Source organism: Sphingomonas sp. CFBP 13733 (assembly GCF_014841795.1).
Classification (GTDB): domain Bacteria; phylum Pseudomonadota; class Alphaproteobacteria; order Sphingomonadales; family Sphingomonadaceae; genus Sphingomonas; species Sphingomonas aerolata.
Genome location: NZ_JACYUP010000004.1, coordinates 173,015 through 228,190 on the forward strand (window position 1 = coordinate 173,015; position 55,176 = coordinate 228,190).

A 55,176-nucleotide genomic window follows, 5' to 3' on the forward strand; every position below is an offset into this window, starting at 1 on the left:
CGGCCTTAGCCCAGCGGGGGCGGTAGGCCAATGGTTTAGCGCCGCCCGCGTCGGCCGGGTGTCCGCGTACGGGATCCGGAGGAGGCCCCGCGACGCGGCCCGGCGTTCGGCCTGGCCGCACATTAGTCGGCCGCGATCGGTAAAACCCGGTTTCGCCAAGGGCATGACCGGAGTAGGGAAGGCGGGGTGTGGACCCTGCCCAACCTTCTGACGCTGTCGCGCATTGTCGCGGTACCCCTTCTCGTCGGCTTTCTGTGGTGGCCCGGCTGGGCGGCCGGCTACGGCATCGCCTTCGCGCTCTACTGCCTGATGGGCATCACCGATTATTTCGACGGCTATCTCGCGCGGTCGAACGGTGCGGTGTCGCGCCTCGGGATCTTCCTCGATCCGATCGCGGACAAGATCATGGTCGCGGCGGTCATCCTGATCCTGGTCGGCACGCGCGATATTGCGGGCGTCCATGTGATCGCCGCGCTCGTCATCCTGCTCCGCGAGATCGCGGTGTCGGGCCTGCGCGAATTCCTGGCGCAGGTGCAGGTGTCCGTGCCCGTCTCGCAGCTCGCGAAATGGAAGACGACGCTGCAGCTGGTCGCGCTGGGCGGACTGATCCTCGCCGGCGCGCTGCCCGATATGCCGTGGGTGCACGGCGTCGGGCTCGCCGCGCTCTGGGGGGCTGCGGTCCTGACGCTGGTGACGGGCTGGGATTACCTGCGCGTCGGCCTGAAGCATATGGATTGAGCGCATGACGGTGACGATGGTGTATTTTGCGTGGGTCCGCGAACGGATCGGGACGGGCGAGGAACGCGTCGATCCGCCCGCATCGGTGACCACGATCGCCGAACTGGTCGACTGGCTCGCGCTGTCCAGCCCGGGCCATGCCGCCGCCTTTGCCGATCCCGCCCGACTGCGTGCGGCCCTCGATCAGGCGTTCGTGCCGATCGACACCCCGATCGCCGGCGCGCACGAGATCGCGCTCTTCCCCCCGGTGACGGGCGGATGATTCGGATCATCGTCCAGACGGCGCCGATCGACCTGTTGGCAGAGATCACGCAGGCCGAAACCGCCGGCGAACGCGGCGCGGGCGCGGTGGCGACTTTCACCGGCCTCGTGCGGGCGGATGACGGTGTCGAGACGCTCGAACTGGAACATTATCCCGGTGCGACCGAGGCTGCGCTCACCAAGGTGGCGACAGGTGCCGTCGAGCGCTGGGGGCTGAGTGCGGTGACCATCGTCCACCGGGTCGGGCCGATGCATCCGGGTGAACGGATCGTCTTCGTGGCGGCGGCGTCTGCGCACCGTGCGGCGTCGCTCGAGGCCTGTGCCTATCTGATCGATCGGTTGAAGACCGATGCGCCGTTTTGGAAACGCGAGACCCGCGGCGCACAGGCCAGCTGGGTCGAAGCGCGCGACGCCGACAAGGACGCCGCCGCGCGCTGGACCTCCTAGACGGCGTTAGCCGATCTTGGGAACGCTCATGCCGTTGGTGAGATGGACGACACCGTTGGTCGCCTTGACATCTGCCGTGTCGACATAGGCCTTGCTGCCAGCAACGTCCGTCAGTTCGATATTGCCGTTCGGACCCACCGATGCCGTCAGCGGCTGGCCGGCCAGCGTCGTGAGGACGGCCTTGCCGCCACCCGACGTGATCTGCGCCTTCAGCTGATCCGACGTCACGGCGCCTGCGACGACGTGATACTTCAGGATCGTCGCCAGCGTGGGCTTCGCCTCCGGCTTCATCAGCGTGTCGAGTGCGCCGGCGGGAAGCCGCGTGAACGCCTCATCGCTCGGTGCGAAAACGGTAAAGGGACCGGGGCCCGCAAGCGTCGTGCCGAGGCCGGCCGCAGTCACCAGCTTGGTGAGCGTCGCGCGATTTGGGAGCGTCGGCAGCGCTGCCGCGATCGTCGCGGTCGCTGCAGGCTGTGCTGCGGCGGGTGCTGCTGGAGCGCCGGTCATCGGCGCGGCGGTACCAGCCTGTGCAGGGGTCTGCATCGGGGTCTGTGCGGGCGCCGTGCCCGTTGGCGCGGTCTGTGCAGGCGTCGCGCCGCTCGGCGCGGTCTGCGCGATTGCCGGTGCGGCCGCGAAAAGCGTTGCGGCAAGGACGAGAGGGGTCTTGGTGATCATGGATTTCTCCTGGCTGAAACAATCGTGAAATAAATTCTGCGATAGAACGTATGGAGTCACGCGGCGGTTTGCCAAGTTACGGACGCGCCAACAGGACCAAGTGCGCCGTTGACGCGACGAAGTGTTGGCAAGCTATACACCTTACTCAAGACAAGCGGGGTACGATTACCCCGTTGACGACATGAACAATGCCGTTCGACTGACGCACATCGGCGGTCTCAATATAACTTTTGTTACCGTTGACGTCGGTGAGTGCGATGATATCTCCGACAAGGGTCACCGTGATTGCATCACCTTCGACCGTCGTCAGTGCGGCGGTGCCGCCACCCGCCGCGACACGTGCCTTTAGGTCGGCAGCAGTGATGTCGCCCGGCACGACGTGATAGGTCAGCACTTTCGCCAGCGACGCCTTGTTCTCGGGCTTGAGCAACGTCTGGACCATGCCGGGCGCGAGCCGGCCGAATGCGGCGTCGGTCGGCGCGAAAACGGTGAACGGCCCGGTCCCAGACAGCGTCACGGTCAGGTCCGCGGCCTTCAGCGCGGTGACCAGCGTTGCGAGATTGGGTGCGGCGGAGGCATTGTCGACGATCGTCCGCGTCGCGATCATCGGCACGCCGCCGACGGTCGGGTTGGCGACGGCGATCGGCCCGTTGGGCGTCGACAGTGCGGGGTTGGCGGGGGGCGGCGCCGTCGGCGTGCCTAGGTCGCTGTTGCCGCTGCTGCACGCGGCGAGCGCGAGCGCGACGAGACCCGTGGTGCCCAGGCCAATATACAGTGGGCGCATGTTCGACATCGAAATCTATCTCCTCAAACGGGCGCTTGCGAACCGCAACTACGGTTGAGCCCGGAAATTGTTGCAGTGCGAGCCAGCGCGGCCGGTCAGCGGGCCTCGGCAAGCGCCTTGGCGAGCAACTGGAAATCCTTCTCGCGCGGCGAGGCCTTGCGCCATACCAGCGCGATCCGGCGAAACGCGTTCTCGGCATCGAGCGGCAGCGCGGTGATCCCGGTATTTTCGAGGATCCCGGCGTTCAGCGCCATCTCAGGCAGCATCGTGATGCCCAAGCCATTGTCGACCATCTGCACGATCGTGTGGAGCGACGTGCCCATCATCGTCGCCTCGGCGCGGATTTCGGGGCGGTTGCATGCGGCGAGCGCATGATCCTTCAGGCAATGCCCGTCCTCGAGCAGCAACAGCCGCGTCTCGTCGATCGCCGAGGCGGGAATGGCGGAGGCGGGGATCGACGTCCGGTCCGCGGGCACGTCCTCGGTTGGGAAGGCGACGAACAGCCGGTCGTCGAACAGGGGCTCGAACGCGACTTCGCCGCAGGCATAGGGCAGGGCGAGCAGCACACAGTCGGTGCGGCCGTTGTGCAGCCCCTCGCACGCCGCGCCGCTCGGCTCCTCGCGCAGGAACAGCTTGAGGTCGGGATAGTCGCGTCGCAGCCGCGGCAGGATGCGCGGGAGCATGAACGGCGCGATCGTCGGGATCACGCTCATCCGCATGTCGCCCGACAGCGGCCGGCCCGCGGCGCGCGCCATGTCGCCAAGTTCCTCCGCCTCGCGCAGCACGCGGCGCGCCTTGTCCGCGATCCGATCCCCCAGCGGGGTGAAGCGGACGACGCGGCGGGTGCGCTCGACCAGCACCACCCCGATCAGCGTCTCGAGCTCGCGCAGGCCTGCCGACAGCGTCGACTGGGTCACGAAACAGGCCTCGGCAGCACGACCGAAATGGCCATGATCCTTCAGCGCGACGAGATATTGCAGTTGCTTGAGCGTGGGGAGATAGGTTGCAGCCATTGATCGCCCATATCGATCGTGCACCCCCGTTTGTCCATGCCGGGTCGATAATGAGACCGTCAGCGCGGGGCGTCCGCCGCGGCGTTGCCCCCGCCCGCTGGAAATCGCCCCTGTGAACGCCTAAATGAGCGGACCGCCAAGGGGAATGCGCATGTTCAGCCGGTTAGGGGCTTATCTCGACTCGATCCGGGCGCGTGACCCGGCGCCGCATTCTCGCGCGGAGATCATGCTCTACCCCGGCGTCTGGGCGCTGGGGATGCACCGCATCGCACACCGGCTGTATAGCGGGCAGAATTTCTTCCTGGCGCGGTGCGTCAATCATTTGTCGCGCTTCCTGACCGCGATCGACATCCATCCCGGCGCGACGATCGGCCGCAACTTCTTCATCGACCACGGCTTCGTCGTGATCGGCGAAACGTCGCTGATCGGCGACGATGTGACGATCTATCAATGCGTGACGCTGGGCGGGACGAGTCCTGACAATGGCGTTGCGGGCAAGCGTCACCCGACCATTTCGGACGGTGCGATCATCGGATCGGGCGCGCAGGTGCTCGGGCCGATCACGCTCGGCCGCCGCTCGCGAGTCGGCGCGAATGCGGTCGTGACGCGCGACGTTCCCGAGGGCACGACCGTCGTCGGCATCCCGGCGCGCGCGACGACGGTAGAGGGCGGCGCCGCACCCGAGGCCCCGCGCTTCGTGCCCTATGGCACGCCGTGCACCGAGGCTTTCGACCCGGCGACGCAGAAGATGGAGATCATGCGCTGTGAGTTGGAGATGATGCGCAAGCGTCTGGACTCGCTGCTCGCCGATCAGGACCTGTCGACCGATCGCGACGGGCTCCGTCGCGGCCCGGTCGAACAGGATCTGCGCGATCGGGCCTGATCCGTCCTGATGAACAACGTCACGCCCTTTCCGACCCGCAATACCGCCCCCACCCAGATCGGCTTCGATCGGCTCGAACTGATGCGGATCCTCGACCTTTACGGGCGCATGGTCGCGGCGGGGCATTGGCGGGACTATGCGATCGATCTCGGCCGCGAGGCGGCGGTGTTCGCCTGTTTCCGCCGCGCGGCCGAGCGGCCCGAATTCCGGATCGAAAAACGCCCCGCGCTTCGCAACCGCCAGGGCATGTGGGCCCTGGTCGGCGAAGGCGGGGCGGTGATCAAGCGCGGCCATGAGCTCGGCCCGATCCTCGCCCCGGTCGAGCGACGGCTGATGAAGCTCGTCGAAAGCTGAGCCCGCCGGCGCGGTGGTCAGCCGCGCTGGAGCTTCGTTAATATGGTCATCGCCTGGCCGGCACCCGATTGCGGGACGATCTCGCCGTTGCGGTCGGTAATCGCCGCCCAGTTGGCGGCCACCCCTTCGACCGACAGATCGTCGCCCGACAGCAACGCGCCCGGCGTCAGCGTGACATAGGCGGCTTGGAACACGCCAGCGCCGGCGCCGAGGATCATGTTGGTCGGGGCATCCTCCGACACCAGGAACACCGCGCCGGGCGCGACCTTGTCGGGGGAGAAGGCCTTGAACGCCTCTTCGGGAAAGATGTCCTGCGTCATCCGCGTGCCTGCGGTCGGCGCGATCGTGTTGACGCGGATGTTGTTCTTCGCCCCTTCGATCGCGAGCGTCTTGGTCAGGCCGGCAAGGCCGAGCTTGGCGGCGCCGTAGTTGGCCTGGCCGAAATTGCCGTACAGTCCGGTCGATGACGCGGTCATCAGGATGCGGCCGTAATTCTGCGCGCGCATCCCGTCCCAGACTGCCTTGGTCGCGTTGGCCGAGCCGTTCAGATGGACGTCGACGACGAAGTTGAAATCGGCGGGGTCCATCTTGGCGAAGCTCTTGTCGCGCAGCACGCCGGCATTGTTGATGAGGATATGGACGCCGCCCCATTTTTCGGACGCACGCGCGACCATCTCGACCATCTGGTCATAGTCGGTGACGCTGCCGCCATTGGCGATCGCCTCGCCGCCCACGGCCTCGATCTCCTCGACGACCTTCAGCGCGGCATCGGACTGCCCCGTACCGTCGCGCGAGGCGCCGAGATCGTTGACGACAACCTTCGCACCGCGCCGGGCAAGCTCGAGCGCATATTCGCGGCCGAGCCCGCCGCCTGCGCCGGTGACGATCGCGACGCGGCCAGCAAAACCGAAGGATCCAAAGCTGTCGGACATGGAAAAAGGCGCCCCTCTCTTATCGTGGAGCGCCTTTCCTAGAACGTAAAGCAGTCGGCGCAAGCCGCGGCGTTAGCCACGGCCCGCACCGATGGTAATCGCTTACTTACCGCCGCGGTTCTTGCAGCCGTCCTTGACGGTGCGCGAGCAGGTTGGATACTCGGCAGGCGCCGGGGTCGGCGGCGTCACCGTCGGTTGACCGAAGACGATGTTCGCACCACCGGGTGCGGCCATCGGAGCCTGGGGCGCTGCGGGCGGCGGCGGTGCCATTGCCGGATCGGCAGGGGCTGCAGGATCGGCTGCCATCGCCGGATCGGCGGGAGCGGCGGGATCTGCGGCTGGCGGTGCCATTGCCGGATCAGCGGGCGCAGTCTGGGCGGCCGGGTCTGCTGGCGGCATCGTCTGCGGCGCGGTCTGCGCGAGCACGGGCGAGGCGAGCAACGCTGCAGCGGCGAGAAGAATGGACTTCATGCGAATCTCCTGAATACTTGGAGCGCAAATTCGTTAGCGCCACGGTTGAACGCACTAAAACCCGCTTGGGTCCTTCGTTTCGCGTCCGATTCTAACCGGCTTGTCTTGGTTCTGCACTAATGACGCGGTCGGTGACCGCTTGCAGTACCCCGACTTTCACCCGCCAGTATCAAGCGAATAGCCCGCCGAGCGCACCGTGCGGATGATATCGGGACGTTCGCCGGTGTTGATCGCTTTCCGCAGCCGCCGGATATGCACGTCGACGGTGCGCGATTCGATGTCCGAATCATGCCCCCACACCGCATCGAGCAGCCGTTCGCGCGAGAAGACCCAGCCGGGATGTTCGAGGAAATGCTTGAGCAGCCGGAACTCGGTCGGCCCGAGTGCGACGACCTCGCCCGAGCGGCGGACCTTGTGGCCGACCGTGTCCATCTCGATGTCGGCATAGCTCAGCGCTTCGCCGGCAAGCGCGGGGCGAACGCGGCGCAGCACCGCGCCGACGCGCGCGACCAGCTCGCGCGGCGAGAAGGGCTTGGTGACGTAATCATCGGCACCGGTCTCGAGCCCGCGGACACGGTCCTCCTCTTCCCCACGCGCGGTCAGCATGATGATCGGCACGTTCTGGGTCTCGGGCGCGCGACGCAGGCGGCGGCACACCTCGATTCCCGACAGGCCTTCGACCATCCAGTCGAGCAGGACGATATCGGGCACCTTCTCACGCGCGAGCAGCAGCGCCTCCTCGCCATCGGGGGTGTGCGCGATCTCGAAATCCTCGCGCTTGAAATGCCAGACCAGCAGTTCGGCGAGCGCCGCGTCGTCCTCGACCAGCAGCATCCTTGCACGGGCCATGTCGATTACTCCTGTATGCCGCCGCGGTCGCGGTCGGCCATCTGGGTGCCGGTCGCGGCAAAATAGACCATCTCGGCGACGTTGGTCGCGTGGTCGCCGATCCGTTCGAGATTCTTCGCGACGAACAGCAGGTGCGCGACCTGGCTGATCGTCTTGGGATTTTCGACCATGTAGGTCACCAGCGTGCGAAAGATGCTGTCGTAGAAATCGTCGAGCGCGGCGTCGCTTTCGACGACGAGCATCGCCGCCTCGAAATCACGCGCGGCAAAGGCGTCGAGCACGTCATGGACCATCTCGCTCGCCATCCGGCCCATGGCGGGCAGGATCGAGATCGGATCGATCCGGTGCTCGCTCTCGATCATCGGCACGCGCTTGGCGATGTTCTTGGCATAATCGCCGATCCGCTCGACGACGCCCGCGATCTTCAGCGCGGCGACGACCTCGCGCAGGTCGATCGCCATCGGTGCGCGCAGCGCGATGATCTGCACCGCCAGCCGCTCAACCTCCGCCTCGATCGCGTCGATCTGCTTGTCCGCCGCGCGGACCTCGCGTGCGAGCGCGACGTCGTTGCGCTGGAGCGCCTTCATCGCATTGGCGATCGCGTCCTCGGCGAGGCCACCCATCTGCGAGATGAGGCCCCGGAGGCGGCCGATCTCGTCGTCGAAGACCTTTACGGTATGCGTGTTCATCGATCCCGTCCCCATCAGCCGTAGCGGCCGGTGATGTAATCCTTGGTGCGTTCCTCGCGCGGGTTGGTGAAGATGGCGGAGGTGTCGCCATATTCGACCAGCGTGCCGAGGTGGAAGAAGGCGGTGCGCTGGCTGACGCGGGCCGCCTGCTGCATGTTGTGCGTGACGATCACGATCGCGTACCGGCCGCGCAGCTCGTGGATCAGCTCCTCGATCTTGGCGGTCGCGATCGGGTCTAGCGCGCTGCACGGCTCGTCCATCAGGATCACCTCGGGATCGACCGCGATCGCGCGCGCGATGCACAGCCGCTGCTGCTGCCCGCCCGACAGCGCGGTGCCGCTGTCGGTCAGGCGATCCTTCACCTCGTCCCAGAGACCCGCACGCCGCAGCGACTTCTCGACGATCTGGTCGAGGTCGCTCTTGGCACCCGCGAGCCCGTGGATGCGCGGGCCGTAGGCGACGTTCTCATAGATCGACTTGGGGAAGGGGTTCGGCTTCTGGAACACCATGCCGACGCGCGCGCGCAGCTGGACGACATCCATGTCGGGCGAATAGATATCGTGCCCGTCGAGCTCGATCTTCCCCTCGACCCGCGCGCTGGCGACTGTGTCGTTCATGCGGTTGAGCGTGCGCAGGAAGGTCGACTTGCCGCAGCCCGACGGGCCGATGAACGCAGTGACATTGTCCATGTCGACGTCGATCGACACATTGTCGATCGCGCGTTTCTGCCCGTAATAGACGCTGACGTCGCGCGCGGTCATCTTGTGGTTGGTCATCACCAGCGGGTCTCGAATTTGTTGCGGAGGTAGATCGCGACGCCGTTCATCGCGAGCAGGAAGACGAGCAGGACGATGATCGCGGCCGAGGTCTTCTCGATGAAGCCGCGGCTGACCTGGTCGGACCACAGGAAGATCTGCACGGGCAGCACGGTTGCAGGGTCGCGCAGCCCCGATGGCGGCGCGGCGATGAACGCGCGCATGCCGATCATCAGCAGCGGTGCGGTTTCGCCGAGTGCGCGCGCCATGCCGATGATCGTGCCGGTCAGGATGCCGGGCAGCGCGAGCGGCAGGACGTGGTGGAACACGACCTGCACCGGCGACGCGCCGATCCCGAGCGCTGCGTCGCGGATCGAGGGCGGCACCGCCTTGATCGCGTTGCGCCCGGCGATCACGATCACCGGCATTGTCATCAGCGCGAGTGTCAGCCCGCCGACCAGCGGCGCCGATCGCGGCATGCCGAAGGTGCCGAGAAACACCGCGAGCCCGAGCAGCCCGAAGATGATCGAGGGCACCGCGGCAAGGTTGTTGATCGAAACCTCGATCAGGTCGGTCCAGCGGTTCTTCGGAGCATATTCCTCGAGATACAGCGCGGACAGCACGCCGATCGGGAAGGCGAGCAGCAATGTGACGATCATCGTCAGCAGCGAGCCCTTGAACGCGCCCCAGATGCCGACCCGCGTCGCGTCGGTCGAATCGGCGGTGGTGAGGAACGTCATGCTCAGCCCGCGCGTCAGCACGCCGCGCGCCTTGAGCCGGGCGACGATGGCCTCCGCTTCGGGCGGGCCATCGCCTTTGGCAGCCATGTCGACCGGGCTGGCGACGGGCACCGCGATCACCGTCTTGCGTGACAGCAGACCGGGATCCGCCTTGAGCGCATCGCGTACCGTCACCCACGCGCCGTCCGACAACAGGCCTTCGCCGTCCTTGCCGAACGCGCGCGTAGCGGCGCTGTCGACCGCACCCTCAAGACCGGCGCTGGCGAGCGCGAGATCGGCGCCGCGGCTTGTCAGCCGCGCGGGTTCGATCGGCAGTGCGGCGGCGGCGAAATCGATCGGCAGCGCGACGCGCGTCTCGACGAACCCGCTCGCGCCCTGCCACAGCATCGACGACAGCAGGAAGGCTAGGAACCCCGCGGAGAGCCAGACCGCGGCCAGCCCGGCGAGGCGGAACCGGCGCTCCGCGGCATAGCGGCGGCGGATGCGGCTCTGCATCGCCTTCGTGGTCCAGTCGGTCGGCACGCGCGCCGTGGCGGGCTTCGCCGAAGCCGTAGCGTCTGGCGTACCGATGAAGGGGGTGACGCTATTCATAGGCTTCGCGGTACCGTTTCACGACCGTCAGCGCGACGATGTTGAGGAGCAGGGTGACGACGAACAGCGTCAGCCCCAGCGCGAAGGCGGCGAGCGTCTTGGCGCTGTCGAACTCGGCCTCGCCGGTCAGCAGATCGACGATCTGCTTGGTCACGGTTGTCGTGCTGGCGAACGGGTTGAGCGTCAGCGTCGCGACGCCGCTCGCGGCCATCACCACGATCATCGTCTCGCCGATCGCGCGGCTGACCGCGAGGAGGACGCCGCCGACGACGCCCGGCAGTGCGGCGGGGAGCAGCACGCGGCGGATCGTCTCGGACGAGGTCGCGCCCATCGCCAGGCTGCCGTCGCGCATCGAAGAGGGGACCGCGGCAATCGAATCATCGGCCATCGACGAGACGAACGGGATGATCATGATCCCCATCACGAGCCCGGCCGCCAGCGCGCTCTCCGACGAGGCCCAGCTGATCCCGATCCACACCGCGAAATCGCGCACCGCAGGCGCCACCGTCAGCGCGGCGAAATAGCCATAGACGACGGTCGGCACGCCCGCGAGCACCTCGAGGATCGGCTTCATCCACTTGCGCGTGGTCGGGGCGGCATATTGCGTGAGGTAGATCGCGCTCATCAGCCCGAACGGGATCGCGACGATCATCGCGATCACCGCGCCGATGAAGAACGTCCCCCAGAACAGCGGCACCGCGCCGAGCGACGCGCCCGGATCGCGCGCGTCGACGACCTGCGGGCTCCAGTGCGTGCCGAACAGGAAGTCGGAGATCGGCACGATCGAGAAGAAGCGCGCGGATTCGTAAAGCAGCGAGGCGACGATGCCGACCGTGGTCAGGATCGCGATCAGCGACGCGCCGAGCAGCAGGATCATCACGATCCGCTCGACCCGCGTCCGCGCGCCAAAGCCCGGCCGCACGCGCAGGAATGCGAACGCGCCGCCGGCAAAGGTGAGCAACAGCGCGAGCGCGGTCGCGATCCAGTCGTAGCGCGACTGCGCGGCGGCATAGACTGGCGACAGGACGCGCGCGAGCTCGTGGAACGCGCCGAAGCTTCGTCCCTCCGCCAGGCTGCGCGCCTCGGACAGGATCGAGGCACGGTCGAAGCCGGGCGGGGGCAGCTGCACCGCGGCTGGGCTGGCCAGCACGGTATCGGTGACGAGCGCGGGCGCGACCATCGACCAGCCGACCAGGAACAGCAGCGGCGGGATCGCGGTCCACAGCGCGACATACCAGCCGTGATGCGCAGGCAGCGAGCTGAACCGCGCGGTGTTGCCGACCCGGAACCGTGCGGCACGCATCCGTGCGCTCAGCCATGCGATCAGGCCGAGCCCGAGAACGAGGAAGAAGAGGGCGAGTGCCGACATCAGGCCGTCTCCGCCGGTTTCAGGGCGGGGATCGTGTTCCAGTAGTGCATCACGACAGCACCGCCGGGTCGAGGATCGTCTCGTTGGCGATGATTGCCGCCGACCGGGCCTGGACCGCGGGTGGCGCGGCGATCAGGCCGCGCTTCACCAGCGGCCCGGTCGCGCTCCAGTTGGCGGCATAGAGTTTCAGGAACGTCCGCAGTCCCGGAATAGCACTCAGATGCGCCTTCTTCACATAGATGTAGAGCGGGCGTGACCCCGGATACCGCGTGTCCGCGATCGTCGCATAGGTCGGCTCGACACCGGAGATCGCGACGCCGTTCACGTCGTTCTTGTTCTCTTCGAGATAGCTGTAGCCGAACACGCCGATCGCATTGGGGTTGGACTGGAGCTTCTGAACGATCAGATTGTCGTTCTCGCCCGCATCGACATACATCCCGTCCTCGCGGACGCGGGTGCACAGCGCCTTGTGCGCATCGGGATCGGACTTGGCGAGCGGCTTGGCGGCGGGATCGCTCGATTCGCAGCCCTTGGTCAGGATCAGCTCGGCGAGCGCGTCGCGCGTGCCGCTGGTCGCGGGCGGGCCATAGACCTGGATCGGCACCGGCGGCAGCGCGGGGTTCACGTCGCGCCATACGCGCGCGGTGTTGGGTCGGCCACCGGGGCTGGCGGCTAGCGCCTTGTACAGGTCGGTCGGGGTGAGCTGCATCTTCGGGCCGTTCTTTGCCTCGGCAAAGGCGATGCCGTCGATCCCGACCTGGATTTCCAGGATCTGGCCGGCGCCGTTGGCGGCGCAGTCCTTATACTCGCTCGCCTTCATCCGCCGCGACGCATCCTCGATATCGGGATGGCCGGCGCCGATGCCGGCGCAGAACAGCTTCATCCCCGCGCCGGTGCCGGTCGATTCGATCACCGGTGCCTTGGCATCGGGATCGTTGGCGACGAGCTGTTCGGCGATCATCGTCGTGAAGGGGTAGACCGTCGACGATCCGACCGCGGTGATCTGATCGCGCGAGCCTGCGCCGCCGCCATTCGCCTGATCGACGCATCCGCCGACCAGCGTTGCGCCCGCCAGTGCCGTGACCGCCAGTCCTGAAATCGCCCCGAAACGCTGCACGTCAATTCCCGTCATGCCTGCCCGATAGCGCGGCTAGACCGGATCCTGTGTGACAGTCGCGTTACCGTTTGATGACACGCGACGAATTGGCGGGGCCGGCACCGGCCGGCGGCAGGATCACCGCGACCGTCGTGCCGACCCCGACCTGGCTCGCGATATCGAGGCGCCCGCGATGCCGCTCGACGATATGCTTGACGATCGCCAGCCCCAGTCCGGTGCCGCCGAGCGACCGGCTGCGCCCGGCATCGGCGCGGTAGAATCGCTCGGTCAGCCGCGGGATGTGCACCGCGGCGATGCCATCGCCCTCGTCGCGTACCGCCAGCCTGACCATGCCGGTCACGTCGCGCGCCAGGGTGATCGTCACCGGCGTTCCCGCGCGGCCATATTTCATCGCGTTGCCGACCAGATTATGCAGCATCTGCGACAGCTGCACGCGGTCGCCCGACACCGGGGGGACGGCGGGCTCGATCGTCGCGACCAGATCGAGGCCGCGGTTGCCCGCACCGTCGGCCAGTTCGGCCCGCACGTCGCCGACCAGAATCGCCAGGTCGATCGGCGTGTCGGGGACGCGGTATTTCTCCGCCTCGATCCGGCTGAGCGAGATCAGGTCCTCGATCAGCCGCAGCATCCGCTTCGCCTCGTCGTCCATCACCTTGAGGAACCGCGCGCGGATCGCCGGATCCTCGCCCGCTTCCTCGCTCAGCGTCTCGATGAAGCCGAGGATCGAGGCGAGCGGCGTGCGCAGTTCGTGGCTCGCATTGGCGACGAAATCGACGCGCATCCGTTCGGCGGCATAATTGCCGGTCTGGTCGATCAGATGGACGATGCGCGGCCCGTCGGACAATTCGCCGACGCGCATTTCCCAGCGCTGGTCGCGGGTGCCAAGGCCGACCAGCTCGATCGGCGGGGTCTCGCCCAGCGCGGCGGGGGACGACAGCGCTTCGGCCGCGGCGGGGTGGCGGATCGCCACGCGCGCATCGTCGCCGATGATGTGTTCGCCGAGCAGCGCACGCGCGGCGCGGTTGGCGAGCACAACGCGGCCGTCGCGGACCAGCAGCACGGGCTCAACGATCAGGTCGAGCGTCTCGTCGAGGATCGCCGGATTGACCGGCGCGGGATCGGCGGCGGCGGGCGGCTCGTCCCCGGTCCCGGCGGCGACCAGTGCGGCGGCGATCCCGCCGACCAGCGCGACCAGCCCCGCCTGGATCGACGTGCCGATCGCGAATACCGCGATTGCGGCACCGCCGGCCACAATGATCGCCCAAAAGGTGCGCAGTCCAAATCCGGTCAACATGCGCGCGTGTCTAGGCCATTCGCTGCCCCGCGCGCCAGCCCGTCCCGCAGCGGCACAGCGCCGGCCCCATCGCCCCCTGCAAAGCCCGGTTGCTTGCGCGAGGTTCATGATTGTGAAAGGGCATGATGCTAGCGGAGACCCGATGAGCGACGACACGCGCCCCGACACCGATCCGATCGAGACGACGCCGTCGCGGCGCCGCGTCCTGACGCTCGGCGCGGTCGGTGCCGCTGCGGTCGTGTCGATCCGTCCGGCGCTGGCGCAGACCGCGGGATCGGTGCTCAATTGCGACATTCCGGTGCCCGATGCTGGCCGCGCGGGCAGCTTCATCGATGCGCAGGGCAAGATCGTGCCATCGGGGACCAAGGGCGCATTTGCGGGCGCCAGTCGGCCGTTCAAGGGCGAGGAGGTCCGGCGCGTGCTCAACAGCGGCGGCCAGCTGCCCGGCACCGACTCCGAACGCAGCCGCGCCTATGTAAATTACATCCGCCGGTTGCAGCGCGGCCAGGGCGGCTTCACCTGCTTCGCCTCGTTGCAGATGCCGCGCGGCTGAGGCCGTGGACGACGCCGCACCGGGGCCGATCTACCGCGCCGACCCGCCGGGCGGGCTGGTCCTTGCGCCGCTCGACGCGTTCACCGCGGTCTATCATCGTCGCTCGGGCATGACCCACCTGCTGACCGAACCCGCGCCGCAGATCCTGGCGATCCTGGGCGACGCCGGGCTGTCGCTCGACGCGCTGCTCGACCGGCTGGCGGAGGACTATGATCTCGCCGACGCCACGGCTTCGGCGCTGGCGGCGCGGCTCGACGAGCTGGTCGCCGCCGGGCTTGTCGCGACGTCGTGAAACACGCCTTCGCGCTGCGCATCGGTCCGATCGGGTTCCGGATCGGATCGGACTGGCGCGCGCCGATCGATCAGCTCCGCAGCCTCTATAGCGACTATCCCGCGCCGCAGGACGGGGTGGCGGATTACACCGTCCGCCTCTTCGCGCGGCGACCCTGGCGGCGGTTGGTCCGCCCGTCGGTCGAGATCGGCGGCGATTACATGCTGCCAGAGGCCGCGCCGCTTCCGCTGCGGCACGGGCTGCTCGCCGCCGAAATGGCGATGAACCTCCAGATGGCGCTCGGCGCACGCCGCCACCTGTTGCTCCATGCCTCTGCGGTCGAACGCGATGGCCGGGCGGTGCTGATGACCGGGGTCTCAGGTGCGGGCAAATCGACGCTGGCGACGCTGCTTGCGGCGCGGGGCTGGCGGTTCATGGGTGATGAATTCGCGCTGCTCGACCCCGCGACAGGTCTGCTCCACGCGTTTCCGCGGCTGATCAGCCTGAAGAATGCGGCGATCCCCGCGGCCGAGGCCGCCTGGCCAGACGCGCGGATGGGGCCGCTGATGGCGGCGACTCCGAAGGGCGATATCCGCCACATGGTCCCCGACGCCCGCGCGATCGCCGCGATGGATCAGCCGGCGACCCCCGCCTTGCTGCTGTTTCCCCGGTACGGCGATGCGGCGGCGGTCCGGCCCGTGCCGCCTGCCGAGGCGTTCGTGCGGATGACGCAGGCCTCGACCAACTATGTCGCGCTCGGCGAGGCCGGATTCACGGCGATGACGCGCCTGATCGCGCAGGTCCCCGCGATCGCGATCGACTATCCCGACGGCGCCAGCGGGGTCGCGCAGGTCGAGGCGTTATGCGCGGCGCTGTGACAGACCTCCCGCATACCGTGGCGGCGGACGCACGCCTGCTCGCCCACGCGCTCGCCGATCCGGGACGCGTCATGGCGCTCGACGCGGAAGGCTGGACCAGCCTGCTGACGATCGCCCGAGCCGAACAGCTGATCGGGACGCTGGCGCTGCGCCTCGACGGACTGCCGCTGCCGCACGCGGTCGAAGCGATCCTCGGCGATGCACGCGCCGCCGCGGAACAGGGTCGCCGCGCGGCGCTGTGGGAGGCGGAGATGGCGCGGCGTGCGCTTGCCCCGCTCGGCTGCCCGGTCGTGCTCCTCAAGGGGACGGCCTATGCCGCGGCGGGACTGATGGCGGGGCAGGGCCGGTCGATCGGCGATCTCGACATCCTCGTCCCGCGGGCGGCGCTCGAGCGGGTCGAGGCGGCGGTGCTCGGCGCGGGGTGGGGGTGGGTGAAGCCCGATCCGTATGACGACGCCTATTACCGGCGCTGGATGCATGAGCTGCCGCCGCTGATCCATCGCGAGCGCGACCGGATGATCGACGTCCACCACACGATCCTGCCGCTCACCGCGCGGGTCACGCCCGATCCCGCGCGGCTGATCGCGGACAGCGTGCCGCTCGGCAACGGCCTGCGCACGCTGTCGCCCAATGGCATGATCGTCCATGCCGCGGCGCATCTGTTCGCGGACGGCGACCTGGCGGGCGGCCTGCGCAACCTGTGGGACATTCGCTGTCTGGTCGAGGAGTTCGGCACCGAGGGGCTTGCAGAGGAGGCGTCGCGGCATGGTCTGCGCCTCCCCGTCTCGCGCGCGCTGCGCCTCGTCGACGGCCTGTTCGCCGGGGGCCGGCTGGCGGCCAGCGACCGCCTCTATGTGCGGCGGCTGACCGCGCGCGACGGCTGGGGGCGGCCGACCCGCCCGGTAACGCGGCTGGCCTTCTACGTCCGGTCGCACGCGCTGAGGATGCCGCCGGCGATGCTCGCGCGCCATTTGTGGACCAAGTGGCGCAAGGCCTGAGCGCCCGCGCGGGGGATCAGTGCAGCGTGCGCAGCCGGGGCGGCCGTGTCCGTCGTACCATCGCGATGATCGCGACGACGACGGCGATCGCGATCGTGTCGGCGATCCAGTCGCGAATGTCGCAGTCGCGGTGCAGCGACGGAATCGACTGTGCCACCTCGACCATCGCGCCGAGGAAGGACAGGCGTTCGAGCACCTTGCGTCCGCGCGCCGCCGGATAGGCGAACGACGCCAGCGCAGCGAGCGTCGCGAAGGCGAGCATGTGCTGGAACTTGTCGCCGAACTGGTCGATCGGCAGATGCGGCGGCTTGGGGAGGAGTGCCATCGTCACGGCGAAGACGATTGCCAGCGCCAGTGCGATCTTGAAGAACCCGGTCAGGTCGCGGTCGCGGCCGTTCACGCTGCGGTGCGCCGGGCGAGGTCGTCGAGCGCGGGGATCAGCGCATCGAATCCGTCGATCACCGCCTCTGCCCCAAGCTCGTCGACCGGCTGCATCAGAAAGCCGAAGCTGCACGCGATCGTCGGCAACCCTGCCGCCTGTCCCGCCTGGATATCGAAGATCGAATCGCCGACGAACGCCGCGCGGGGGGCGGCACTTTGCGCCCCGGCGCGCTTCGCGTCCGCCACCACGGCGCACTGCCGCACCATTTCGTGGATCGGCATCGGCGACGGCTTGCCCTCCGCCATCGTGTCGCCGCCGAGGATGCAGGCGAACCGGTCGGTCAGGCCGAGTTCGTCGAGCACGGTGCGCGCGAATCGTTCGATCTTGTTGGTGACGATCCCGATCGTGACGCCGCGCGCCGCCAGCGCGTCGAGCGCCTCGATCACCCCGGGATAGGGCCGTGTCAGCACACAGATATGCGCCTCGTAATAGGCGAGCAGCGCGGCGTGCAGCCGGTCGAGCATCGCCTCGTCATAGCCGCCGGTCGCGGTCAGCCCTTGTTTCAGCATGTGCCGCGCGCCGCCGCCGATCATCGGCTTGACCTGTTCGACGCTCAGCGCCGGCCGGTCCGCGAGCGCGAGTGCATGATTGACCGCCGCGGTCAGGTCGCCGCTGGTGTCGAGCAGGGTGCCGTCAAGGTCGAACCCGACGATATCGAATGAAAAATGCGTCATCGCCGTGATGCCTGCCAGCGCGGCTATGGAATTGGCAAGGCTTTCGTGGCAGCGGTCCTTCCATGACGACGCATATGCACGACCAGTCCATCGCGGTGATCATCCTGGCGGCCGGCAAGGGCACCCGGATGAAGTCCGACCTGCACAAGGTGCTGCACCCGATCGCGGGGCGGCCGATGCTGCACCATCTGGTCGCGAGCGCGGCGACGCTGCACCCCGCGCGCACCGTCGTGGTGACGGGTGCCGGGCGCGAGCAGGTCGAGCGTGCGGTCGCCCCGCTGGGGATCGCGACGGCGCTCCAGGCCGAACAGCTCGGCACCGGCCACGCCGTGGCGCAGGCGCGCGACGCGCTGGCCGGGTTCGAGGGCGATGTGCTGATCCTCTATGGCGACGTGCCACTCGTCACTGCCGCGACGATGCAGCGGATGATCGACCGGCTGCACGGCGACGATGCGCCCGCCGCGGTGGTGCTCGGCTTCCGCCCCGCCGATCCTGGCGCCTATGGCCGCGTCATCGCCGATGCCGCCGGGCGGATCGATCGGATGGTCGAATATAAGGACGCTTCCGACGCCGAACGCGCCGAGACGCTCTGCAATTCGGGGCTGATGGCGGTCCATTCGCGCGACCTGTTCGCGTTGCTCGCGCGCGTCGGCAACGACAATGCCGCGGGCGAATATTATCTGCCCGACATCGTCATGCTCGCCGCCGCCGACGGCCGGGCCTCGGCGGTGATCGAGACGGGCGAAGGCGAAGTGGCGGGCGTCAACAGCCGCGGCGAGCTCGCCGCGGTCGAGGCCGCCTGGCAGGCGACGCGCCGTGCCGCCGCGATGGCGGACGGCGCGACGCTGATCGCGCCCGACACGGTCTGGTTCGCGCACGACACCTTGCTCGGACGCGATGTGACGATCGAGCCGAACGTCGTGTTCGGCCCCGGCGTTCGCGTCGCGGATGGCGCCGTCATCCATGCCTTCAGCCATGTCGAGGGCGCGGTGATCGGCGAAAAGGCGGATGTCGGCCCGTTCGCGCGCCTGCGGCCCGGCGCGGATCTCGGCGCCGGATCGCGCGTCGGCAATTTCGTCGAGGTGAAGAAGGCGACGATCGGCGTCGGCGCGAAGGTCAATCATCTGAGCTATATCGGCGATGCAGAGATCGGCGCGCGCGCGAACATCGGCGCGGGCACGATCACCTGCAATTACGACGGCTATTTCAAATATCGTACCGTCGTCGGCGAGGACGCGTTCATCGGCTCTAACTCCGCGCTGGTCGCGCCGGTGACCGTCGGCCGCGGCGCGATCGTCGCGGCGGGGTCGGTGCTCACGCGCGATGTCGACGCCGACGCACTCGCGCTCGTCCGTCCGCCCCAGGTCGACAAGCCCGGATGGGCGGCGCGATTCCGCGAAATGATGGTGGCCCGCAAAGCCGCTCGTCGGTGACGCCCCGCGCGACAGATCGCACGCGGTTCCCGACCTGACCAGATCATGCGGAGCGTGTCGCACGCCTCGCTCGACAAGACGAATGGATAGATAGCATGTGTGGCATCGTGGGAATCCTGAGCAATGACGCGGTTGCCGAGCGGTTGCTCGACGGTCTCAAGCGGCTCGAATATCGCGGCTATGATTCGGCCGGCATCGCGACCGATCATGACGGCGCGATCGAGCGCCGGCGCGCATCGGGCAAGCTGGTCAATCTGGCGAACGAGTTGGCCGCGCATCCGCTGCCGGGCAGGACCGGGATCGCGCACACGCGCTGGGCGACGCATGGCGGGCCGACCACCAACAACGCGCATCCGCACGCGACCGGCGAGGTCGCGGTCGTCCACAACGGCATCATCGAGAATTTCAAACCGCTGCGCGACGAGCTGATCGCGCGTGGGCGGACCTTCACCAGCGAGACCGACACCGAAGTCGTCGCGCATCTGATCAGCGAGAAGGTCGAGGCCGGCAGCGATCCGATCTCGGCGGTCCGCGAGATCCTGCCGCGGCTGCACGGTGCGTTCGCGCTCGCGATCCTGTTCCGCCAGCATCCCGACCTGCTGATCGGCGCGCGGCTCGGCTCGCCGCTGGTCGTTGGCCACGGCGATGGCGAGATGTTCCTCGGGTCGGACGCGCTCGCGCTCGCGCCGCTGACTCAGCGTATCGCCTATCTCGACGAGGGCGACTGGGTCGTGCTCACGCGCGACGGCGCGCAGGTCTATGACCGCGACAACACGCCCGTCGAGCGCGCGATCACGCTGTCGGGGATCACCGGCGAGGTGATTTCGAAGGGCAACCACAAGCATTACATGCTCAAGGAGATCTACGAGCAGCCGATCGTCGTCGCGCAGACGCTGCGTTCGTATCTGAAGCGGATGGAGGGCGAGGTCTCGCTGCCAATCCCCGAATTCGACCTGTCGACCATCAAGCGCGTCACGATCGTCGCGTGCGGGACGAGCTTCTATGCGGGCATGGTCGCCAAATACTGGTTCGAGCAGTTTGCGCGCGTCCCCGTCGACCTCGATGTCGCGTCAGAGTTCCGCTACCGCGCGCCGGTGATGGAGGAGGGCGGCCTCGCGCTGTTCATTTCGCAGTCGGGTGAGACCGCGGACACGCTAGCCGCGCTGCGCCATGCCAAGGTCGAAGGGCAAAAGATCGCGGTCGTTGTCAACGTGCCGACCAGCAGCATGGCGCGCGAGGCGGACCTGTTGCTGCCGACGCATGCCGGCCCGGAGATCGGCGTCGCCTCGACCAAGGCGTTCACCTGCCAGCTTGCGGTGCTCGCCGCGCTCGCCGCCAATCTGGCGCGCGCGAAGGGCCTGCTGACTCGCGAGCAGGAGCGCGAGATCGTCCGCCACCTCGCCGAGGCGCCCGCCGCGCTTAACGGCGCGCTGGCGTATGATGAGGCGATCGAGGCGATGGCGCACACCGTCGCGGGCGCGCGCGACGTGCTGTATCTCGGGCGCGGTACGGATTACCCGCTCGCGCTTGAGGGTGCGCTGAAGCTGAAGGAAATCAGCTATATCCACGCCGAGGGCTATGCCGCGGGCGAGATGAAGCACGGGCCGATCGCGCTGATCGACGAGCATGTGCCGGTCATCGTCATCGCACCGTCGGGGCCGTTGTTCGACAAGACCGTCAGCAACATGCAGGAAGTGATGGCGCGCGGCGGCAAGGTCGTGCTGATCAGCGACTATGACGGCATCCAGGCGGCGGGTGAGGGCTGCATGGCGACGATCACCATGCCCAAGGTGCATCCGCTGATCGCGCCGCTTGTCTATGCGGTGCCGGTCCAGCTGCTCGCCTATCACGTCGCCGTGCTCAAGGGCACCGACGTCGATCAGCCGCGCAACCTGGCGAAGTCGGTCACCGTCGAATAAGGGCGCCGCGGCTCAGGCCGCCTCGCGGTGGGGCAATGGCGGCATCTGGTCGTCGCCGTTGAACCGCGCGATCCAGGGCAGGACCTCCTGCGCTTCGAGCGGGCGGGCGAAGACATAGCCCTGTGCCTCGTCGCACGCCATCCGCGTCAGCGTGTCGACGGCGCCGACGGACTCCACGCCCTCGGCCACCACGCGGAAGCCGAGCTTTTTCGACAGCGAGATCATCGTCGCGATCACCGTCCGGCTGCGGGCGTCGTCGGTGTCGAGCGGGTCAACGAACGACTTGTCGATCTTGACCACGCTCGCGGGCAGCGTCTGGAGATAGGCCAGGCTGCTGTGGCCGGTCCCGAAATCGTCGATCGCAACGCGGACCCCGGTCGCCGCCAGCGCCTCGAGCCTGGCGAGCGACTGCGCCGAATTCTCCATCATCGCGCTTTCGGTCACCTCGACTTCGAGCATGTCGGGCGCGACATTGTGCGCGTCGAGCGCTGCGGCGATTGCCGCGACGAGTCCGTCCTCGTCGAGATTGGTCGCCGAGATGTTGATCGACAGAGGCAGCGAGACGCCACACGCCTGCCACGCCGCCAGCTGACGCAGGGCGGTGTCGAGGACGAATGCGGTGGTCGGCTTGGCCAGCGTGGTCCGTTCGACGATCGGGATGAACTCCGCGGGCGATACGTCGCCCAGCGTCGGGTCGTTCCAGCGCAGCAACGCTTCCGCCCCGACGCAGCGACGTGATCCGAGGTCGATCCGCGGCTGATAGACCAGGCGGAGCGACGCGCCGTCCTCCAGCGCTGTGCCGAACGCGCTGAGCAGCACGATATTGCGCCGGTATTCGGAATCGTTCGACGTCGCATAGACGCTGATCAGGCTGTCCTTGGCCTGCGCATCCTGTGCGGCGCTGTGCGCGGCGCGCAGGATTTCCTGCGACCGGATCGCTCCCAGCGTCACGGGGACGATCCCGGCCGCCATCGTCGTCACGAACCGCGCGATCGAGCCCGCGGCACTGACCGCGAGCCCGGCGCTCACCACGTCGAGATAGCCGGGCATGGTCGCACCGGGCGAGGACAGGAAGGCAAACTGGGTCGCGGCCACGTGATAGAGCGTCGTGCGGATCCCAGTTGCTCGCGCAAGGTCCGCGCCGATTCCTTGACCAGCGTTTCGATATAGCCGGCGCCCATCACCCGGATCAGCGCATTCAGCTGGTCGGCGCGCGCGAGGTCGAGCAGCACGACGAAGCGCTGCTCGCCGGGCGTGTCACGCGCGAGATCGTCGAGATCTTCCAGAAACCGGAAGCGGTTGGGTAGCGCGCTGACCGGATCGACCCGCCCGACCGCATGCTGGAGGTCGATCTGCGCCATGACCATCGCCGCAAGGTCGGTCAGCGCGGCAAGCTCCTCGGGCGAGGCGGTTCGGGGTTCGGCGCCCAGCACGCAGAGCGACCCGAGCCCATGGCCCTCCCGCGTGATCAGCGGCGCACCCGCATAGAAACGGATGCCGGACTGCGCGAGCGGGCTGTTGGCATAGAAGCCGTCGGCGGCCAGATCGGGTATCACCAGACCCTGCGTTGTCTCGGCGACCTCCGCGCACGGGGCCTTGGCCCGCGCGATGTGGTCGTGCGTGATTCCGACGCGCGATTTGAACCATTGCCGGTCGGTATCGGTCAGCGAGATTGCGGCGATCGGGAGCCCGAAGATCTGGCCTGCCATCCGGGTGATGCGATCGAAGCTTTCGCTGGCGCTGGTGTCGAGCAGGCGCAATTGGCGCAATGCATCAAGCCGTGCCGCCTCTTCAAACGCCCGCATTTCTCTGCTCCAGTCGCCAGCATTATGCGCAACGAGTCGACTTGCACGATATACTTATGTTGTTAACATGGAGTAAATTACAGCAACTTGACGGATCTGCCCCGCCGGACGAATTGCTGCAGCCAAAGCATTGGTTTGGGGACAGGGATGAGCGAAATACCATTGGTGGCCGGGATCGAACTTGGCGGGACCAAATGCATTTGTATCCTGGCGCGGGGGCCCGATGCGATCGAGGAAATCGTACGAATTCCGACAACTCGCCCCGACGAGACGCTCGCCGCGATCGAAGCCGTGCTCGACCGCTGGAGCGGTTTCGTCGCAATAGGGATCGCAAGCTTTGGCCCGGTCGGGATCGACCGGCGCGGCGGTGATTACGGCCATATCACCTCGACGCCCAAGCCCGGTTGGGCGGGGACCGACGTCGCCGGGCGCCTGCAGCGTCGCTATGCGGTACCGACCGGCTTCCATACCGACGTCGTCGGCGCGGCGCTGGCCGAGGCGCGCTGGGGTGCGGCGCAGGGCCTGGCGGACATCGCCTATGTGACGGTCGGCACCGGGGTCGGGGCGGGGCTGATCGCGGGCCATCGACCGGTCGACGGCCTGATGCATTCGGAACTCGGGCATATCCGGCCGGTCCGAACGCCGGGCGACGACTGGATCGGCAGTTGCCCGTTTCACGGCGCCTGCCTCGAGGGGCTTGTATCGGGGCCGGCGATCGCCGCGCGGCTCGGCCATCCCGCCGATGAGGCCCCCGCCGATCATCCGGTCTGGACGGGCGTCGCGGAGGCGCTTGGCCAGTTATGCCACACGCTCGTGCTCACCGGCATTCCGCGCAGGATCGTCATCGGTGGCGGGGTGATGGGCGCCGGCCATCTGTTTCCGCGGGTCCGTGCCGCGCTGACGCGCAGTCTCGGGGGGTATATCGCATTGCCCGAGCCGACGCTGGTCGATACGTTTGTCGTACCGCCGGCACTCGGCGGCAATGCCGGCCCGCTCGGCGCGATTATCCTTGGTGGCCAAGCGCTTGGTGACTCGGTCGGAGGGTCGGGAAGCTCGGCCTTCATGTCATATTAATTACAGATGCCTACCCACCGGGCCGCGCGATAGGGCCTGGAAAACCGCTTACACGGGCGGGGTCACGTATCGCGAGGAACGGTGTCCGATGCGTATTCTGATTGTCGACGACGAACCCGGAGTTCATGACGACTACGCCCGTGCGATACTCGGGACGGAACCGGCGGCGGCTGACCCGCAGGCTGACGCGTTTTCGATAACCTCCGTCGGGACCGGCATCGACGCGATCGCTGCGGTCGAATCCGCAATCGCCGAGACCGCGCCGTTCGCGGTAGCCTTCCTCGATCTTCAGATGGCGTCGGGGCTCGACGTCTGCGAGACGGCGCGCCGGATCCGTGAACTGGACCCCGACATCAATTTCGTGATCGTCACTGCGCTCGACGGTGCCTCGCTCGCCGGGATCGCCAAGGTGGCCGGGCCGGTCGACAAGGTCTTCCATATTGCCAAGCCGTTCGTCGGCGCCGAGCTGCGCCAGACCGCGCTGGCACTGACGCAGCGCTGGCAGTTCGACCATGACTGCAACGCGGTGCGTGCAGCGCTCGTGCGGCAGGTGGCGCAGCTCGAGGTCCGGGCTGCCGAGCTGGCGGCCAATGAAAGCCGTGCGATCCATCTGGCGACGCACGACTCGCTGACGGACGCGCCCAACCGGCTGGCGTTCCTCCGCGCGCTTGCCGAACGCACCCGCGCGGACGGGTGGTTCGCGACGGTGATGATCGATCTCGACCGGTTCAAGCTGGTCAACGACACGCTGGGGCACCTTGCCGGCGACGCGCTGATCCGCGAGATCTGCGCGATCCTCGGCCGGTCCTCGCCCGAGGGTGCGCTGGTCGCGCGGCTTGGCGGCGACGAATTCGGCGTGTTGTTCAGCACTGCGGACGAGACCAGCGCCTTGCTCGCCTGCGAGCGGATGATCGCGGCCTGTTCGGTCAGCCTCCAGGTCTTTGGCAGTTCCGTTCAGGGCGGCGCCTCGGCCGGGCTGGTCGTGACGCATGGCGGGCAGGGCAGTGACCCGGTCGACGTCATGCGGCGGGCCGACCTCGCGCTCAACGACGCCAAACGAAGCGGCCGGCGCATGGCGCGCGTGTTCGACGAGAGCATGGATGAGGATATCCGCTTTCGCCGGCGCGTCGAAAGCGGGCTCGGCGAAGCGATCGCGAACAACGAGCTCAGCCTGGTGTTCCAGCCGATCGTGTCGCGCGAATCGATCGAGGTGGTCGGGTTCGAGGCGTTGCTGCGCTGGAACACGATGGCTTACGGCCCGATCAGCCCGGGCCTGTTCATGCCGATCGCGGAGGAATCGAACCTCATCCACGATCTGGGCGACTGGGTGCTGCGCAACGCGCTCGCGGTGCTGGTGCAGTGGCCGGGCCAGTATGTCTCGGTCAATTTCAGCCCGCGACAGTTCCGGCGCCACCATTTCGTCGACTATGTCAGCGAGAGCGTCCGCCGCGCCGGGGTCGATCCCAGCCGGTTGCAGATCGAAATCACCGAGACTGCGATCTTCGACGATGCCGAGCGCGCGGCAGAGACGCTGGGCGCGCTGCGCCGCATGGGGTTCCGCATCGCGCTCGACGATTTCGGGACGGGCTATTCGAGCCTGCACAACATCCGCACCTTCGCGCTCGACTGCCTGAAGATCGACCGCAGCTTCATCGAGGGGATGGGCCGCGAGCGCGAAAGCGCGGCGATCGTTCATTCGATCATCAGTCTGGGCCGCGCGCTCGGCATCGGGGTCATCGCCGAAGGGGTTGAGACCGAGGCGCAGGTCCAGGCCTTGCGCCTGGCGGGGGCCAGCCATCTACAGGGCTTCTTCTTCTCGCACCCGGTACCTGCTGCGATCGCCCGGACCATGGCGGAAGCACGCGGTCTGGGCGGGGATCCCGCCGCTGCGCCCCGCGTCATGGCACCGTCGCAGGGCGTCTGACCCCACACCCGCGAATCGAGCGGTGGGTTAGAGTAGGACGGGCTGCGCGTCGTCCGGCTCGTCGCCGACCAGCCCCGACAGGGTGAGGCCGAGCAGGCGGACGCCCTGCGGTACCGGAAGCTGTGCCATCAGCAGGTCCAGTCCGGCGGCGACGAACGCAGCCTTGTCGACCACCGCGGCGCTCGACGAGCGGGCGCGCGTGATCGTCCGGAAATCGGCATGGCGCAGTTTGAGGGTGACCGTCCGCCCGCGCGTGTCGTGCCGTTCGATCCGCACCCACGCCGCATCGGCGACGCGGTGCAACGCCTCGCGCAGCGCCGCCGGATCGCTTAAATTGGTCTCGAATGTCCGCTCCGCACCGACCGACTTGGCGGCACGGTTGACGCGCACCGGGCGGTGATCGATCCCGCGCGCCGCCCCGTAGAGATAGTCCGCATAGCTGCCGAAATGCGCCTGGAGGAACGCCAGCGGGCGTTCGAGCAGATCCGCGCCGGTCAGGATGCCGAGCTGTTCCATGCGCTTGGCGGTGACCGGGCCGACGCCGTGGAACCGCTTGACCGGCAATGACGCGACGAACGCGGCCCCGCGTTTCGGCGTGATGACGCAGATCCCGTCGGGCTTGTTCTGGTCCGACGCCAGCTTGGCGATGAACTTGTTGTAGCTGACCCCGGCGGAGGCGGTCAGCCCGGTATCGGCCTTGATCCGCGCGCGGATCTCCTCGGCGATCGCCTGCGCCGATCCGACCCCGCGGATATCGGCGGTGACGTCTAGATACGCCTCGTCGAGCGACAGCGGTTCGACGAGCGGGGTGAAGTACGCGAAGATCGCGCGGATCTGGTCGGACACCGCCCGGTACACGTCGAAGCGCGGCGGCACGAAGACGAGGTCGGGGCAGCGCCTGAGCGCGGTGACCGACGGCATCGCGCTGTGCACCCCGAAGGTCCGCGCCTCATAGCTCGCGGCAGCGACCACCCCGCGCGCGCGCGAACCACCCACTGCGACCGGCCGCCCCTTCAATGTCGGGTCGTCGCGCTGTTCGACCGAGGCATAGAAGGCGTCCATGTCGACATGGATGATCTTGCGCTGCACCGGCGGCGGGGTAGGAGAAGCGGCCATCTGCACCGCAGATAGGTTCTGACGATGCGCGGAAACAGAGCGTCGTTACGGCGTTGAACGAATTCGGCCGGGCGCAAGCGGCGACGACAAGGGGACCTGGACGTGCGGATCGGAACCGAATGCTGGCGTATCGAACGCGCGGACCAGATGTCCGTGATCGTCGATGCGGAGGAATATTTCCGCCAGGCGCGCGTCGCCATGCTCAATGCCAAGCGGCGGATCATGCTGATCGGCTGGGATTTCGATGCGCGGATCCAGCTGGAACCCGGGGTCGACCGCCCCGGCGAACCGCCGACACTCGGCGCCTTCATCCTGTGGCTGGTCGAACGCCAGCCCGAACTCGAGATCTTCCTGCTCCGCTGGGACACGGGTGCGATCAAGTCGCTGTTCCGCGGCTCGACCCTGTTCACGATGATGAAGTGGATGCGGCATCCGCGCATTCACACCAAGCTCGACGGGCATCATCCGACCGCGGGGTCGCATCATCAGAAGATCGTCATCATCGACGACTGCCTCGCCTTTTGCGGCGGGATCGACATGACCGGGGACCGGTGGGACACACGCGAACATCGCCATGACGATGCGCGGCGGCGGCGTCCCTCGGGTCGTCCTTACAAGCCGTGGCACGACGCGATCAGCGCGGTCGCAGGCCCCGTCGCAACTGCACTGGGCCAGCTGTTCCGCGACCGCTGGGTGCTGGCAGGCGGCGTGCCGATCGCCGAGGCGAGCCCTGGTGCGGCGTGCTGGCCCGACGAGCTCGGCGTGCATTTCCGCGATGTCGACGTCGCGATCGCGCGGACCGAACCCGAAATGGACGATCAGGTCCCGGTGCACGAGAGCGAGGCGCTGTTCCTCGCGCAGATCGCCGGCGCCAAACGGCATCTCTATATCGAGAGCCAGTATTTCGCGTCGCGCAAGATCGCCGAGGCGGTCGCACGCCGTCTCGACGAGGCGGACGGGCCCGAGATCGTGATCATCAACCCGGTGACTGCGCAAGGCTGGCTCGAGCCGATCGCGATGGACACCGCGCGCGCGCGCCTCATGACCGCGCTGGCGCACCGCGACGTCCACAAGCGGCTGCGCATGTATCATCCCTACACCAGCGGCGGGGAGGCGATCTATTGCCATGCCAAGATCCTGATCGCGGACGATCAGATCTTCCGGCTCGGGTCGTCGAACATGAACAACCGTTCGCTGCGGCTCGACACCGAATGCGACCTCGCGATCCGCGCGCATGACGAGGTGACGAGCACGGGCATCACCGCGATCCGCAACGACCTGATCGCCGAACATCTTGCGGTCGATGTCGAGGTGGTGACCACGATGATCGCCGAGACCGGGTCACTGATCGAGACGATCGAGCGGCTGCGCGGGCAGGGCAAGTCGCTGCGTGCCTATGAGGCGCCCGATCTGACCGCGGTCGAGGAGTGGCTGGCGGACAATGAGGTGCTCGATCCCGAGGGGCCCGAGGAGATGTTCGAGAGCTTCGCGAAGCGCGGCCTGTTCCGCCGCCTCCGCCACCGCCGCCCGAAGAAGAAGTGAGCGATCCTCCCCCGCCAGGGGGAGGATCAGGTTAGAACAGCCCTTCGATCAGCCCATCCGCATCGAGCCGGATCGCCTCGGCCGCCGGGACGCGCGGGAGGCCCGGCATCGTCATGATCTCGCCGCAGATCGCGACGACGAAGCCCGCGCCCGCCGCCAGCCGAACCTCTCGCACCGGCACGATATGCCCGGTCGGCGCGCCGAGCAGCGCGGGGTCGCTCGAAAAGCTGTACTGCGTCTTGGCGAGGCACACCGGCAGGTGGCCATAGCCCGCATCCTCCCAGCGCTTGAGCTGCGCGAGCACGCTGGGCTCGGCGACCGCATGCTCGGCGCGGTAGATGCGCCGGGCAACCGTGTCGATCTTGTCGAACAGCGACAGCTCGTCGCCATAAAGCGGCGCGAAATTCGCGGCATGCGTGTCGCACAGCTCAGCGACTGCGTCGGCGAGCTTGGTTGCCCCCGCGCCGCCCTCGGCCCAGTGGCGGCACAGAATCGCGCGGGCGCCGTGCGCGCTCGCCGCCTCGTGCACGACCGCGATCTCGGCCTCGCTGTCGGTGTGGAAATGGTTGATCGCGATGACCGCGGGAACGCCGAACTGGCGGATATTCTCGATATGGCGGACGAGATTGACCGCACCGCGGCGGACCGCCTCGACGTCCTCCGCGCCCAGATCGGCCTTGGCGACGCCGCCGTTCATCTTGAGCGCGCGGACGGTCGCGACGATCACCACCGCATCGGGGGACAGCCCCGCCTGGCGGCATTTGATGTCGAAGAACTTCTCCGCGCCCAGATCCGCGCCGAAGCCCGCCTCGGTCACGACATAGTCGCCCAGCGCCAGCGCCGCGCGCGTTGCGATCACCGAATTGCAGCCATGCGCGATATTGGCGAACGGCCCGCCGTGCAGGAAGGCAGGGTTGCCCTCGAGCGTCTGGACGAGGTTCGGCTTGATCGCCTCCGCCAGCAGGACCGCCATCGCGCCGTCGGCCTTCAGGTCGCGCGCGGTGACGGGGGTGCGGTCGCGCGTATAGGCGACGACGATGTCACCCAGCCGCCGCTCCATGTCCGCGAGATTCTCGCTGAGGCACAGGATCGCCATGACCTCGGACGCGACGGTGATGTCGAACCCCGATTCGCGCGGATAGCCATTGGCGACCCCGCCGATCGACTGGACGATGTCGCGCAGCGCACGGTCGTTCATGTCGAGCACGCGGCGCCACACCACGCGCCGCACGTCGATCTGCAGCGCGTTGCCCCAATGGATATGATTGTCGATCATTGCCGCGAGCAAATTGTGCGCCGCGGTGATCGCGTGGAAATCGCCGGTGAAGTGGAGGTTGATGTCCTCCATCGGCGTGACCTGTGCCCGCCCGCCGCCGGTCGCGCCGCCTTTGGTGCCGAAGCACGGCCCGAGCGACGGTTCGCGCAGCGCCAGCACCGTCTTGCGCCCCGTCAGGTTCAGCGCGTCGGCGAGCCCGACCGAAGTCGTCGTCTTGCCCTCGCCCGCGGGCGTCGGGTTGATCGCGGTGACGAGCACCAGCCGGCCGCGTTGCGCCCCCTCGCGGCGGCCATGCGCTTCGAGCCAGTCGAGGGCGATCTTGGCCTTGAACCGGCCGTAAGGCTCGACCGCGTCGTCGGGGATGCCGAGCGCGTCGGCGACCCGCGCGATGGGGCGCAGCGCGACGCTGCGGGCGATGGCAATGTCGGTTGTCATGAGCCTAGTTCTTCAGTTTCCAGCCGCTTTTCAGCAGCATGTAGCACAGGGTGGCGAGCGCGACGTTGATCGCCAGGATGACGAGGCCGCCGACGAGCACCGGCGAATCGGCAACGCCCAGAAAGCCGTAGCGAAAGCCCGAGATGATGTAGAAGAACGGATTGACGTGGCTGAACGCGCGGAACGCGGGCGCCAGCGTGTCGACCGAATAGAAGGTGCCCGACAGCAGCGAGAGCGGCGCGACCACGAAGTTGGTCACCGCCGCGGCATGGTCGAACTTGTCCGCCCAGATCGACGTCAGCACGCCGAGCAGCGCAAGGAAGGTCGCGCCCAGCAGGCCGAACCACAGGATCGCGAGCGGCGCATGCGGCGTGACGTGGACGCCCGGATACAGCGCCATCGCCGCCCAGACGACGCACCCGACCAGCACCGCACGCGTCACCGCACCGCCGACCAGCGCGGCGAGCAGCTCGGCGGTCGACAGTGGTGGCTGAAGATAGTCGACGATCGTGCCCTGCATCTTGCCGACCAGCAGCGAAAAGCTCGCATTGGCAAATGCCGGGCCCATCATGCCCTGGCTGATGATCAGCCCGGGGGCGATGAAATCGGCGAACATCACGGTCTCGCCGCCGACCAGCACGGGGCGTTTGGCGCCCGTCGCGATGGTGAAAACGATCAGGAACAGCAATGTCGTCATCGCCGGCGCCCACACCGTCTGCAGCTGGACCTTGAAGAACCGGCGCACCTCCTTGATATAGAGGGTACGAAGTCCCTCCCAGTTCACGTTGCGAATGACGGGAACGCCGGGGGCGGATTGCACCGCCGACTGGATTTCGCCGATTGGGGGCTGGCTGCTCATGGGGGTTGCGGGTAATCGCTGCCGCTGTCGCCCGCAACCCGGTTGACGAAGACTATACCGGCCGACCCGAAGACTGAGGAACGAACATGTCCTGGACCGACGAGCGTATCGAGACGCTCAAGACGATGTGGGAAGCCGGCCAGACCGCCAGCCAGATCGCCGAAGCGCTGGGTGGCGTCAGCCGCAACGCCGTGATCGGCAAGGCGCACCGCCTTGAGCTTCAGGCGCGCCCGTCGCCGGTGAAGCCGAACGATCCCGACGCGAAGAACGCGGATGCGAAGTTGGCCGAGGCGAAGGCGGCCGAGGCCAGGCCGGCCGAGTCGCCCGTCGTCGACACGCCGCCCGTGGTCGCCGCCGAACCCGTCGCCGCAGCGCCGGCTCCCGCGCCTGAACCCGCACCGGTCGCCGCTACACCCGAGCCCGCACCGCGTGCGGCGCCCGTCGCTGCCGACGCGGATGAGGACGCCGACGAGGACGAGGATGAGGACGACGACGCGGTCGAACCCGCCGCCGCACCCGTCCGCGCACCGCAGCCGATCCTGCGCTCGATCGGACCCGGCGGCTTTCTCCGCCAGGCGCCCGGCGAACAGCAGCCGCCAAGCACGCCTGCTCCGCCGCGGCGTCTCGTCCCCGCCAAGCCTTCGCCTGAAATGGCGGGCAAGACGAGCCTGCTCGAGCTCAACGACCGGATCTGCAAATGGCCGCTCGGCCATCCCGGCGAGCCCGATTTTCACTTTTGTGGTGACAAGGTGAACCCGGGCTTCCCGTACTGCGTCGCGCATTGCGGTCACGCCTATCAGGCACAGCTGCCCCGCCGCGACCGCCGCCCGACGCCGCCACTCCCCTTCGGCGGCCCGCGCGCGCGCTGAGATTGGGGGGGGCGGTCTCGCCTCTCTCGCGCTCGGATATTATGGGAGTCGCGGAGCCAATCCCCAGCACCACCCCGGCGGAGGCCGGGGCCCAGTTGGGAAGGCTGTAGTAAAGGCGGGCAACACGTAGTTACCTCGGTCCCCCAACTGGGCCCCGGCCTTCGCCGGGGTGGATTTTGGGGTATCCACTGACCAGAACGTTGGGCCGCTTCTTGCTGAGAGGCGGCCTTTTTCTTGGATTTGCCAGGCGCTGGACTCAAGATCTGCGCGTCCCGCCGTCCAGCACCCCAGCACCACCCCGGCGAAGGCCGGTGCCCAGCTGGGAAGGCCGTAGTAACGGCGGGCAACGCGTGGTTGGCTTCGTCCCCTAACTGGACCCCGGCCTTCGCCGGGGTGGTGCCTTGGGGAAACCATATTCACAAAAAAAAGGGCCGCGTCCCGTGTCGGGAAGCGACCCTCTGTCCTCACCCGCGCCGCGGCGAAGCCGCGTCGTCGGACGTCGCCGTCGCGACGCCGGCCGAGCTTGGGTGGTGTGACGCCGTTTGGCGTCACACCACCCTGCGCTTAGAACCGGAATGCCGCCGTCGCGCGCAGGCTGTGCCAGCGGAACTTGTCGTCGCTGCGACGGAAGTCCGTGCCGGTCGTGTTCGGCGCCAGCACGAACGGGTTCGTCGCCGGCTGCGTGCCCTGCGTCACGCGTACGCGGAAGTCGTCGTCCTGATACTGGTGGAACATATATTCCATGCCGACCGAGATGTTCGGCGTGACCTTCTGCTCGATACCGCCGCCGCCGAGGATGCCGAACTGCTGGCGCTTGCCGCTCTGCTGATAGGCGTTGCCGGTGTTGGTGCTGTAGAAATCCCGGTCGATCTTGGCATAGCCCGCACCGAACGTGCCGTAGAACAGCGTGGTGTTGACGGCATAGCCTGCACGGCCGCGGATCGAGGCTTCCCAGTCGATGCTGCGCGTCATCACGTAGCTGGCGGGCGTCGTCGAGAAGGCGGTGACGCTGTCGGTGATCTCGCTCTTGCCGAATTCGCCGACCACACCGACGACGATGTTGCCGCGCTGCGTGTCCATGCCGACGCGGCCATAATACGCGGCGCCGTCCTTGTCCTTGCGGCAGCCGCGGCCACCGGTCAGCGTCGTGGCGGTCGTCGCGCCGTTGCAGAACCCGCTGCTGAACGCGTTGGCACCGGCTGCCGTCGTCACCGCATCCCCGAACCGCCCGTCGAGATTGCGGTCGAACAGGATCGACGATCCTGCATCGTTTGGCTGTACGTCATAACCACCCGCTGCGCCGACATAGAGACCGTTGAACGGTGCGTCCTCGGTGGTCTCCTGCGCGAATGCCGGCGATGCCGTGAGACCGAGAATGACCGCGCCAGCGAGGCCGGCATAGAGGGATGTGCGCATGTAAGCTCCGGATATGATTGATCTAAGACAGCCAAGAAACGGGGCGTCCCGCCAATATATCCGCGAACATGACAGAAAGTTCATGTTGTGGCTTTTCCGCAACAGCGGTTGCGCGCTTGCACGGATCGCTGGCTAAGCCATATACCACGTCATGCCAGAAGACCTGCCCGAAGGCCTGTTCACGACCCCGTCAAAGACCGCCCCGACCTATGACGCGTCCTCGATCGAGGTGCTCGAGGGGCTCGAACCCGTCCGCCGCCGCCCGGGCATGTATGTCGGCGGCACCGACGAGCGCGCGTTGCACCATCTCGCCGCCGAAGTGCTCGACAACGCGATGGACGAGGCGGTCGCGGGTCACGCGACGCGGATCGAGGTCACGCTCGAGCCCGGAAACCGCCTGACGATCGTCGACAATGGCCGCGGCATCCCGGTCGATCCGCATCCCAAATTTCCGGACAAGTCCGCGCTCGAGGTGATCCTCTCGACGCTGCATTCGGGCGGCAAGTTCGCGGGCAAGGCCTATGCGACCTCGGGCGGTCTGCACGGCGTCGGCATCAGCGTCGTCAACGCGCTGTCGTCCGACACTGTCGTCGAGGTCGCGCGCGACCGCCAGCTATACCGCCAGCGCTTCGCCAAGGGGCAGACGCTCGGCCCGATCGAGCGGCTCGGCACCACCCCCAACCGCCGCGGCACCAGCGTCGCCTTCACCCCCGATACCGAGATCTTCGGCAACGAGCTGCATTTCAAGCCGCAGCGGCTGCACAAGCTCGTCCGGTCCAAGGCCTATCTGTTCGCGGGCGTCGAGATTCGGTGGCACTGCGCGCCCGAACTGATCAGCGACGATACGCCCGCGCAGGCGGTGTTCCAGTTTCCCGGCGGGCTCGCCGACCATCTGCGCGACCAGGTCGCGGGCCGCGAATGCGCGACCGCCGACTTCTTCTCGGGCTCGCAGGATTTCCCGAGCGCGCACGGCGAGACGCAGGGGCGCGTCGAATGGGCGATCGCCTGGCCGCTGTGGAGCGACGGCTCGTACAGCTGGTATTGTAACACCATCCCGACCCCCGATGGCGGCACGCACGAACAGGGCCTGCGCCAGGCGCTGGTGCGCGGCCTCCGCGCGTTCGGCGATCTGGTCGGCAACAAGAAGACCAAGGATATCAGTGCGGACGACGTGATGATCGGCAGCGAGCTGATGCTGTCGGTGTTCATCCGCGAACCGCAATTCCAGAGCCAGACCAAGGATCGCCTGACCAGCCCCGAGGCCGCGGGCCTCGTCGAGAAGGCGGTGCGCGACCATTTCGACCATTTCCTCAGCCACAATATGGACCGCGGCAAGGCGCTGCTGAACTATGTGCTCGAGCGGATGGACGAGCGCCTGCGCCGCAAGCAGGAACGCGACGTCAAGCGCAAGACCGCGACGTCCGCCCGCAAATTGCGGCTGCCCGGCAAGCTGACCGACTGTTCCGCCAACTCGCCCGAGGGCACCGAGCTGTTCATCGTCGAGGGCGATTCCGCTGGCGGCTCGGCCAAGCAGGCGCGCGATCGCAAGACGCAGGCGATCCTGCCGATCCGCGGCAAGATCCTGAACGTCGCGTCCGCGACCAGTGCGAAGATCTTCGCGAACCAGGAAATCGCCGATCTGACGCTGGCGCTCGGCTGCGGCACGCGGAAGGACTGCGTGGCGGACAACCTGCGCTACGAGCGCGTAGTCATCATGACCGACGCCGACGTCGACGGCGCGCATATCGCGACGCTGCTGATGACGTTCTTCTTCCAGGAGATGCCCGACATCGTCCGGCGCGGGCACCTCTATCTCGCGCAGCCGCCGCTCTACCGTCTGACCGTCGGCACCAAGAGCGTCTATGCGCGCGACGACGCGCACCGCGCCGAACTCGAACGCACGGTGTTCAAGGGCAAGAAGGTCGATGTCGGCCGCTTCAAGGGGCTTGGCGAGATGAACCCAGGCCAGCTCCGCGAGACGACGATGGACCCCGCCACCCGCGGCATGCTGCGCATCACCCTGCCGCAGGAATATGAGGAGCGGGCAGGCGTGAAGGACCTGGTCGACCGCCTGATGGGCAACAACCCCGCGCACCGCTTTGCCTTTATCCAAGAAAATGCCGGCCGGCTGGACGAGGAAGCGATCGACGCGTGACCATTGGGGCAAGCGGGGGCCGTTCGATAGCCGCCCCCGCTTGCCTCCGGGATCACTGCCTGTGTGCGACCATCGTCGAGGTCTTCCCGTGTTTCAGGTCGTTGACCGCGGTGGTCATCGTCGTGCCGTCGGGCGAGAGCGACATCCTATACGTACCGATCGGCGTATCGCCCTCGTAATCGGTTTCGAACAGAGTCGTCGGTCCGGTCTGTTTCAGAGCGACCTTCGTCCAGCCCGGATCCCCGGTCACCGTTGCCGGCGGACCGTCGATCGTCGCGGCATAGGATATGCCGGTCGGCGTCGAGAAGGCCATGGTCTTACCGTCCTGTGCGAAGGTGAAGACGAGGCCCGTGTCGGATACCTGCGTATCCGTGGTTTCGCGCCACGCACCCGATAACGCATGGGCACCCGCCGGGGCGGGTGCGACGCGCGCATTGACCGTCGTTCCCGTCACCTCCACGCCGCTCGGTGCGGTCCGGTCGACAAAGGCGGAGGACGAACTCTGCCCGTCCGCGGCCAGCGTCACCGTCGCCTCGGCGACTGTCTTTCCGCTCTTCCGGAACGCGCGCTTGACCGTCGTCGCATCCACCACCGCGACCGATGCCTCGTCATAATAGGGATTGCCGACGATCGGGTGAAACGCGCCATCGGCGGGGAATTTCAGCGCGGGCTTGCACGTTGTACAGCTGAAGGTGCCCGCCTGCAGGAGGATGATCGAGGGCTTCTCTGCAGGCTTGCTCGCCTTCACATCTCCCTTCCAGGTGCCGTCGAACACGCCCTTGGCAAGCGCGGGGGTGGTGGCAAGAGCCATGGCCAGCATCACTGCCAGGCCGGTCGCATAGCGTTTCATACGTCAACCTCCTCTCGATGGGGACGCGACTGGGCTTGCGCCGGCGCGTTTGCGACGTCGGATGGAGCCGAGGGGAAGATTGCGCGTGCTGCCGGGGCGCCGCAAGCGGAGTCCGCGCCTTGGTACGGATCAGACAGGGCTGCGTCGGACGTCCGCGGTGTTGACGCCCATCCCCCGTCACCGGTATTAGGCGCCTCCGGGGCGGTCCATCACGGGCCGCCCTTCTCGTTTCGAAAAGGAAGCGCCTGTGACCATCACCCCGCTCATGCCCGTCTACCCGCGGTGTGGCGTGCGTCCGGTCCGAGGCGAGGGCGCCTATCTGTTCGGTGAGGACGGCCAGCAATATCTCGACTTCGCCAGCGGTATCGCGGTCAATGCGCTTGGCCATGGCCACCCGCATCTGACCAAGGCGATCGCCGACCAGGCCGCGACGTTGATGCACGTGTCGAACCTGTACGGGTCACCGCAGGGCGAACATCTCGCGCAGCGGCTCATCGACAATACGTTTGCCGACACCGTGTTCTTCACCAATTCGGGTGCGGAAGCGGTCGAGTGCGCGATCAAGACCGCGCGCCGCTATCATTTCGCGAACGGCAATCCCGAGCGTCATACGCTGATCACGTTCGACACCGCGTTCCACGGCCGCACGCTCGGCACGATCTCGGCGACCAACCAGGCCAAGATGCGCGACGGGTTCGAACCGCTGTTGCCCGGATTCGCTTATGCCAAGTTCAACGATCTCCAGGGTGCGCTCGCGCTGATCGACGACACCACCGCAGGGTTCCTGGTCGAGCCGATCCAGGGCGAGGGCGGTATCCGCCAGGCGAGCCCCGAATTCCTCCAGGGCCTGCGCAAGGCCTGCGACGAGCACGGGCTGCTGCTCGTCCTCGACGAGGTCCAGTGCGGCTATGGCCGGACCGGCAAGCTGTTCGCGCATGAACTCTACGGCATCACCCCCGATATCATGTCGGTCGCCAAGGGGATCGGCGGCGGCTTCCCGCTCGGCGCGTGCCTCGCGACCGAGGAGGCGGCCAAGGGCATGGTCGCGGGGACGCACGGCTCGACCTATGGCGGCAACCCGCTGGCGATGGCCGCGGGCGAAGCGGTGCTCGACGTGATCCTTGAGGACGGCTTCCTCGAACATGTCGCCACGATGGGCGACCGGCTGCGCCAGGGCCTCGAACAGATGATCCCCAATCACGATCACCTGTTCGACAGCGTGCGCGGCACCGGGCTGATGCTCGGGCTGAAGCTGAAAAGCGACAGCCGTGCGTTCGTCGCGTTCGCACGCGATCATCACAACCTGCTGCTGGTCGCAGCGGGCGAGAACGTCATCCGCATCCTGCCGCCGCTGGTGATCGACGAGAGCCATATCGCCGAATGCATCGACAAGCTGTCGACCGCCGCGCGCGTTTATGTGCCCGCCGCCGACGATTGAGCGCCTTTGCGCGGTCACTAAACCCCGTTCGTCCTGAGTAGCCACTGAGCGAAGTCGAAGTGGCGTATCGAAGGACTGGCCCGCTTGGGGCACTGTCCTTCGATATGGGTCTTCGGCTTCGCTCAGCCCCTACTCAGGACGAACGGAACTTCTTACGGGGTCGTTACCATGAACAACCGCCATTTCCTGAATCTCACCGACGCCGGCCCCGACGGCGTCGCCGCGATGCTTGCCGACGCGCTCGATCGCAAGGCCGCACGCGCCGGCTTCCCCAAGGGCCGCACGGATGCTGACGCCCCGCTTGCCGGCCACACGCTGGCGATGGTGTTCGAAAAAAACTCGACGCGTACACGGTTCAGCTTCGACATGGCGATCCGCCAGCTCGGTGGGACGTCGATCGTCGCCGATGCCGGCAGCATGCAGCTCGGGCGCGGCGAATCGATCGCCGACACCGCGCGCGTGCTGTCGGGCTATGTCGACGCGATCATGATCCGCACCGACGATCATGCCAAGGTCGAGGAGATGGCGCATCATGCCAGCGTCCCCGTCATCAACGGGCTGACCGACGCGTCGCATCCGTGCCAGATCATGGCCGACCTGCTGACGATCATCGAAAGCGGCAAGGCGCTGCCCGGGCTAAAGGTCGCGTGGCTGGGCGATGGCAACAACGTGCTCGCCTCGATCGTCGAGGCCGCCGGGCTGATGCAGTTCGACGTCGTCGCCGCCTGCCCGCAGGGGTTCCAGCCCGAGGAGGAGGCGATCGTCCGCGCCTCGGGGCGCGCGCGCGTCGTTGCTGACCCGCGCGAGGCGGTCGAAGGTGCGGACATCATCGTCACCGACACCTGGATCTCGATGGGGCAGGCCAATGCCGAGAGCAAGCTGAAGGCCCTTGCCCCCTATCAGGTCGACGCCGCACTGATGGCGCTCGCGCGGCCCGATGCGAAGTTCCTCCACTGCCTCCCCGCGCATCGCGGCGAGGAGGTCACGCCCGAGGTGATCGACGGTCCGCAGTCGCTGATCTGGCAGGAGGCCGAGAACCGCCTCCACGCGCAGAAATCGGTGCTGCGCTGGTCCTTCGGGCAGATCGGCTGAAGCGCCCGGTTGGTTGATCGGGCGCACGTCAGCCCCCATTTCCGTCATTCCCGCGGAGGCGGGAATCCATAAACTCCGAGCTGGTGGTGAGACCACCAGCGTATGTCGCTCTGCATCCCCGCCCGCGCGGGGATGACGCCGCGACGGGGGATGCCGAAGGAACGATGGTGAACGACCCCAACATGACCGATCTCGACCGCGCGCTGGCGTTTGCTATCCCCGCGCGCAGCGCTCGCGGCAGGATCGTCCGGCTCGGCACCGCGCTCGACGAGGTGCTCGCCGCGCATGCCTATCCGCCCGCGATCGAGAAACTGCTCGCCGAGGCGCTGACGCTCGCCGCGCTGATCGGCTCGACGCTGAAGGACGCGAGCGGCCAGCTGACGATGCAGACCCGGACCGACAATGGCGTCGTCCAGCTGCTGGTCTGCGATTATCGCGGCGGTGAGGTGCGCGGCTATATCGAATATGACGCGGACAAGCTTGCCCAGGCGCCCGCCGAGCCGACCCTGTTCGCCTTGTTCGGCCAGGGCTATATCGCGATCACCTTCGACATGGCGAGCAGCAACGAGCGGTATCAGGGCATCGTCCCGCTCGACGGCGATACGCTGTCTGAGGCCGCGCAGAGCTATTTCACCCAGTCCGAGCAGATCCCGACAATGGTCCGCACCGGCATGGCGAAGGGCCCCGACGGGCGCTGCGTCGCGGGCGGTCTGTTCCTCCAGCATCTGCCTGAGGGCGAGGACGGCCGCGAGCGGCTTCACACCAAGCTCGACCATCCCGAATGGGAGCATGTCGCGACGCTCGGCAACACGATGGGCGCGGACGAGCTGACCGATGCGACGCTGCCGCTCGAGACTTTGGTGTGGCGGCTGTTCAACGAGGACAGCGACGTCCGCATCCTCGCCGATATTCCCATCACACGCGGCTGCCGGTGCGATCCCGACTATATCCGGGGCGTGATTGCGAAATTCCCGATCGACGAACGCCGCGACATGGCGGACGAGAGTGGCTTCATCCAGGTCGACTGCGCATTCTGTGCAAAGAAATTCCCAGTTCCGGTCGAGGAATGACGCGTTTCTCGGGCACGCGACGGCGGGAAATTGCGCGGCGTTAATGCGCTGTTTACCGCGCCGGGCTATACCTCCCTCGTGCTTTAGAGATTTCAGCACGTTTCTCCCTTGAGGCTGCTATTAGCGCCAACCTTTCAGGGCCGCCTTCGGGCGGCCCTTTCTTTTTGCCGCGGTCTGGCCTAGCGCGTCGCGCATCATGACATCATCAGCTCCCTTAGCGGTCGCCCTCGTCTCGGGCGGCCTCGACTCGATGGTTTCCGCCGCCATGCTGCGGGAATCCGGCCGGCGCCTGCTCGCGCTGTCGTTCGATTATAACCAGCGCCACCGCGTCGAGCTCGACGCCGCGCGCCGCGTCGCCACCGCGCTCGGCGCCGAACGCCACATCGTCCTGCCGATGGACCTGTCCGCGTTCGGCGGCTCGGCGCTCACCGCGGATATCGACGTGCCCAAGGACGGCGTCGGCACCGATGATGCGGGTGGTATCCCCGTCACCTATGTTCCCGCCCGCAACACGATCTTCCTCAGCCTTGCGCTTGGCTGGGCCGAGGCGGCGGGCGCTCGCGATATCTATATCGGCGTCAACGCGCTCGATTATTCGGGCTATCCGGATTGCCGTCCCGAATTCATCGCCGCATTCGAGGGGCTGGCCGAGCTCGCGACCAAGGCGGGGGTCGAGGGCGATCCGTTCCGCATCCAGGCGCCGCTTCAGCACATGACCAAGGCGGATATTGTCCGTGAGGGCACGCGGCTCGGGCTCGACCTCGGGCTCAGCTGGTCGTGCTACGATCCGACGCCAGACGGCAAGCATTGCGGCGAGTGTGACAGCTGCCGGCTCCGGTCGCGCGGCTTTGACGAGGCGGGGATCGCGGATCCCACCGTCTACGCGGTCAAGCCGGTCTGACATGAGTTACGCGGTCAAGGAAATGTTCCTGACGCTGCAGGGCGAGGGCGTGAATGCCGGCCGCCGGGCGGTGTTCGTGCGCTTTGCCGGGTGCAATCTGTGGTCGGGACGCGAACAGGATCGCGCGACCGCGGTCTGCCGGTTCTGCGATACCGATTTCGTCGGCACCGACGGGCTGGGCGGCGGCAAGTTCGCCGATGCGCGCGCGCTGGCGGACGCGGTTGCGGGGTTCTGGGGTGCCGGGACGCAGGACCGGTTTGTCGTGCTCACCGGGGGCGAACCGATGCTCCAGATCGACGATGCGATCGTCGATGCGCTTCACGCGGCAGGCTTCCGGATCGCGATCGAGAGCAACGGCACCCTGCCGGTCCATCCCGGCATCGACTGGGTATGTATCAGCCCCAAGGCGGGCAGCGTCGTCGTCCAGCGTCATGGCGACGAGCTGAAGCTGGTCTGGCCGCAGCCCGGTACCGACATCGCCGATATCGAGACATGGGACTTCGCGAACCTGCTGCTCCAGCCGCTCGACGACCCGCAGGCGGATGCCAATCGCGATGCCTGTGTCGCGCTGGTGATGGAGCGTCCGCAATGGCGTCTGTCGCTCCAGACGCACAAGATGCTGGGGCTGCGCTAGGCCGCGCCTTCCCGCTCCGGCAGGGAAAGCCCCCGGCTCAAGGGCCGGGGGGTAAACGTTCAGCGGTTGGCGATGCCAACGCCCGCCGCGGGGGGCCAGTCGAGCGCGCCGCACTTCTTGGCAACCCATTCCGCCTTCTTGTTCCAGCAGATCGGGTCGAGCCGCGGCATCTTCACCCGGTCGCGGCCGATATAGCGCGGGAAACGCTGTTCGCCCCAGGGGATCAGGCTGTTGCGCAACTCGCGCGTGCGCTGCAGCGTCAGATCGCCGAACTGCCCGCGCGGCGTGAACAGCGCGTCACGGCCGATCGATGCGGTCGTCTGGCAAAAGCCATATTGCGCCGCGACGGTCGCGAAGTTCGAATAGGTGCGCGTCCCGAACTGGTCGAGCGCGGCCTGGCCGGCCTTGACGCCCTTGGCCTTGTTGACGCGGAGGAAGTATTTGCCGAGCGTGTCGAAGGCGCCCTGCAGTTCGGTGCCGTGATCGGCGAGGATCGCATTATAGTTCGACACCGTCAGCAGCGTCGGTTCGAACTGGCACTGGAGCGCCGCGACGTTCAGCGCCGCGCGCATGTGCCAGACCATCGCCGCGCGCTTCTCCGCGCTGGTGGCGTCGGGCATCGGCTGGCCGAGATCGGCCTCGTCCCCGGTCACCGCCGGCGCGGAGAAATCGCGTGATTGCAGAAAAAACTGGGCCGAGGCGGGCTGAGCCAACGCCATCGAGCCGCTCGCCGCGCAGAGCGCCAGCGCAGTACGCACCATCTTCATTCCCAACTCCCCGGGCATTCCATGCCGAGATTTCTAAAGCGTTTCTTGCCAACTCCCAACTGTTTTGAGTGGCCCTGCAGCCGATCGTGGCTTCGAGTACGATCCGGGCCGCAGATTTCCGTCGCAGCCGAAACGAGATCGCGCATCGCGGCCGATCGACCAGGCTCGGGATGGCATCGCGCATCCCGCCGCCCAGCGGTCGCCTTGGCCCCAACGACAAGGGGCCGCCCGGTTTCCCGGACGGCCCCCCGCATCACATAATCTTCCGAAACCGGAAAATTACATCATGTTGTTGGTCATCATGGTGTCGTTCGACATCATCGTGTCGTTCGCCATCATGCCGTCGTTCATCGCACCGTCAACGGCGGTCATGTTGTCGGTCATCGTGTCCATGCCTTCGGTGGCATTCATGTCGGTGACCATCGTGTTGTCGGTCGTGGTCTCGGTCTTCGGACCGCATGCCGAAACGGCAAGCGCTGCGCTGGCGATCAGCGAACCGGTCAGAACCTTGGAGATGAGTGAACGCATTTGGAAGCTCCCTAGATAGAGGATTTGGTAGGCCTGGAGGCCAGGTATATACCCAAATCGTAGTGGACATTAATCTGTAAAGGCCTGGCCCTCAAGCCTCGTTTTCTTGAGCCAAAGAAAGTGTTTCAAGGAACACGCCGCTCGTCAACGTCAGGGCAGCGTCAAAAGTTGCCATGTCGACCTTCGTGCCCAGCGATTTCAGGCTGGTAACGGGGTATTCCGCAAGGCCGCACGGCACGATTCCGCCGAAATGCGTCAGGTCAGGATCAATATTGACCGCAAAACCGTGCAGCGTCACCCAGCGCTTCACGCGCACGCCGATCGCACCGATCTTCGCCTCGCGGCCGCCGAGATTGGGATCGCGCGTCCAGATGCCGACACGGCCCTCCACCGAAAACGCCGCGACGCCAACCTCGCCGAGCGCCGCGATCACCCAGTCCTCGACCGCATGGACGAAGCGCCGGACGTCGCGCCCGCGTCGCCCGAGGTCGAGCACCAGATAGCCGATCCGCTGCCCCGGCCCGTGATAGGTGTATTTGCCGCCCCGTCCGGTATCGAAAACGGGAAAGCGCGGATCGACCAGGTCGACCGGATCCGCGCTGGTCCCCGCGGTATAGACCGGCGGGTGCTCGAGCAGCCAGATCAACTCGCGCGCATCGCCTGCGGTCACCGCGGCGGCGCGCGCCTCCATTTCGGCGAGCGCGGCGGCATAGGGGGTCAGGCCGGTATCGGTCCGCCATTCGAGCCCGTCGATGCGCGACGGTGGATTCGCGGGCGCGTGGCGGCCGGAGGTCGGGAAGGGGGAAGCGGTCACGCGACCCATCTGCGCACTTGCCGCCGGTGATGCAAGCGGGCGGGGGCCTGCCACGCCGGCTGGTCCAACCGTCGCGGGAGTGGTCAAGGCCTGGGGCTTGGGCTACGTCGCGGCGGTATCGGGCATGCGTGCCAGGCGGCGAACGGGGAACAGGCGGATGGGAAGAGGCGTGAAAATCGGCACGGTCTGGGATCGTACCACCGAGGTCCTGTCGGGGCGTAGCGGCCAGATCGCGGCGGTGGCGTTGCCGACCCTGGTCCTCCCGCCGGTCGTCAACAATGCGCTCGTCCTGCTCGTCCCGCCGCAGCCGGCGGTGCAGGTCGTCGCCGGCATCGTCGCCGTGGCGTCCGCGTTGCTCGCGATCCTGGGGTCGCTCGCGATCCTCGCGCTGGCGACGCAACCCTCGACCGGCCGCACCGACGCCTATCGTCAGGCCTGGGCGCGGCTGCTGCCCGCGCTCGGCGTGTCGCTCGTCGTCGGACTGATCGCGCTGGTCCTGATGGCGCCGGTGTTCATCGCGCTGATCGCGTCGCATTTCGACTTTGCCGCCGCGTCCGCTGCCGCCAGCGCGCCCGCGCGAATGCCGCAGCTGCCGCGTGCGACGGCGATGTTCGTCGTGCTCTACAGCCTTGCGCTGATCCTGCTCGCCATCTGGGCCAGTGCGCGGCTGATGCTGCTGACCGCGGTCGTGCTCAACGAGCGGCTCGGGCTCGGCGCGATCCGCCGCTCGATCGCGCTGACCCGCGGGCTCACCTGGAAGCTGATCGGCGTGCTTCTGCTGTTCGCGATCGTGTTCGCGATCGCCACCTTCGCGGCGCAGGCCGTTGTCGGGCTCGTCTTTCGCCTGATCCTCGGCGGGGACCAGATCCCGACCGCGATGTTCCTCGCCGGAATCGCCGGCGCGCTTGCCAGTGCGGCGCTGATGGCGCTCGCCTATGTCTTCACGGCACAGCTCTATGTTGCCACCCGAGAGAAACCGATCACCGAATGAAAATCGACTTTACGGGCGTGTTGAAAGACGCCTGGGCCCTGTTCAAGCGCGACCGCGATCTGCTTCTCCGGATCGCCGGGCCCTTCCTGTTCCTGCCTGCCTTCGCGCTCGCGCTCGTCGTGCCCGACCCGCCGCTGCCCGATGCGGCGACGCGCGGCGACGAGGCGCAGGCGCTGGTCTGGGCGCAGGCGGTGACCGATTGGGCGGGGGCGAATGGCGGCTGGTACTGCCTGGCCTATGCGCTCAGCTTTTTCGGCATGGCGGCGGTCTATACGCTGTATCTCGATCGTGACCGGGTCGATATCGGCACGGCGCTCAGGCGTTCTGCCACGCTCCTGCCGCGCTATCTGCTCGCGATGATCCTGGTGTCGCTGCCGGCGGGGGCGGGGCTGCTGCTCTATGCGATCCCCGGCCTCTACATTCTCGGCCGGACGATGATGACCGGGCCGGTGCTCGTCGCCGAAGGACCGATCGGCGCGTTCGCCGCGATCCGGCGCAGCCTGTCGCTGACGCGCGGCGCCGGTCTGCCGCTCATGTCGCTCGCCGCGTTCGGCTATATGAGCGGTTGGCTGCTCGGCATGCCGTTCATGGCGCTCGATGGCGCGATGCGCGACGGTGGACAGGGCAATCCGGTGGCGATCGCGCTCGTCGATGCCGGCGCGGCGGCGGCTGCCACCGCCTCGGGGGTCGCGATGGCGCTGATCGCGGTGTCGGTCTATCGGCGGCTGGCGCGCTAGGCGGTCGCGGACCGGCGTGATCCGCCCGCGGGTCTAGCGGCGTTCGCCCAGAAACGGGATCTGCGGCGCGACGTCGGCGGGCAGCATCCCGGTCGCGCGCGGATCGGGAAAGGTCTCGATCGTCCGCCGCGTCGCGACGAAGCCCTGAGCGCGGTAGAAGCCGAGCGCGTTTGGATGGTCGAGCGTACAGGTGTGCAGCCAGACCCGCTCGACACCCCTGGTCCAGGCCCGGGCAAGCGTCTCCGCCATCAGCCACCGACCATGTCCCTGACCGGCGAGTTCGGGGATCAGCCCGAAATAGGAGATCTCGCAAGCGCCCGCCCGGCGCAGGTCAAGTTCGAGCATCCCCACCTCGATCCCCGCCGGGTCGATCACCGCGTGCACGGCAATGCCCGGATCGCCAAGGATCGCGGCGAGCGCGGCATCGTCCATCGCCAGCCTTGAGAACCACAGCCAGCGCGATCCGACCCGGGCGAACAGCGCGCGATAAGACTCCAGCGTCGGCCGCTCCCAGCGCACCAACCGCAGCCGCGACGTCGGCATCGGCCTGAGCGGCGGCTTGCGCGGCATTTCGAGCGTGGTCACGATCGTGGCGAGCACGTCGTTGGCGACGGGGATCAGCGCCACCGGGCCCCGCTCACGACCAGGTCGCGCGGGGCGGCAGGCTCATCAGGATCGCCTCGATATTGCCCCCGGTCTTCAGCCCGAACAGCGTGCCGCGGTCATAGACGAGGTTAAACTCGGCATAACGACCGCGCCATTCGAGCATCGCGGCCTCGTCCTGCGGTGTGAACGGCGTGTCCATCCGCCGCCGGACGATCCGCGGATAGGCGTCGAGAAACGCCTCGCCGACGTCGCGCGTGAACGCGAAATTGGCGTCGAAATCGCCGTCGAGATGATCGAAGAAGATCCCGCCGACGCCGCGGTTCACCTTGCGGTGGGGAATCTGGAAATAGGTTTCCGCCCAGTCCCGGAAGCGCGGGTAATAGGCCGGGTCGTGCGCGTCGCAGGCGGCCTTCATCGTCGCATGGAAATCGGCGGTGTCCTCGACGATCGGCAGCGGCGGGTTGAGATCGCCGCCACCGCCGAACCAGCGCTTGGTCGTGTTGAGGAAGCGGCAGTTCATGTGCACCGCTGGGACGTGCGGGTTGGCCATGTGCGCGACCAGGCTGATCCCGGTCGCGAAGAACCGCGGATCCTCGCCCGCACCGTGGATCGACTTGGCGAACTCGCCCTCGAAAATGCCGCCGACAGTCGAGACGTTGACGCCGACCTTTTCGAACACCTTGCCCTTCATGACGCCGCGCACGCCGCCACCGCCGGGTTCACCCGACGGATCGATCCGGTCCCAGGGGGTATAGTCGAACACGGCATCCGACCCGGCCTCGCGCTCGATCGTCTCGAACTCCGCGCAGATCCGGTCGCGCAGCGATTCGAACCAAATGCGGGCGGCGGCTTGCTGGGGGTCGAGCTCGGTCATGGCACCGTCCTACAAATCCTGGTCGGGGCGGGGAAGGGGCGCGTTCGCCCGACACTCCCCCCGGTCGTTCAGGCGGGCCAGCCGTCCGTCTGCCGCAACGCCTCTGCCGCGACGATCGCGGTCGCGACCGAGATGTTCATCGACCGCAGGCCGGGACGCATCGGGATCAGCACGCGCAGGTCGGCGCGGGCATGGACGTCGTCGGGCACGCCCGCGCCCTCGCTGCCCATCAGCAGCACGTCGTTGGACTGGAACGTCGCCGCGTCGAGCCGGACCGCGCCCTTCGTCGTCAGCAGGACGATGCGCCCGCGGACCTGGTCGCAAAACGCCGCCCAGTCGACATGCCGGACGATCTCGACCGCGCCGACATAGTCCATCCCGGAGCGCGCGACCGCCTTTTCGTTCCAGGTGAACCCCATCGGCTCGATCAGATCGACCGCCAGCCCGAGACAGGCGGCGGTCCGCAAAATGGCGCCGACATTGCCGGCGATATCAGGTTGGTAGAGGGCGATACGCATACCGCTGCCTCTAATCCGGAACGCGCCGCAGTCAAAATGCTGTTGGCAAAGCGGGCTCGCGCCGTCTATCACCTATGGGCCTCCGTGGGGACGGTCGGGCAGGATGGGCGTGCGGTGCGGCGAACCGGCATGCGCATCGGGCCACGAGAATAAAGATAAACTGCAAGGGCGAGATGAATGGCGATAGTCGACGACATGGTTCCACCCGGCGAGTCGCCTGAACCGTTTCACGAAGAGGCGCACGACCCGCGCCGCCGCGATTTCATCAATATCGCCGCCGTATCCTTCGCCGGGGTCGGCGCCGTCGCGATCGTCCTGCCGCTGATCAACCAGATGAACCCGTCGGCCGACGTGCTGGCGCAGTCGACCACCGAGATCGACCTGTCGAAGATCCTGCCGGGCCAGGCGATCAAGACGAGCTTCCGCAAGCAGCCGCTGTTCGTGCGCAACCTGACGCCGAAGGAAATCAGCGAGGCCGACGCCGTCGACGTATCGACGCTGCGCGACCCGCAGACGCTCGCGGAGCGGACCAAGGCGGGCAAGAAGAACTGGCTGATCACGCTGGGCGTCTGCACGCATCTCGGTTGCGTCCCGCTCGGCGCTGGCGAGGGTGAGAACAAGGGCCCGTTTGGCGGCTATTTCTGCCCGTGCCACGGCTCGGCCTACGATACCGCCGCGCGCATCCGCAAGGGCCCCGCACCGACCAACCTTCAGGTGCCGGACTATGCCTTCAACTCCGACACCGTCGTAACGGTAGGCTGAGGAAACAACCATGAGCTTTCCCTGGGCCAAGCAATACGAACCGAAGCTGCCGCTGACGCGGTGGCTGGATGAACGGCTTCCCGTTCCCCGGCTCGTCTACAACGCGGTCGGCGCCGGTTACCCGGTCCCGCGCAACCTCAATTATTTCTGGAATTTCGGCGTCCTTGCCGGTGCCGCGCTGGCGATCCAGATCATCACCGGCATCACGCTGGCGATGCATTACGCCGCGAACGGCGCGGTCGCGTTCGACTCGGTCGAACACATCATGCGCGACGTCAATGCGGGCTGGTTCCTGCGCTATGCGCACGCCAACGGCGCGTCGATGTTCTTCATCGTCGTCTACACGCACATCTTCCGCGGGCTCTATTACGGCTCGTACAAGGCGCCGCGCGAGATGGTCTGGCTGCTCGGCGTGACGATCTTCCTGCTGATGATGGCGACCGCGTTCATGGGCTATGTCCTCCCCTGGGGGCAGATGAGCTTCTGGGGCGCGCAGGTCATCACCGGCTTCTTCTCGGCGATCCCGCTGGTCGGCGACACCATCCGCATCTGGCTGCTCGGCGGATTCGCGCCGGACAACGCCGCGCTCAACCGCTTCTTCTCGCTGCATTATCTGCTGCCGTTCGTGATTGCGGGCGTCATCATCCTGCACATCTGGGCGCTGCACATCCCGGGGTCGAACAACCCGACCGGCGTCGACGTGAAGGGCAAGCAGGATACCGTGCCGTTCCACCCCTATTACACCGCGAAGGACGGCTTCGGGCTCGGCATCTTCCTGCTGGTGTTCGCCGGCCTGCTGTTCTTCTTCCCGAACTATCTCGGCCATCCGGACAATTACATCCCGGCGAACCCGCTCTCGACGCCCGCGCACATCGTCCCCGAATGGTATTTCTGGCCGTTCTACGCGATCCTGCGCGCCTTCACCGCGGACTTCATCCTGCCCGCCAAGCTCTGGGGCGTGCTGGCGATGTTCGGCTCGATCCTGCTGCTGTTTTTCCTGCCGTGGCTCGATAATTCGCCGGTGCGCTCGATGAACTACCGTCCCAAGGCGCGGATCGCGTTCTGGGTGCTGGTCGCCGACATCCTGATCCTGGGCTATTGCGGCGGTGCACCGGCGACGGCGACCTATGTGATCCTCAGCCAGATCTGCGCTGCCTATTATTTCGCGCATTTCCTGATCATCCTGCCGCTGATCTCGCGGTCCGAACGGCCCCGGCCGCTGCCCAATTCGATCACCGAGGCGGTGCTGGCCAAGCGTGGCGGGACGAGCCCGGCGCACACCGCGCTCTCCCCCAAGCCCGCGCACTGATACGGACTAGAGGATACATATATGGTTCGTCTCATCGCATCCCTGGTCGGCGCCGCCTTTGTGCTGGTGCTCGGCATCGCGCTCTTCGGCAGCGTGTCGGGCGTCATCACCGACCCCGTCGCGCCGTCCGCCGAGAGCGTCGCGCACAAGCATCCCAAGGAGCTCGAGCTCGCCTCGAACGGCGTCTTCGGCAAGTTCGACCGCCGTCAGCTCCAGCGCGGGTTCCAAGTCTACAAGGAAGTATGCTCGGCCTGCCACTCGCTGCGGCTGGTGTCGTTCCGCGATCTCCAGAAGATCGGCTATTCGGAGCCCGAGGTTAAGGCGATTGCCAACCAGTGGGTGATCGAACAGCCGACGATCAACCCCGAAACGGGCGAGGCCGCGACCCGCAAGAACATCCCGTCGGATCGCTTCCCGTCGCCGTTCGCCAACGAGGTCGCTGCCCGTGCCGCCAACAACAACGCACTGCCACCCGATCTTTCGCTGATCACCAAGGCACGCGAGGAGGGCACCGCTTATGTCCATTCGCTGCTGACCGGCTACACCACGCAGCCTGCGGCGTTGCTCAAGCAGTTCCCGGACATCAAGACGCCCGAGGGTCTCTACTACAACCCGTATTTCGCGAACCTCAACATCGCGATGCCGCCGCCGATCACGGCGGACGACCAGGTCGCCTATGCGGACGGGACCAAGGCGACGAAGGAACAGATGTCGGCCGACGTCTCGGCCTTCCTGACCTGGACGGCAGAGCCCAACCTGGAGTCGCGGCACGCCGTCGGCGTCGCGTCGATCCTCTTCATCCTCGTCTTCTGCGGCCTTGCCTGGGGCGCCTATCAGAACGTCTGGCGTGACGTGAAGCATTGATCCCGCGCCGCGGCTATCGCGGCATCAGGGCGTGAACGACGGCGGATCGGGGCAACCCGGTCCGCCGTTTCGCGTTTGGCGACCCGCTGGCTGCCCGTGTCCGTGCCTGGGTCCCGGCGCCACGCCCCCATGGCCCACCTGCGGTCCCGGCGCGCGTCAGCCGTCGTTCATGGAACCTGCGGTAGGTCGGTATTGTTGTGCGACCAATAGCGGCGCGTTGGGTCCGCTCTCCAGGTACGGGAGATTTTCGATGTTTTTCAAGCGACTAGGACTGGTCAGTCTCGCCATTGGTGTCGGCCTCGGCGTGGCCGGTTGCACCGATGGGTATGGCTATGGCGGCGGCGGGATCGGCTATGCGAGCGATCCCTATTATGGCGGCGGCTACGGCAACGGCTATTATGACGGCTATGGCGGCGGATACGGCGCTGGTTATGCGGGCGTCGGGCTCGGCTCCTATTATGGCTGGTATGGCGACTATTATTACCCGGGTACCGGCGGATACGTCTATGATCGCAACCGTCGTCCGCACCGCTGGAACGGTGCGCAGCAGCGCTATTGGCAGGGGCGTCGCGGCAATTACCGCGGTGCCGGCAACTGGGGCAATTTCGCCCGCGGCAACAGCCCCGCCGCGCGCGACTACCGCCAGGACCGGCGTGGCGCGAACCGCGACTTCCGTCAGGGTCGGCGCGAAGACCGCAACCAGCTGCGCGACGGCCAGATCACGCGCGAGCAATATCGCGGCGAACGACGTGAAGCGCGGCAGAGCTATCGTGGCGAGGCACGTCAGGACCGGCGTGAATATCGTCAGCAGCGCGGCAATGGCGGTGGGTTCCGCGGTCGTGGCGGCGGCGGCGGCGGCCGGGGCGGCACCTATATGAACGTCCCCGTCCCGAAGTGACGGATCAGGATGCAGGCGCGCCCGTCGGGCGCGTCTGCATCAGCGCGTTCGACACGAACGTCATCACCATCACGTCGTCCTGATTGAACACCTGCATCCGGCTCTTCACGATCCCCATTTCGGGGCGGCTGGCGGAAACCCGTTTGTCGAGCACCTCGGTCACGCAGCGCAGCGTGTCCCCCGGATAGACGGGCTTCAGCCATTTGAGTTCATCGATCCCGGGCGATCCGAGACTCGCCTGACGGTGCTCACCGATATGCTCAACCAGCATCGCCATCGTCATCGCGCAGCTATGCCAGCCGCTTGCCGACAATCGACCGAAATGCGTCTTTGCCGCGGCCTCGTCGGACAGATGGAAGGGCTGCGGGTCGTATTTCTCGGCAAAGGCGATCACCTCGTTGCGCGTCACCGGATAGTGGCCGAACGCCGCGGTCGCCCCGACTGCGATATCTTCGAAATACTGCACGCCCGCTGCTCCTCCTATCGTCGCAGCACCTTTTGGAAGGGCGCGTCGTTGCCGTCCAGCCCCGGTTCCGCGGGCAGCCCGATCAGGTCGCGGAGCAGTGGCTCGACCGCGACATTGTCGAAGCTCGCGATGGTCTTGCCACCGATGAACGCAGGACCGTTGGCGATGAACAGCGCGCGCATTTCGGGGGCGGCATTGTCATAGCCGTGCGAGCCGCCGGCCGAGACCTTGGTGGGCGTCGTCCGATCGACGCGCCAGCCGACATCGGCGAGGCACAGATAGCTCGGGACGCGCGGATTGCGGCCATAATGGAACCGCGCCGGGATCTCCGCCTTGCGCCAGCATTGCAGGTGGTCGTGCTTGCGCAGCAGTCTGGCCTCGAGTGCGGCCTCATGCCCGGGGACCGCGAACATCGTCGCATAGGCGCCCGTCTCGACAAGGCGATAGTCGGCCGGTGCCGCGATCCGGTCCATCGCGACGACGCGCGTGCTGCTGGTCGCCGCCATGCCGTGATCCGACACGATGACCAGATTGGCCGGCTGGCCGAGCGTCGCGAGCCCGTCGACGAGGCTGCCGATGCTGCCATCCACCTCGGCGGCTGCCTGCGTGGTCAGGGGGGAGTCGGGGCCATTGTCGTGCGCGGCCACGTCGACGGTATCGAAATACAGCGTCACCAGCTTTGGCCGGATCGTGGCCGGTCGCCGCATCCAGTCGAGCACCGCGTTGACGCGCTGCGTGGCGCTGATCTGCTGGTTGAACTGCTGCCAGTCCTGCGGCCGGGTGCCGCCGTCGATCGCGCCGTGGCTGTTGGGTTTCGGCGTACCGCCGACCGCGACATTGGCGCCCGGCCAGAACATCGTTGCGGTGCGGATTCCCGCTTTTTCGGCGTCGACCCAGATTGGCGAGCTTTGGCTCCACCAGAAGGGATCGTCGCTCGCCATGGTGAATTTCTCACCGGGCCGCGCGGGATCCTCCATCGTGTTGCCGACGACGCCGCTGCGATCGGGTCTGAGCCCGGTCACCAGGGTCCAGTGATTGGGGAAGGTGACGCTCGGGAAGGACGGTCGCATCGCCGCAAAGACGCCGCCGGCGCGCAACCTGTTCAGGTTCGGCGTGACGCCCCGGTCGAGATAGTCGGGGCGGAAGCCATCGATCGACACGAGGATCGTCACCGGTGCCCGGACCGCCAGCGGCGGCGCGCCCTGAGGAGCGGCGGTGGCGGTAGCGGGGGCAGCCTGAGTCACCGGCGCGAGGGCAGGCGGCGTATGGGGATAGGCGCAGCCCGCGAGCATGAGCGCCAGTGCCGAAAACGTCGCTCGTGTCATGCCGTATGTCCTGCTCGGTACGCATGGCCCCCGGCGCACGACCTGCGCACAGGGGCCGTTACAATATGGGGATCAGCTGTGCAGGAAGTGCATCACGTCGCCGTCATGGACGACATAGGCCTTGCCCTCGGCGCGCAGCTTGCCCGCCTCGCGCGCCTTGGATTCGCCGCCGAGCGCGATGAAGTCGTCGAACGCGATCGTCTCGGCGCGGATGAAGCCCTTTTCGAAATCGCCGTGGATCTCGCCTGCCGCCTGCGGCGCGGTCGCGCCCGCATGGACGGTCCAGGCGCGTGCCTCCTTCGGGCCGACCGTGAAGAAGGTCAGCAGGTGGAGCAGCTTGTACCCTGCGGTGATGACGCGAGCGAGGCCGGTCTCTTCCAGCCCCAGCTCGCCCAGGAATTCGCCACGATCCTCGACGGGCATCGTCGCGATCTCGGCCTCGATCGCCGCCGACACGACGACCGCCTCGGCGCCCTCGGCCGCAGCCTTCTCGAACACGCGCGCCGACAGCGCATTCCCGTTCGCGGCATCGCCCTCGTCGACATTGCAGACGTACAGGACGGGCTTGGCGGTCAGCAGCTGCGCCTGTGCGAACACGCGCGCCTCGTCCTCGTCCTTGGGCACCGTCAGCCGTGCGGGCTTGCCCTCGCGGAGCAGCTCGAGCGCCTGGCCGAGCACGGCGGCGCCGATCTTGGCCTCCTTGTCGCCCTGCATGCCCTTCTTGGCGAGGTTGGGGACGCGCTTCTCCAGGCTTTCGAGATCGCTCAGCATCAGCTCGGTCTCGACGGTCTCGGCATCGGCGATCGGGTCGACCTTGTTGTCGACGTGAGTCACGTCGCCATTCTCGAAACAGCGCAGCACGTGGACGATCGCGTCGACCTCACGGATGTTGCCGAGGAACTGGTTGCCGAGCCCTTCGCCCTTCGACGCTCCGCGCACGAGGCCGGCGATGTCGACGAAGCCGAGCTGGGTCTCGATGATCTTCTGCGAGCCGGCGATCTTTGCCAGCGCGTCGAGCCGCTTGTCGGGCACGCCGACATTGCCGACGTTCGGCTCGATGGTGCAGAACGGATAGTTCGCCGCCTGCGCCGCGGCCGTCTGCGTCAGCGCGTTGAAGAGGGTGGACTTGCCAACGTTCGGCAGCCCCACGATGCCGCAGCGAAAACCCATGATATGCCCTTGGTATAAGATTGTGCGGGCGCTTTAGGGCAGGGCGAGAAGGAACGCCAGCAAGGACGCCTACGCACATGACCGAGCGCGACTCCCCTTATCTCTCCCACCCCGGCGAAGGCCGGGGCCCAGTTGGGGGACGTCGCTTATTGAGGTCGGCACGCCGTTACTGCCACCTTTCCAACTGGGCCCCGGCCTTCGCCGGGGTGGTCGCTGATTTCAACGTTCTACTGATCGACCTAAACGATTGCCGCAATGCAGCAAAATTATCGTACCGCTCGGTAGATATTGCGAGTCCCGTGCGTATATCGCGCTCTGCCAGTCAGAATTAGGAATAGCATGACCACCACCGCCAAGGGCTACGCCGCCCAGTCGCCCGAGACGCCGCTCGCACCGTTCAGCTTCGAACGCCGCGCGCCGGGCAAGACCGACGTCGCGATCGACATCGCATTCTGCGGCGTCTGCCATTCGGACCTCCACACCGCCAAGGGCGAGTGGGAAGGCACACTGTATCCGTGCGTTCCGGGCCATGAGATCGTCGGCCGCGTCACCGCGGTTGGTGACGACGTCACCAAGTTCAAGGTCGGCGACATCGCCGGCGTCGGCTGCATGGTCGACAGCTGCGGCCAGTGCCCGTCCTGCACCGACGGCGAGGAGCAATATTGCGAGACGACCGGGTTCGTCGGCACGTATAACGGCCCCGATCCCGTGCTCGGCGGTCACACCTTCGGCGGCTATTCGGACCATATCGTTGTCGACGAGGGCTTCGTGCTGAAGGTCTCGCATCCCGAGGCCGATCTCGCCGCGGTCGCGCCGCTGCTCTGCGCCGGGATCACGACCTATTCGCCGCTGAAGCACTGGAAGGTCGGCCCCGGCCAGAAGGTCGGCATCGTCGGTCTCGGCGGTCTCGGTCACATGGGCGTCAAGATCGCCAACGCGATGGGCGCCGAGGTCTATGTCT

58 protein-coding genes (1 of these 58 running past the window's edge) are annotated in these 55,176 nt (G+C 67.2%); 28 read left to right on the plus strand and 30 right to left on the minus strand.

Annotated features, from left to right (window positions below):
* Positions 1–186: 186 nt before the first annotated feature.
* From pgsA to IFT71_RS13370, 3 genes are read left to right on the plus strand one after another with little or no spacing between them, the layout of a single operon-like run.
* Positions 187–738 carry a CDP-diacylglycerol--glycerol-3-phosphate 3-phosphatidyltransferase gene (gene pgsA / locus IFT71_RS13360; RefSeq protein ID WP_031395843.1) on the plus strand — a complete coding sequence of 184 codons (552 nt, stop codon included), beginning with the start codon at positions 187–189 and terminating at the stop codon, positions 736–738.
* Between the two features lie 4 nt (positions 739–742).
* Entirely contained in the window at positions 743–1,000 is a 258-nt protein-coding gene (gene moaD, locus IFT71_RS13365; protein WP_192141477.1) for a molybdopterin converting factor subunit 1, read from the plus strand.
* Positions 997–1,446, plus strand: coding sequence for a molybdenum cofactor biosynthesis protein MoaE (locus IFT71_RS13370; protein ID WP_192141479.1), 450 nt, complete (start codon positions 997–999; stop codon positions 1,444–1,446). The genes moaD and IFT71_RS13370 overlap by 4 nt, the downstream gene beginning before the upstream one ends.
* 6 nt (positions 1,447–1,452) lie before the next feature.
* Here IFT71_RS13370 and IFT71_RS13375 read toward each other — a convergent pair whose 3' ends face one another.
* From IFT71_RS13375 to IFT71_RS13385, 3 genes are all read right to left on the minus strand, one after another.
* A complete protein-coding gene (locus IFT71_RS13375; protein ID WP_244654929.1) occupies positions 1,453–2,121 on the minus strand; it encodes a fasciclin domain-containing protein in 669 nt (222 codons plus the stop codon).
* Positions 2,122–2,266: 145 nt separating this feature from the next.
* On the minus strand, positions 2,267–2,914 hold the full coding sequence (locus IFT71_RS13380) for a fasciclin domain-containing protein (protein WP_192141481.1): 648 nt from the start codon (positions 2,912–2,914) through the stop codon (positions 2,267–2,269).
* A gap of 86 nt (positions 2,915–3,000) precedes the next feature.
* On the minus strand, positions 3,001–3,918 hold the full coding sequence (locus tag IFT71_RS13385) for a LysR substrate-binding domain-containing protein (RefSeq protein WP_031395848.1): 918 nt from the start codon (positions 3,916–3,918) through the stop codon (positions 3,001–3,003).
* Between the two features lie 151 nt (positions 3,919–4,069).
* On the opposite strand from IFT71_RS13385, the gene epsC reads away from it, so the two are divergent.
* Together epsC and IFT71_RS13395 are read left to right on the plus strand one after the other, a co-directional pair.
* Positions 4,070–4,801, plus strand: a complete 732-nt coding sequence (gene epsC / locus IFT71_RS13390) for a serine O-acetyltransferase EpsC (protein WP_037527486.1) — start codon at positions 4,070–4,072, stop codon at positions 4,799–4,801.
* Between the two features lie 9 nt (positions 4,802–4,810).
* Positions 4,811–5,155 carry a DUF2794 domain-containing protein gene (locus IFT71_RS13395; protein WP_192141483.1) on the plus strand — a complete coding sequence of 115 codons (345 nt, stop codon included), beginning with the start codon at positions 4,811–4,813 and terminating at the stop codon, positions 5,153–5,155.
* 17 nt (positions 5,156–5,172) lie between these two features.
* Here the strand turns inward: IFT71_RS13395 and IFT71_RS13400 are convergent, their stop codons facing one another.
* The 9 genes from IFT71_RS13400 to IFT71_RS13440 form a co-directional block, all read right to left on the minus strand.
* Positions 5,173–6,087 (minus strand): SDR family NAD(P)-dependent oxidoreductase, encoded by a 915-nt coding sequence (locus IFT71_RS13400; protein WP_192141485.1) that lies wholly within the window; start codon positions 6,085–6,087, stop codon positions 5,173–5,175.
* A 102-nt stretch (positions 6,088–6,189) separates the two neighbouring features.
* Positions 6,190–6,558: a hypothetical protein gene (locus tag IFT71_RS13405; RefSeq protein WP_031395852.1), complete on the minus strand. Its 369-nt coding sequence runs from the start codon at positions 6,556–6,558 to the stop codon at positions 6,190–6,192.
* 156 nt (positions 6,559–6,714) lie between these two features.
* Positions 6,715–7,407: a phosphate regulon transcriptional regulator PhoB gene (gene phoB / locus IFT71_RS13410; protein WP_031395853.1), complete on the minus strand. Its 693-nt coding sequence runs from the start codon at positions 7,405–7,407 to the stop codon at positions 6,715–6,717.
* 5 nt (positions 7,408–7,412) lie between these two features.
* Positions 7,413–8,096, minus strand: coding sequence for a phosphate signaling complex protein PhoU (gene phoU, locus IFT71_RS13415; RefSeq protein WP_031395854.1), 684 nt, complete (start codon positions 8,094–8,096; stop codon positions 7,413–7,415).
* Between the two features lie 14 nt (positions 8,097–8,110).
* Positions 8,111–8,872: a phosphate ABC transporter ATP-binding protein PstB gene (gene pstB, locus IFT71_RS13420; RefSeq protein ID WP_031395855.1), complete on the minus strand. Its 762-nt coding sequence runs from the start codon at positions 8,870–8,872 to the stop codon at positions 8,111–8,113.
* Entirely contained in the window at positions 8,872–10,086 is a 1,215-nt protein-coding gene (gene pstA / locus IFT71_RS13425; RefSeq protein WP_192142029.1) for a phosphate ABC transporter permease PstA, read from the minus strand. The genes pstB and pstA overlap by 1 nt, the downstream gene beginning before the upstream one ends.
* A gap of 88 nt (positions 10,087–10,174) precedes the next feature.
* A complete protein-coding gene (pstC, locus tag IFT71_RS13430; protein ID WP_056406037.1) occupies positions 10,175–11,551 on the minus strand; it encodes a phosphate ABC transporter permease subunit PstC in 1,377 nt (458 codons plus the stop codon).
* A 49-nt stretch (positions 11,552–11,600) separates the two neighbouring features.
* Positions 11,601–12,668, minus strand: a complete 1,068-nt coding sequence (locus tag IFT71_RS13435) for a substrate-binding domain-containing protein (RefSeq protein WP_342212659.1) — start codon at positions 12,666–12,668, stop codon at positions 11,601–11,603.
* A 61-nt stretch (positions 12,669–12,729) separates the two neighbouring features.
* Positions 12,730–13,962 carry a sensor histidine kinase gene (locus IFT71_RS13440; RefSeq protein WP_192141489.1) on the minus strand — a complete coding sequence of 411 codons (1,233 nt, stop codon included), beginning with the start codon at positions 13,960–13,962 and terminating at the stop codon, positions 12,730–12,732.
* Between the two features lie 142 nt (positions 13,963–14,104).
* Here IFT71_RS13440 and IFT71_RS13445 point away from each other — a divergent pair, with 142 nt between their 5' ends.
* The 4 genes from IFT71_RS13445 (at position 14,105) to IFT71_RS13460 (ending at position 16,662) form a co-directional block, all read left to right on the plus strand.
* A complete protein-coding gene (locus IFT71_RS13445) occupies positions 14,105–14,515 on the plus strand; it encodes a hypothetical protein (protein WP_031441639.1) in 411 nt (136 codons plus the stop codon).
* Between the two features lie 4 nt (positions 14,516–14,519).
* On the plus strand, positions 14,520–14,807 hold the full coding sequence (locus tag IFT71_RS13450) for an HPr-rel-A system PqqD family peptide chaperone (RefSeq protein WP_342212660.1): 288 nt from the start codon (positions 14,520–14,522) through the stop codon (positions 14,805–14,807).
* A complete protein-coding gene (locus tag IFT71_RS13455) occupies positions 14,804–15,664 on the plus strand; it encodes an HprK-related kinase A (RefSeq protein WP_192141491.1) in 861 nt (286 codons plus the stop codon). Before IFT71_RS13450 ends, IFT71_RS13455 begins: the two co-directional genes overlap by 4 nt.
* Positions 15,665–15,735: 71 nt before the next feature.
* The gene (locus IFT71_RS13460) at positions 15,736–16,662 is read left to right on the plus strand and encodes a nucleotidyltransferase domain-containing protein (RefSeq protein ID WP_244654973.1); all 927 of its coding nucleotides are present in this window, start codon (positions 15,736–15,738) and stop codon (positions 16,660–16,662) included.
* A gap of 16 nt (positions 16,663–16,678) precedes the next feature.
* Here IFT71_RS13460 and IFT71_RS13465 read toward each other — a convergent pair whose 3' ends face one another.
* Both IFT71_RS13465 and IFT71_RS13470 read right to left on the minus strand, forming a co-directional pair.
* The gene (locus IFT71_RS13465; protein ID WP_236559065.1) at positions 16,679–17,062 is read right to left on the minus strand and encodes a hypothetical protein; all 384 of its coding nucleotides are present in this window, start codon (positions 17,060–17,062) and stop codon (positions 16,679–16,681) included.
* On the minus strand, positions 17,059–17,778 hold the full coding sequence (locus tag IFT71_RS13470; protein WP_192141495.1) for an HAD hydrolase-like protein: 720 nt from the start codon (positions 17,776–17,778) through the stop codon (positions 17,059–17,061). The genes IFT71_RS13465 and IFT71_RS13470 overlap by 4 nt, the downstream gene beginning before the upstream one ends.
* Before the next feature lie 62 nt (positions 17,779–17,840).
* On the opposite strand from IFT71_RS13470, the gene glmU reads away from it, so the two are divergent.
* The gene (glmU, locus tag IFT71_RS13475; RefSeq protein WP_244654930.1) at positions 17,841–19,211 is read left to right on the plus strand and encodes a bifunctional UDP-N-acetylglucosamine diphosphorylase/glucosamine-1-phosphate N-acetyltransferase GlmU; all 1,371 of its coding nucleotides are present in this window, start codon (positions 17,841–17,843) and stop codon (positions 19,209–19,211) included.
* A 95-nt stretch (positions 19,212–19,306) separates the two neighbouring features.
* Positions 19,307–21,130, plus strand: a complete 1,824-nt coding sequence (gene glmS / locus IFT71_RS13480) for a glutamine--fructose-6-phosphate transaminase (isomerizing) (RefSeq protein WP_192141497.1) — start codon at positions 19,307–19,309, stop codon at positions 21,128–21,130.
* 12 nt (positions 21,131–21,142) lie between these two features.
* Here glmS and IFT71_RS21510 read toward each other — a convergent pair whose 3' ends face one another.
* Both IFT71_RS21510 and IFT71_RS21515 read right to left on the minus strand, forming a co-directional pair.
* Positions 21,143–22,225 (minus strand): EAL domain-containing protein, encoded by a 1,083-nt coding sequence (locus IFT71_RS21510; protein ID WP_342212661.1) that lies wholly within the window; start codon positions 22,223–22,225, stop codon positions 21,143–21,145.
* Complete coding sequence (locus IFT71_RS21515; protein ID WP_244654931.1) at positions 22,156–22,935, minus strand: GAF domain-containing protein; 780 nt, start codon at positions 22,933–22,935, stop codon at positions 22,156–22,158. The genes IFT71_RS21510 and IFT71_RS21515 overlap by 70 nt, the downstream gene beginning before the upstream one ends.
* A gap of 147 nt (positions 22,936–23,082) precedes the next feature.
* Between IFT71_RS21515 and IFT71_RS13490 the strand changes: the two genes are divergently transcribed.
* Positions 23,083–24,009, plus strand: coding sequence for an ROK family protein (locus IFT71_RS13490; RefSeq protein WP_166746162.1), 927 nt, complete (start codon positions 23,083–23,085; stop codon positions 24,007–24,009).
* 88 nt (positions 24,010–24,097) lie between these two features.
* Positions 24,098–25,933, plus strand: a complete 1,836-nt coding sequence (locus tag IFT71_RS13495) for a putative bifunctional diguanylate cyclase/phosphodiesterase (protein ID WP_192141499.1) — start codon at positions 24,098–24,100, stop codon at positions 25,931–25,933.
* Between the two features lie 27 nt (positions 25,934–25,960).
* Here IFT71_RS13495 and dinB read toward each other — a convergent pair whose 3' ends face one another.
* Complete coding sequence (dinB, locus tag IFT71_RS13500; RefSeq protein WP_166746160.1) at positions 25,961–27,049, minus strand: DNA polymerase IV; 1,089 nt, start codon at positions 27,047–27,049, stop codon at positions 25,961–25,963.
* 147 nt (positions 27,050–27,196) lie between these two features.
* Here dinB and IFT71_RS13505 point away from each other — a divergent pair, with 147 nt between their 5' ends.
* Complete coding sequence (locus IFT71_RS13505) at positions 27,197–28,591, plus strand: phospholipase D-like domain-containing protein (RefSeq protein ID WP_192142035.1); 1,395 nt, start codon at positions 27,197–27,199, stop codon at positions 28,589–28,591.
* A 31-nt stretch (positions 28,592–28,622) separates the two neighbouring features.
* Here the strand turns inward: IFT71_RS13505 and IFT71_RS13510 are convergent, their stop codons facing one another.
* Together IFT71_RS13510 and IFT71_RS13515 are read right to left on the minus strand one after the other, a co-directional pair.
* Positions 28,623–30,302, minus strand: a complete 1,680-nt coding sequence (locus IFT71_RS13510) for a formate--tetrahydrofolate ligase (protein WP_192141502.1) — start codon at positions 30,300–30,302, stop codon at positions 28,623–28,625.
* A 4-nt stretch (positions 30,303–30,306) separates the two neighbouring features.
* Positions 30,307–31,161, minus strand: a complete 855-nt coding sequence (locus IFT71_RS13515) for an ABC transporter permease (RefSeq protein ID WP_192141504.1) — start codon at positions 31,159–31,161, stop codon at positions 30,307–30,309.
* A gap of 86 nt (positions 31,162–31,247) precedes the next feature.
* Here IFT71_RS13515 and IFT71_RS13520 point away from each other — a divergent pair, with 86 nt between their 5' ends.
* On the plus strand, positions 31,248–32,030 hold the full coding sequence (locus IFT71_RS13520) for a GcrA family cell cycle regulator (protein ID WP_183937072.1): 783 nt from the start codon (positions 31,248–31,250) through the stop codon (positions 32,028–32,030).
* 564 nt (positions 32,031–32,594) lie between these two features.
* On the opposite strand, the gene IFT71_RS13525 is transcribed toward IFT71_RS13520, so the two are convergent.
* Positions 32,595–33,446 (minus strand): outer membrane protein, encoded by an 852-nt coding sequence (locus IFT71_RS13525; RefSeq protein WP_192141506.1) that lies wholly within the window; start codon positions 33,444–33,446, stop codon positions 32,595–32,597.
* A 151-nt stretch (positions 33,447–33,597) separates the two neighbouring features.
* On the opposite strand from IFT71_RS13525, the gene parE reads away from it, so the two are divergent.
* A complete protein-coding gene (gene parE / locus IFT71_RS13530) occupies positions 33,598–35,601 on the plus strand; it encodes a DNA topoisomerase IV subunit B (protein ID WP_043157211.1) in 2,004 nt (667 codons plus the stop codon).
* Positions 35,602–35,653: 52 nt separating this feature from the next.
* Here the strand turns inward: parE and IFT71_RS13535 are convergent, their stop codons facing one another.
* Complete coding sequence (locus tag IFT71_RS13535) at positions 35,654–36,451, minus strand: hypothetical protein (RefSeq protein ID WP_192141508.1); 798 nt, start codon at positions 36,449–36,451, stop codon at positions 35,654–35,656.
* Between the two features lie 247 nt (positions 36,452–36,698).
* Here IFT71_RS13535 and IFT71_RS13540 point away from each other — a divergent pair, with 247 nt between their 5' ends.
* The 5 genes from IFT71_RS13540 (at position 36,699) to queE (ending at position 41,586) form a co-directional block, all read left to right on the plus strand.
* Positions 36,699–37,889 (plus strand): acetylornithine transaminase, encoded by a 1,191-nt coding sequence (locus IFT71_RS13540; protein ID WP_192141510.1) that lies wholly within the window; start codon positions 36,699–36,701, stop codon positions 37,887–37,889.
* A 168-nt stretch (positions 37,890–38,057) separates the two neighbouring features.
* Positions 38,058–38,981 carry an ornithine carbamoyltransferase gene (gene argF / locus IFT71_RS13545; protein ID WP_192141512.1) on the plus strand — a complete coding sequence of 308 codons (924 nt, stop codon included), beginning with the start codon at positions 38,058–38,060 and terminating at the stop codon, positions 38,979–38,981.
* Between the two features lie 164 nt (positions 38,982–39,145).
* Complete coding sequence (hslO, locus tag IFT71_RS13550; RefSeq protein WP_192142037.1) at positions 39,146–40,051, plus strand: Hsp33 family molecular chaperone HslO; 906 nt, start codon at positions 39,146–39,148, stop codon at positions 40,049–40,051.
* A gap of 196 nt (positions 40,052–40,247) precedes the next feature.
* Entirely contained in the window at positions 40,248–40,952 is a 705-nt protein-coding gene (gene queC, locus IFT71_RS13555; RefSeq protein WP_056406059.1) for a 7-cyano-7-deazaguanine synthase QueC, read from the plus strand.
* A gap of 1 nt (position 40,953) precedes the next feature.
* Positions 40,954–41,586, plus strand: coding sequence for a 7-carboxy-7-deazaguanine synthase (queE, locus tag IFT71_RS13560; protein WP_107930082.1), 633 nt, complete (start codon positions 40,954–40,956; stop codon positions 41,584–41,586).
* Positions 41,587–41,645: 59 nt separating this feature from the next.
* Here queE and IFT71_RS13565 read toward each other — a convergent pair whose 3' ends face one another.
* The 3 genes from IFT71_RS13565 to lipB all read right to left on the minus strand — a co-directional run bounded on the left by IFT71_RS13565 (position 41,646) and on the right by lipB (position 43,635).
* Entirely contained in the window at positions 41,646–42,353 is a 708-nt protein-coding gene (locus IFT71_RS13565; RefSeq protein ID WP_192141514.1) for a hypothetical protein, read from the minus strand.
* Between the two features lie 279 nt (positions 42,354–42,632).
* The gene (locus tag IFT71_RS13570) at positions 42,633–42,881 is read right to left on the minus strand and encodes a hypothetical protein (RefSeq protein WP_031396007.1); all 249 of its coding nucleotides are present in this window, start codon (positions 42,879–42,881) and stop codon (positions 42,633–42,635) included.
* 91 nt (positions 42,882–42,972) lie between these two features.
* The gene (gene lipB / locus IFT71_RS13575) at positions 42,973–43,635 is read right to left on the minus strand and encodes a lipoyl(octanoyl) transferase LipB (RefSeq protein WP_342212675.1); all 663 of its coding nucleotides are present in this window, start codon (positions 43,633–43,635) and stop codon (positions 42,973–42,975) included.
* A 229-nt stretch (positions 43,636–43,864) separates the two neighbouring features.
* Here lipB and IFT71_RS13580 point away from each other — a divergent pair, with 229 nt between their 5' ends.
* Together IFT71_RS13580 and IFT71_RS13585 are read left to right on the plus strand one after the other, a co-directional pair.
* Positions 43,865–44,686, plus strand: a complete 822-nt coding sequence (locus tag IFT71_RS13580; protein WP_192141516.1) for a hypothetical protein — start codon at positions 43,865–43,867, stop codon at positions 44,684–44,686.
* Positions 44,683–45,423: a hypothetical protein gene (locus IFT71_RS13585; RefSeq protein ID WP_037529614.1), complete on the plus strand. Its 741-nt coding sequence runs from the start codon at positions 44,683–44,685 to the stop codon at positions 45,421–45,423. Before IFT71_RS13580 ends, IFT71_RS13585 begins: the two co-directional genes overlap by 4 nt.
* Positions 45,424–45,456: 33 nt before the next feature.
* Here the strand turns inward: IFT71_RS13585 and IFT71_RS13590 are convergent, their stop codons facing one another.
* The 3 genes from IFT71_RS13590 to IFT71_RS13600 all read right to left on the minus strand — a co-directional run bounded on the left by IFT71_RS13590 (position 45,457) and on the right by IFT71_RS13600 (position 47,421).
* Positions 45,457–46,050, minus strand: a complete 594-nt coding sequence (locus tag IFT71_RS13590) for a GNAT family N-acetyltransferase (protein ID WP_192141518.1) — start codon at positions 46,048–46,050, stop codon at positions 45,457–45,459.
* Between the two features lie 10 nt (positions 46,051–46,060).
* A complete protein-coding gene (gene hemF / locus IFT71_RS13595; RefSeq protein WP_192141520.1) occupies positions 46,061–46,903 on the minus strand; it encodes an oxygen-dependent coproporphyrinogen oxidase in 843 nt (280 codons plus the stop codon).
* A 68-nt stretch (positions 46,904–46,971) separates the two neighbouring features.
* Complete coding sequence (locus tag IFT71_RS13600) at positions 46,972–47,421, minus strand: tRNA (cytidine(34)-2'-O)-methyltransferase (RefSeq protein ID WP_192141522.1); 450 nt, start codon at positions 47,419–47,421, stop codon at positions 46,972–46,974.
* 195 nt (positions 47,422–47,616) lie between these two features.
* Between IFT71_RS13600 and petA the strand changes: the two genes are divergently transcribed.
* From petA to IFT71_RS13620, 4 genes are all read left to right on the plus strand, one after another.
* Positions 47,617–48,183, plus strand: coding sequence for a ubiquinol-cytochrome c reductase iron-sulfur subunit (petA, locus tag IFT71_RS13605; RefSeq protein ID WP_042467607.1), 567 nt, complete (start codon positions 47,617–47,619; stop codon positions 48,181–48,183).
* Positions 48,184–48,193: 10 nt separating this feature from the next.
* Positions 48,194–49,492: a cytochrome b gene (locus tag IFT71_RS13610; protein WP_031393565.1), complete on the plus strand. Its 1,299-nt coding sequence runs from the start codon at positions 48,194–48,196 to the stop codon at positions 49,490–49,492.
* A gap of 21 nt (positions 49,493–49,513) precedes the next feature.
* A complete protein-coding gene (locus IFT71_RS13615) occupies positions 49,514–50,356 on the plus strand; it encodes a cytochrome c1 (protein ID WP_192141524.1) in 843 nt (280 codons plus the stop codon).
* Between the two features lie 250 nt (positions 50,357–50,606).
* Positions 50,607–51,254: a hypothetical protein gene (locus tag IFT71_RS13620; protein ID WP_192141526.1), complete on the plus strand. Its 648-nt coding sequence runs from the start codon at positions 50,607–50,609 to the stop codon at positions 51,252–51,254.
* Positions 51,255–51,258: 4 nt separating this feature from the next.
* Here IFT71_RS13620 and IFT71_RS13625 read toward each other — a convergent pair whose 3' ends face one another.
* The 3 genes from IFT71_RS13625 to ychF form a co-directional block, all read right to left on the minus strand.
* On the minus strand, positions 51,259–51,720 hold the full coding sequence (locus IFT71_RS13625; protein ID WP_192141528.1) for a MaoC/PaaZ C-terminal domain-containing protein: 462 nt from the start codon (positions 51,718–51,720) through the stop codon (positions 51,259–51,261).
* Positions 51,721–51,734: 14 nt separating this feature from the next.
* Positions 51,735–53,045, minus strand: a complete 1,311-nt coding sequence (locus tag IFT71_RS13630; protein WP_244654932.1) for an alkaline phosphatase family protein — start codon at positions 53,043–53,045, stop codon at positions 51,735–51,737.
* A 72-nt stretch (positions 53,046–53,117) separates the two neighbouring features.
* Positions 53,118–54,215 carry a redox-regulated ATPase YchF gene (gene ychF, locus IFT71_RS13635; RefSeq protein ID WP_192141530.1) on the minus strand — a complete coding sequence of 366 codons (1,098 nt, stop codon included), beginning with the start codon at positions 54,213–54,215 and terminating at the stop codon, positions 53,118–53,120.
* Between the two features lie 339 nt (positions 54,216–54,554).
* On the opposite strand from ychF, the gene IFT71_RS13640 reads away from it, so the two are divergent.
* On the plus strand, positions 54,555–55,176 hold the 5' portion of the coding sequence (locus IFT71_RS13640; RefSeq protein ID WP_192141532.1) for an NAD(P)-dependent alcohol dehydrogenase. 443 nt of this gene lie beyond the right edge of the window; 622 of the gene's 1,065 nt are visible here — the first part of the coding sequence; the start codon lies at positions 54,555–54,557; its stop codon lies beyond the right edge, outside the window.

Bases quoted from the DNA above. Each gene is read 5' to 3' on its own strand.
- glmU (WP_244654930.1), top strand. From the start codon at position 17,841: ATGACGACGCATATGCACGACCAGTCCATCGCGGTGATCATCCTGGCG.
- IFT71_RS13395 (WP_192141483.1), top strand. From the start codon at position 4,811: ATGAACAACGTCACGCCCTTTCCGACCCGCAATACCGCCCCCACCCAG.
- epsC (WP_037527486.1), top strand. From the start codon at position 4,070: ATGTTCAGCCGGTTAGGGGCTTATCTCGACTCGATCCGGGCGCGTGAC.
- IFT71_RS13525 (WP_192141506.1), bottom strand. From the start codon at position 33,446: ATGCGCACATCCCTCTATGCCGGCCTCGCTGGCGCGGTCATTCTCGGT.
- pstB (WP_031395855.1), bottom strand. From the start codon at position 8,872: ATGACCAACCACAAGATGACCGCGCGCGACGTCAGCGTCTATTACGGG.
- IFT71_RS13520 (WP_183937072.1), top strand. From the start codon at position 31,248: ATGTCCTGGACCGACGAGCGTATCGAGACGCTCAAGACGATGTGGGAA.
- IFT71_RS13570 (WP_031396007.1), bottom strand. From the start codon at position 42,881: ATGCGTTCACTCATCTCCAAGGTTCTGACCGGTTCGCTGATCGCCAGC.
- IFT71_RS13620 (WP_192141526.1), top strand. From the start codon at position 50,607: ATGTTTTTCAAGCGACTAGGACTGGTCAGTCTCGCCATTGGTGTCGGC.
- hemF (WP_192141520.1), bottom strand. From the start codon at position 46,903: ATGACCGAGCTCGACCCCCAGCAAGCCGCCGCCCGCATTTGGTTCGAA.
- phoB (WP_031395853.1), bottom strand. From the start codon at position 7,407: ATGGCCCGTGCAAGGATGCTGCTGGTCGAGGACGACGCGGCGCTCGCC.
- IFT71_RS13440 (WP_192141489.1), bottom strand. From the start codon at position 13,962: ATGTTGACCGGATTTGGACTGCGCACCTTTTGGGCGATCATTGTGGCC.
- IFT71_RS13615 (WP_192141524.1), top strand. From the start codon at position 49,514: ATGGTTCGTCTCATCGCATCCCTGGTCGGCGCCGCCTTTGTGCTGGTG.
- IFT71_RS13385 (WP_031395848.1), bottom strand. From the start codon at position 3,918: ATGGCTGCAACCTATCTCCCCACGCTCAAGCAACTGCAATATCTCGTC.
- IFT71_RS13400 (WP_192141485.1), bottom strand. From the start codon at position 6,087: ATGTCCGACAGCTTTGGATCCTTCGGTTTTGCTGGCCGCGTCGCGATC.
- IFT71_RS13470 (WP_192141495.1), bottom strand. From the start codon at position 17,778: ATGACGCATTTTTCATTCGATATCGTCGGGTTCGACCTTGACGGCACC.
- argF (WP_192141512.1), top strand. From the start codon at position 38,058: ATGAACAACCGCCATTTCCTGAATCTCACCGACGCCGGCCCCGACGGC.
- IFT71_RS13370 (WP_192141479.1), top strand. From the start codon at position 997: ATGATTCGGATCATCGTCCAGACGGCGCCGATCGACCTGTTGGCAGAG.
- IFT71_RS13585 (WP_037529614.1), top strand. From the start codon at position 44,683: ATGAAAATCGACTTTACGGGCGTGTTGAAAGACGCCTGGGCCCTGTTC.
- IFT71_RS13510 (WP_192141502.1), bottom strand. From the start codon at position 30,302: ATGACAACCGACATTGCCATCGCCCGCAGCGTCGCGCTGCGCCCCATC.
- IFT71_RS13505 (WP_192142035.1), top strand. From the start codon at position 27,197: ATGTCCGTGATCGTCGATGCGGAGGAATATTTCCGCCAGGCGCGCGTC.
- IFT71_RS13600 (WP_192141522.1), bottom strand. From the start codon at position 47,421: ATGCGTATCGCCCTCTACCAACCTGATATCGCCGGCAATGTCGGCGCC.
- IFT71_RS13460 (WP_244654973.1), top strand. From the start codon at position 15,736: ATGGCGCTCGACGCGGAAGGCTGGACCAGCCTGCTGACGATCGCCCGA.
- IFT71_RS13565 (WP_192141514.1), bottom strand. From the start codon at position 42,353: ATGAAGATGGTGCGTACTGCGCTGGCGCTCTGCGCGGCGAGCGGCTCG.
- IFT71_RS13490 (WP_166746162.1), top strand. From the start codon at position 23,083: ATGAGCGAAATACCATTGGTGGCCGGGATCGAACTTGGCGGGACCAAA.
- hslO (WP_192142037.1), top strand. From the start codon at position 39,146: ATGGTGAACGACCCCAACATGACCGATCTCGACCGCGCGCTGGCGTTT.
- queC (WP_056406059.1), top strand. From the start codon at position 40,248: ATGACATCATCAGCTCCCTTAGCGGTCGCCCTCGTCTCGGGCGGCCTC.
- ychF (WP_192141530.1), bottom strand. From the start codon at position 54,215: ATGGGTTTTCGCTGCGGCATCGTGGGGCTGCCGAACGTTGGCAAGTCC.
- IFT71_RS13630 (WP_244654932.1), bottom strand. From the start codon at position 53,045: ATGACACGAGCGACGTTTTCGGCACTGGCGCTCATGCTCGCGGGCTGC.
- pstC (WP_056406037.1), bottom strand. From the start codon at position 11,551: ATGTCGGCACTCGCCCTCTTCTTCCTCGTTCTCGGGCTCGGCCTGATC.
- pstA (WP_192142029.1), bottom strand. From the start codon at position 10,086: ATGCAGAGCCGCATCCGCCGCCGCTATGCCGCGGAGCGCCGGTTCCGC.
- IFT71_RS13495 (WP_192141499.1), top strand. From the start codon at position 24,098: ATGCGTATTCTGATTGTCGACGACGAACCCGGAGTTCATGACGACTAC.
- IFT71_RS13375 (WP_244654929.1), bottom strand. From the start codon at position 2,121: ATGATCACCAAGACCCCTCTCGTCCTTGCCGCAACGCTTTTCGCGGCC.
- phoU (WP_031395854.1), bottom strand. From the start codon at position 8,096: ATGAACACGCATACCGTAAAGGTCTTCGACGACGAGATCGGCCGCCTC.
- queE (WP_107930082.1), top strand. From the start codon at position 40,954: ATGAGTTACGCGGTCAAGGAAATGTTCCTGACGCTGCAGGGCGAGGGC.
- moaD (WP_192141477.1), top strand. From the start codon at position 743: ATGACGGTGACGATGGTGTATTTTGCGTGGGTCCGCGAACGGATCGGG.
- IFT71_RS13610 (WP_031393565.1), top strand. From the start codon at position 48,194: ATGAGCTTTCCCTGGGCCAAGCAATACGAACCGAAGCTGCCGCTGACG.
- parE (WP_043157211.1), top strand. From the start codon at position 33,598: ATGCCAGAAGACCTGCCCGAAGGCCTGTTCACGACCCCGTCAAAGACC.
- IFT71_RS13405 (WP_031395852.1), bottom strand. From the start codon at position 6,558: ATGAAGTCCATTCTTCTCGCCGCTGCAGCGTTGCTCGCCTCGCCCGTG.
- IFT71_RS13515 (WP_192141504.1), bottom strand. From the start codon at position 31,161: ATGAGCAGCCAGCCCCCAATCGGCGAAATCCAGTCGGCGGTGCAATCC.
- IFT71_RS21515 (WP_244654931.1), bottom strand. From the start codon at position 22,935: ATGCGGGCGTTTGAAGAGGCGGCACGGCTTGATGCATTGCGCCAATTG.
- glmS (WP_192141497.1), top strand. From the start codon at position 19,307: ATGTGTGGCATCGTGGGAATCCTGAGCAATGACGCGGTTGCCGAGCGG.
- petA (WP_042467607.1), top strand. From the start codon at position 47,617: ATGGTTCCACCCGGCGAGTCGCCTGAACCGTTTCACGAAGAGGCGCAC.
- IFT71_RS13380 (WP_192141481.1), bottom strand. From the start codon at position 2,914: ATGTCGAACATGCGCCCACTGTATATTGGCCTGGGCACCACGGGTCTC.
- dinB (WP_166746160.1), bottom strand. From the start codon at position 27,049: ATGGCCGCTTCTCCTACCCCGCCGCCGGTGCAGCGCAAGATCATCCAT.
- IFT71_RS13535 (WP_192141508.1), bottom strand. From the start codon at position 36,451: ATGAAACGCTATGCGACCGGCCTGGCAGTGATGCTGGCCATGGCTCTT.
- IFT71_RS13445 (WP_031441639.1), top strand. From the start codon at position 14,105: ATGAGCGACGACACGCGCCCCGACACCGATCCGATCGAGACGACGCCG.